The sequence below is a fragment of the Kitasatospora sp. NPDC058218 genome, assembly GCF_042882445.1.
Taxonomy (GTDB): Bacteria; Actinomycetota; Actinomycetes; order Streptomycetales; family Streptomycetaceae; genus Kitasatospora.
Genome location: NZ_JBHVWC010000031.1, coordinates 55,547 through 104,061, shown reverse-complemented (window position 1 = coordinate 104,061; position 48,515 = coordinate 55,547). Strand labels below are relative to the sequence as shown.

Genomic DNA, 48,515 nt, shown 5'->3' with positions numbered 1-48,515 from the left:
CCGTTCGCGCAGTCCCATGAGTGCCGCCCTTCCCCGTGTCCCGTGCGTGCCCGCGGCCTGGTGACCGGCCGGCCCCGGGCGGTTAGCGTGGCCGGGACCGACCCCACCGCCGCCCGGGAGGCCCGCCATGACGACCCCGTCGGACGAACCCGGCCCCGGCCGGCCCCTCGGCCCTGCGCTCGGCACTCCCCTCGACCCTTCCCCCGCGCCTCCCCTCGACCCTTCCCTCGGCCGGCTCTTCGAGCAGCCCTTCGACCGGGCCGGCACCGGGAGCAGCAAGTGGGCCCGGACGGGCGGCGGCGCGGCCGGCGTGATCGCGATGGGACTGGCGGACATGGACCTGCCCGGCCCGCCGGCCGTCGCGGCGGCGCTGCGCCGGCGGGCGGGACACCCGGCCTACGGGTACACCGTGTGCGATCCCGCCGGACGGTCGCTGGTGGCCCGCTGGTACCGGGAGCGGCACCGGGAGGAGATCGACCCGGCGTGGGTGCTGCTGCTGCCGTTCGGGCCGCGCACCGCCGTCCGCCTGCTGCTGGAGGCGGTGCGCCCGGCCGGGCCGGTGCTGTTCCCGACGCCGGAGTGGGGCGGCTTCGCCCAGCTCTGCCGGGCCGCCGGGCTGCCGTACCGGGAGCTGCCACTGGCCCGGGACGCCGCCGGCTACCGGCTGCCGCTCGACGCCTTCGCCGGGCAGCGGGCCGGGGCGGTGCTGCTGAGCAGCCCGCACAACCCGTCCGGCCGGGTCTGGACCGCGGCGGAGGTGCGCGCGCTGGCCGGGGCGGCGGCGCGAGCCGGCGCGGTGCTGATCTCGGACGAGGTGCACGGCGACCTCACCCACCCGGGTCACCGCCACCCGGTGGCCGTCGCGGTGGCCGGCCCGTACCGGGAGCGGACGGTCACGCTCAACTCGGTCGGCAAGACCTTCAACACCTCCGGCGTCCCCAGCTGCTTCGCGCTCGTCCCGAACGCGGCGCTGCGCGAGCGGATCACCGGGGTGATGGCCGGGTACGGCCTGTGGGAGGGCGGGCTGCTGGAACAGGTGGTGCAGGGCGCGGCGCTGCGCCGCGGCGGCCCGTGGCTGGACGCCCTGCTGAACCACCTGGCCGCCGCCCGGGACCGGTTGACCGGCCTGCTCGGCACCGCCGTCCGCTCCGCGCCCGAGGCCTCCTACCTGCTCTGGCTGGACGCCGCCGCGCTCGGCCTGCCGGCCGTCGGCGCCCGGGCGGCGCTGTTGGAGCGGTGCGGCCTGGAGGCCTCCGACGGCGCCGATTTCGGCCCCGGCGGCGAGGGCTCGCTGCGGCTGAACTACGCGCTGCCGGAGCCGGTGCTGGCGCAGGCCCTGGAGCGGCTGAAACGGCTCTGAACGGCCCGTAATCACCCGATTGCACCACCTCTGACCTGCGAGGACTTCTCTTCACAAGATGTTTGCGGAGCGCCCCGGCATGGTCCGTAGCAGACTGGGCAGGGTAGACCGGGCCGCAATCGTGATCCCGAGGATGGTGAGTCCGGTGATACCCGTTCGCCCGACCAGCACGACCAGCCCGACCGCCCGGCAGGGCGCCGATCCGCCCCCCGGTACGGTCACTCCACTGACCGAATCGACGGCGCGTCGCCACATGGCCGGTGTCTGTTTCAAGATCGGACCGCCCCGGCTGGTCGGTGTCGAGGTCGAGTGGTTCGTCCACGACGACCGATGTCCGACCCGCCCCGTCCTAACGGAGCGGCTGCACGCCGCACTGGAATCGCTGCCGCTGGGCGGCGCCGACGGGACGTCCCTCCCCTCCGGTGCCCGCCTCACCCTCGAACCCGGTGGACAGGTCGAGCTCAGCTCCCCGCCCGCCGACGGCCTCACCGCCTGCGTCGACGACACCCGACGCGATCTCGCCACCCTGCGGGCCGCCTTCGCGGCCCAGGGTCTGCGGCTCACCGGAACCGGCACCGACCCCCTGGCCCGCCCTCGTGAGATGGTGCTGGACCACCCGCGCTACCTGGCGATGGAACGATTCTTCGACTCGGCCGGGCCCTGGGGCCGGATCATGATGACCGGGACCGCCTCCGTGCAGGTCTGCCTGGACGCGGGGGCCGCCGACGGCCCGCACGCGCTGGACCGCCGCTGGCGCCTGGCCCACCGGCTGGGTCCCGTCCTGGTCGCCGCCTTCGCCAACTCCCCCCTGCTGGACGGCAAGCCGACCGGTCACCGGTCCACCCGGCAGATCGTCTGGTCCCGGATGGACCCCACCCGCACCCTCGCACCCGCCCCGGACCACGGCGATCCGCGCGAGGCCTGGACCAGGTACGTGCTGGACGCCGAGGTGCTCTGCATCCGCCGCCCCGACGGCCTGCCGTGGACGGCGCCGGCCGGGCTGACCTTCACCGACTGGCTGCGCGGCGCCGGCGAGCGCCCGCCGACCCTGGCCGACCTGGACTACCACCGCACCACGCTCTTCCCGCCGGTCCGCCCGCACGGCCACCTGGAGCTGCGGATGATCGACGCCCAGCCCGGCGACGGCTGGATCGTCCCCACGGCCCTGGTGACCGCGCTGCTGGACGACCCGACGGCCGCCGACACCGCGCTGGCCGCGCTGGAGCCGCTGGAGTGCGCCGACGGCCCGCGCCCTCCGCGCAGCGACGCCTGGCGCCGGGCGGCCACCCTGGCGGTGGCCGACCCCGCGCTGCGCCGCGCCACCCTCGCCTGCTTCGCCGCCGCCGACGCCGCGCTGGGCCGCCTGCCCGGCGCCGAGCGGCTGCGCACCGCCGTCGCCGAGTTCGCCGAGCGCTACCCGGCGCGCGGCCGCTGCCCGGCCGACGACCAGCTGGACGCCCTGCGCTCCGGCACCCGACGCACTCCCCCGGAGGAGGCCGCACCATGATCGACGACGCCCGCCCGACCGGCTCCCGCGCTCCCGGGGCGACCGGCCCCGCAGCCGCGCCCCCGGCCACCGCCGTACCCGGCTCCGCCCCGGCCGCCCCCACCTCACCGGCCGACCTGCCGCCCGCGGCCCTGCGCGAGGCGATCGCCACCGAGCTGCTGGCCGCCCGCACCCGCACCGCCGCGCTGACCGACTGCGTCGAGGACCACGACCTCACCGCCCAGCACTCCCCGCTGATGTCCCCGCTGGTCTGGGACCTCGCCCACATCGGCAACCAGGAGGAACTCTGGCTGCTGCGCAACATCGGCGGCCGGGAGCCGATGCGCCCGGAGATCGACCCGCTCTACGACGCCTTCGAGCACCCGCGCGCCGAACGCCCGAGCCTGCCGCTGCTGCCGCCCGCCGAGGCCCGCGCCTACGCGCACGACGTCCGCGGCCGGGTCCTCGACCTGCTGGAGGCCAGCCCGCTGGAGGGCACCCCGCTGCTGGACGCCGGCTTCGCCTTCGGCATGATCGCCCAGCACGAGCAACAGCACGACGAGACCATGCTGATCACCCACCAGCTGCGCCGCGGCGAGCCCGCGCTGGCCGCTCCCCCGCCACCGCCCGCACCGGCGGACGCGGCCGCACTGCCCGCCGACGTGCTCGTCCCCGCCGGCCCGTTCACCATGGGGACGGACACCGAGCCCTGGGCGCTGGACAACGAGCGCCCGGCGCACCGGGTCGACCTGCCGGCCTTCCGGCTCGACACCACCCCCGTCACCAACGGCGCGTACCTGCGGTTCATCGCCGACGGCGGCTACGACGACCCGCGCTGGTGGACCGCGGCGGGCTGGGAGCACCGGCAGCGGGCCGAGCTGAGCGCCCCGCTGTTCTGGCACCGCGAGGGCGGCCAGTGGCTGCGCCGCCGGTTCGCCTCGGTGGAGCCGGTGCCCGAGAACGAGCCGGTGCTGCACGTCAGTTGGTACGAGGCGGACGCCTACGCCCGATGGGCGGGGCGGCGGCTGCCGACCGAGGCGGAGTGGGAGAAGGCCGCCCGGTACGACCCGGCCACCGACCGCTCCCGCCGCTACCCCTGGGGCGACGGGCCGCCCGGGCCGGAGCACGCCAACCTCGGCCAGCGCCATCTGCGCCCGGCCCCGGCGGGCAGCTACCCGGCCGGCCGGTCGCCGTACGGTGTGCGGCAGTTGATGGGCGACGTCTGGGAGTGGACGGCCAGCGACCTCGACCCCTACCCCGGCTTCCGGGCCTGGCCGTACAAGGAGTACTCGGAGGTCTTCTTCGGCCCCGAGTACAAGGTGCTGCGCGGCGGCTGCTTCGCCGTGGCGCCGGTGGCCTGCCGGGGCACGTTCCGCAACTGGGACTACCCGATCCGGCGGCAGATCTTCGCCGGGTTCCGCACCGCGGCCGACGTGGCGGTCGACTGATGTGCCGCCACCTCGCCTACCTCGGCGAGCCGGTGACGCCCAGGGAGCTGCTGGTGGAGCCGCCGTTCGGGCTGCACCGGCAGTCCTGGGCCCCCCGGGCGCAGCAGTACGGCACGGTCAACGTCGACGGCTTCGGCCTCGGCTGGTACGCGGACGGCGACGAGACGCCGGCCCGCTACCGGCGGGCCGGGCCGATCTGGGCGGACGCCTCGTTCGCCGACCTCGCCCGGGTGATCCGCACCCGGGCGCTGCTGGCGGCCGTCCGCTCGGCGACCGAGGGCTGTGCGGCGGGCGAGGACGCGGCCGCGCCGTTCGCCGCCGGCCGCTGGCTGTTCAGCCACAACGGCGCGGTGGCCGGCTGGCCGGACAAGCTGGACGCGCTGGCCGGGCGGCTGACCCCGGCCGAGCTGCTGGAGCTGCCGGCCCGGACCGACTCGGCGCTGCTCTGGGGCCTGGCCCTGCGCCGGCTGCGCGATGGCGCCGACCTCGGCGAGGCGCTGGCCGGCACCGTCGCGGACGTGGCCGCGCACACCACCGGCCGGCTCAATCTGCTGCTCACCGACGGCCGCGCGATCGCCGCCACCGCCTGGGGCGACACCCTGCACCACCGGAGCCTGCCGGGTGCGGGCGTGCTGGTGGCCTCCGAGCCCTACGACGACCACCCGGACTGGACCGTCGTCCCGGACCGCTCGCTGCTGCTGGCCGGCCCGGACGGCCTCGCCGTCCGCCCGCTCTGAATCTCCGCCGCTCCTCTCCCCTTCACTTTTTGAACAGAGGATCCATCTGTCATGAGCACCTTTGATCTCACCCGACTGCTGCCCGCCGACCACTTCAGCACCGCCCTGCACCACGACGTGCAGCAGGGGCTGACCGCCGATCCCAAGTGGCTGCCGCCGAAGTGGTTCTACGACGCCCGGGGCAGCGAGCTGTTCGAGGAGATCACCAGGCTGCCGGAGTACTACCCGACCCGCGCCGAGCGGGCCATCCTCACCGCCCGGGCCGGCGAGATCGCCGCCGCCACCCGGGCCCGCACCCTGGTGGAGCTGGGCTCCGGCTCCTCGGAGAAGACCAGGCTGCTGCTGGACGCGCTGCGCGACCTCGGCACGCTGGACAGTTACGTCCCGGTGGACGTCAGCGAGAGCGCGCTCACCGGCGCGGGCGAGGCGCTCGCCCGGGAGTACCCGGGGCTGTCCGTGCACGCGGTGCTCGCCGACTTCACCGCCCGGCTGGGCCTGCCGCCGGAGGGCGGACCGCGCCTGGTCGCCTTCCTCGGCGGCACCCTCGGCAACCTGCTCCCCGCCGAGCGGGCGGCCTTCCTGCGCGGGCTGCGCGCGGCGCTCGACCCGGGCGACTTCCTGCTGCTCGGCACCGACCTGGTCAAGGACCCGCGGGTGCTGGTGGCCGCCTACGACGACGCGGCCGGGGTGACGGCGGAGTTCAACCGCAACGTGCTCAACGTGCTGAACCGGGAGCTGTCCGCCGACTTCGACCCGACCGCGTTCGAGCACGTGGCGCTCTGGGACCCGGAGCGGGAGTGGATCGAGATGCGGCTGCGCTCGCTGCAGGAGCAGACCGTGAAGATCCCTGCGCTGGACCTGCCGGTCCACTTCGAGAAGGGCGAGGAGCTGCGCACCGAGGTGTCGGCCAAGTTCCGCCGGGAGCGGGTGGCCGAGGAGCTGGCCGCGGCCGGCCTGCGGCTGAGCCACTGGTGGACGGACGAGGAGGGCCGGTTCGGACTCTCGCTGGCCTCTCCGGTGGAGACTCAAGTTTGACAGTTCACTTTACTAATAAGCAAGGGGACTTGTCGGGCATCCCACGTACAACACTTGAACATTGACGGGTTACGATCTCGGCTACCAAGCTCAGCGTTGAGTACCAGGAGTCAAGATCGTGAGCGTCACCCAGCAGCCCTCGGAGCCCGTGGCGGCGGAGGCCCGATCCTCCGACCGCCTCGGCTTCGTCGTCTTCATCACCGCCGCCGCAGCCCTCGGCGGGTTCCTGTTCGGCTACGACAGCTCCGTGATCAACGGCGCCGTCTCCGGCATCCAGGAGAGGTTCGGCGTCGGCGACGGCGTCACCGGCCTGATCGTGTCGTCCGCGCTGCTGGGCTCGGCGGTCGGTGCCGCGCTGGCCGGCCGGTTCGCCGACCGGTACGGCCGGATCAAGGTGATGAAGGCGGGCGCGCTGCTCTTCGCGGTGAGCGCGGTCGGCTCGATGCTGCCGTTCTCCGCCTGGGACCTCGCCTGCTGGCGGGTGCTCGGCGGAGCGGCGATCGGCATCGCCTCGGTGATCGCCCCGACCTACATCGCCGAGGTCGCACCGACCCGCTACCGGGGCCGGCTGGCCTCCTTCCAGCAGGCCGCGATCGTCCTCGGCATCGCGATCTCGCAGCTGGTCAACTGGGTCCTGGCGGACGCCGCCGGCGGCGACACCCGCGGCCGGCTGCTCGGCCTGGAGGCCTGGCAGTGGATGCTCGGCATCTGCGTCGTGCCGGCCGCCGTCTACTTCGTGCTCTCCTCGATGATCCCCGAGTCCCCGCGCTACCTGATCTCGGCCGGCCGCCTGGACGAGGCCCGGGCCGTGCTCGGCGAGGTCGAGGGCAAGGACTCCGACACCGACGCCCGGATCGCCGAGATCCAGGGCCTGATCGACTCCGACCACCGGCCGCGCTTCGGCGACCTGCTCGGCGGCCGGTTCGGCCTGCTGCCGATCGTCTGGGTCGGCATCGGCCTCTCGGTCTTCCAGCAGCTGGTCGGCATCAACGTGATCTTCTACTACTCGTCGATCCTGTGGCAGTCCGTCGGCATCGACCAGAGCAACTCGCTGCTGATCAGCTTCATCGGCTCGGTCATCAACATCCTCGGCACCGTGGTCGCGATCCTGCTGGTGGACCGGATCGGCCGCAAGCCGCTCGCCCTGATCGGCTCGGCCGGCATGGCCGTCGCGCTGGCCGCCTGCGGCTGGGCGTTCTCCTCGGCCACCGGCAGCGGCGGCGACGTCTCGCTGCCGGACCTCCAGGGCACCGTCGCGCTGATCTCCGCCAACGCCTTCGTGCTCTTCTTCGCGATGTCCTGGGGCGTGGTGGTCTGGGTGATGCTCGGCGAGATGTTCCCCAACCGGATCCGCGCCGCCGCCCTCTCGGTCGCCGCCTCGGCCCAGTGGATCGCCAACTGGGCGATCACGGTGTCGTTCCCCTCGCTCTCGCGCTGGAACCTCTCGGCGACCTACCTGGTCTACGCGGCCTTCGCGGCGCTGTCGATGGTCTTCGTCGCGAAGTACATGAAGGAGACCAAGGGCGTCCGACTGGAGGACATGGGCTGATCCGACAGTCGGACCTTCGGCCTCCGCACCCTAGCGTTGTTGACGCCGGTGCGGGGGCCGAATCGTTCACTCTCTGCGGCCGGGTGCACACCTCCGGTACTCCTGTTCGGCAGGAGGGATGTGTCCTTGATCTTCGACCGGCTTCGCACCCGCAGCATCCGCAGCACCCGTCGCCCCGCGCCGGCACCGGTGGCAGCACCGGTACCGGCGCCGGTCGGCGGCTGCCCGTTCGCCCACGCGCACCCGGCGGCCGGGCCGCCGCGCGGGCCCGAGCCCCTGCCCGCCACCGTGCACGGCACCGGTGTCCAGCACCGCGTCGACGTCGGGCCCGCCGGTCCGGCGCGTCTCGTCGACCCGGGCCGCCGGCTCGGCGCGGGGCCCCGCACCGACCCGTTCGCCGACCCCGACGCGGCCGCCGATCCCGACGCGATCCCCGACGTCGAGCACTTCACCGACCCCGACGCGGCCGCGGACTTCGTCCGCCAGTTCCACCGCGAGCAGCCCGGCGCCGGCGACCCGACCCGGCGGGTGCTGGCCGTCCTGGACGAGATCGACCTCACCGGCACCTACCAGCACACGCCCGCCGAACTCGCCTACGGCGCCAGGCTCGCCTGGCGCAACGCGGCGCGCTGCATCGGCCGGCTGTACTGGCGCAGCCTGGTGGTGCGGGACCTGCGACACCTGGCCTCGGCCGACGACATCGCCACCGAGTGCTTCGAGCACCTGCGGGTGGCCACCAACGGCGGGCGGATCCGCCCGGTGGTCTCGGTGTTCGCCCCCGACCGCCCCGGCCGCCCGGCCGCCCGCATCCTCAACCAGCAGCTGGTCCGCTACGCCGGCCACCCCGCCGGGCACGGCTTCGTCGGCGACCCGGCCGGCGCGCAACTGGCCGCCCGGGCCCGGGACCTCGGCTGGAAGGGCGGCGAGGAGCGGTTCGAGGTGCTGCCGCTGCTGGTGCAGGAGCGGGCCGGCGCCCGGCCCGAGTGGTACGAACTGCCGGACGACACCACCCTGGAGGTCGAGCTCACCCACCCCGACCACGCCTGGTTCGCGGAGCTGGGCCTGCGCTGGTACGCGGTGCCCGCGATCAGCGACATGACGCTGGAGATCGGCGGCGTCCGCTACCCCACCGCCCCGTTCAACGGCTGGTACATGGGCACCGAGATCGGCGCCCGCAACCTCGCCGACGCCGACCGGTACGACATGCTGGCGACCGTCGCCGACCGGCTCGGCCTGGACACCTCCAGCGACCGCACGCTCTGGCGCGACCGGGCGCTGGTGGAGCTCAACGTGGCGGTGCTGCACTCGTTCCAGGAGGCCGGGGTGACGATCGCCGACCACCACACCGAGTCGGAGCGGTTCCTGAAGCACGTCGCCCAGGAGAAGCGGCTCGGGCGGCCCACCCCCGCCGACTGGAGCTGGATCGTGCCCCCGGTCTCCGGCGGGCTGACCCCCGTCTACCACCGCTACTACGACCCGGTGGACCCGTCGCTGCGCCCCGCCTTCGTGGTGCGCGAGCCCTGGTGAGGCCGCTGCCCCGGCCCGTCCACCGTCCGCTCGTACCGCAGCCGCAAGCCGTCGAGGAGCGCTTCGAGCCCGGTCTCGAAGGCGCCCTCGTCGATCGCGCCGCGGTGCTCGGCCAGCCGGTGGGCCTCGCCGAGGTGCGGGTAGTCGGCGGCGTCGTACAGCCCGGCGTCCTCGGGGAAGCCCGCCGCGAACGAGGCCAGCGCCGAGCCGGTGACGAAGTACCGCATCAGCGCGCCGATCCGGGTGGCCTGCCCGCGCGGCCAGCCGGCCGCGACCAGGCAGCCGAAGACGGCGTCGGCCAGCCGCAACGCGTTCGGGCGGCGGCCGGGGCCCTGGGCGAGCACCGGGACGATGTTGGGGTGCGCGGCCAGGGCGGCCCGGTAGGAGCGGGCCCAGTCGCGCAGCGCCTGCGGCCAGGGCGCCCCGGCGGTGAACATCGACAGGTCGACCTCGCCCATCACGCTGTCCACCACCGCGTCCAGCAGCTCGTCCTTGGTCGCGACGTGGTTGTAGAGCGACGGCCCGCTGACCGACAGTTCGGTGGCCAGGCGGCGGGTGGAGAGCGCGTCCAGCCCCTCGGCGTCGATGAGCCGCAGCGCGGTGGCGACGATGAGCTCGCGGTTGAGCAGGGGGGTGCGCGGGCGGGCCATCGTCGCGGTTCCTCCGGTCGAGTGGGGTGAGGACCGATTCTGGCAGGCGCCTCTTCCCAGTGCGGCCCGGTCGGGGTTACAGTCCCGGTAAAACTTGCAGCGCTAGTTTACCGAAGAGTCCGCCGAAGCCCGACGAGGTGTCGTCATGAATCTGGAGCTGTCCGAGGAGCAGGCCGCCCTCCGGGACCTCGCGGCCGCCTTCACCGACCGCGAGATCGTCCCGCACGCGGCCGCCTGGGACCGCGCCGAGTCCGTCGACCGGGCGGTCATCGGCAAGCTCGGCGCGATCGGCCTCCTCGGCCTCACCGTCCCCGAGGAGTACGGCGGCAGCGGCGGCGACCACCTCGCGTACTGCCTGGCCCTGGAGGAACTGGGCCGGGGCGACTCCGCCGTGCGCGGCATCGTCTCGGTCACGCTCGGCCTGGTCGCCAAGTCGATCAACAGCTACGGCAGCGAGCGGCAGAAGCGGCAGTGGCTGCCCCGGCTCACCTCCGGCGAGGCGCTCGCCTGCTTCGCCCTCACCGAGCCCGGCACCGGCTCGGACGCCGCCAACCTCACCACCCGGGCCGTCCGGGACGGTACGGACTGGCTGATCAGCGGCGCCAAGATGTTCATCACCAACGGGACGTGGGCCGACCTCGCCCTCGTCTTCGCCCGCACGGGCGGGCCGGGCCGCCAGGGCATCACCGCCTTCCTCGTCCCCACCGACCTGCCCGGCTTCACCCGCACCGAGATCCACGGCAAGCTCGGCCTGCGCGGCCAGGCCACCGCCGAGTTCGCCCTCGACGCCGTCCGCGTCCCCGACGAAGCCCGGCTCGGCGAGGTCGGCAAGGGCTTCACGGTGGCGATGGCCGCACTGGCCAAGGGCCGGATGTCGGTCGCGGCCGGCTGCGTCGGCATCGCCCGGGCCTGCCTGGAGGCCGCCGTCCACTACGCCGGCGAGCGCGAGCAGTTCGGCCGGCCGATCGCCTCCCACCAGCTGGTGCAGGAACTGCTCGCCGACATCGCGGTGGACGTCGAGGCCGCCCGGCTGCTCACCTGGAAGGTCGCCGACCACATCGAGCGCGGCCTGCCGTTCGCCACCGAGTCCTCCGTCGCCAAGCTCTACGCGAGCGAGGCCGCCGTCCGGGCCGCCAACAACGCGCTCCAGGTCTTCGGCGGCTACGGCTTCATCGACGAGTACCCGGTCGGCAAGTACCTGCGCGACGCGCGGGTGATGACCCTCTACGAGGGCACCAGCCAGATCCACAAGCTGCTCATCGGGCGTTCGCTCACCGGCGTCAACGCCTTCTGACATCCCTCAGAGCATCCGTTCCCCACTGGATAAGGAGCCCGACGACGTGCGTCCTGTCTACTTCGCCGCAGCCCGCCGCACACCCATCGGCCGGCTGCGCGGAGCGCTCGCCACGGTCCGCCCGGACGACCTCTCGGCCACCGTGCTGCGCGCCCTGCTCGCCGACGTCCCCGCCCTCGACCCGGCCCGGATCGACGACGTCTACTGGGGCGCCGCCAACCAGGCCGGCGAGGACAACCGCAACGCCGCCCGGATGGCCGTGCTGCTCGCCGGCCTGCCCGACAGCGTCCCCGGCGCCACCGTCAACCGGCTCTGCGCCTCCGGCCTGGAGGCCGTCACCCTGGCCGCCCGGGCCATCGGCTCGGGCGAGGCCGACGTGGTGCTGGCCGGCGGCTGCGAGTCGATGACCCGCGCCCCCTTCGTCCTCCCCCGGCCCGACGAGGCGCTGCCGCACCGGATCGAGACCTTCGACACCCGGCTCGGCTGGCGGCTCACCAACCCGCGGATGGCCGAGCTGCACGGCGTGCTCTCGATGGGCGAGACCGCCGAGGAGGTCGCCGCCCGGTACGGCATCACCCGTGAGCGCCAGGACGCCTTCGCGCTCCGCAGCCACCGGCTGGCCGCCGCCGCCCGCAAGGACGGCCACTTCGACGCCGAGCTGATCCCGGTCGAGCGGCCGGACGGTGTGACCGTCCACCAGGACGAGAGCATCCGGGAGGACACCGACCCGGAGAAGCTCGCCCGGCTGAAGCCGGCCTTCCGCCCGGGCGGCACGGTGACGGCCGGCAATGCCTCGCCGATGAACGACGGCGCGGCCGGCCTGGTGCTGGTCAGCGAGGAGGTCCTGGGCGAACTGGGCCTGCAGCCGCTCGGCCGGTACGTGGCCGGCGCCTCGGCCGGGGTGCACCCGGACGTGATGGGCGTCGGCCCGGTGCCCGCCACCCGCAAGGCGCTCGGCCGGGTCGGCTGGTCGGTCTCCGAGCTGGAGGAGGCCGAACTCAACGAGGCCTTCGCCGCACAGGTGCTGGCCAGCATCGACCAGCTGGGCCTCGACCCCGAACTGGTCAACCCGACCGGCGGGGCGATCGCGCTCGGCCACCCGCTGGGCGGCTCCGGCGCGCGCATCCTCACCACCCTGCTGCACCGGATGCGCCGCAACGGCACGCGGCGCGGTCTGGCCACCATGTGCGTGGGCGTCGGCCAGGGCACCGCCGTCCTGATCGAATCCGCCTGAACGCCGACGGCCGGCACCCGGCCCCGGCGGCCGACAGCCCGTGGCCGCCGTCCCGTTCTCCCAACGAAGTCGAGATCGAAGGAGTTGCCGTGACCCGATTCACGGGAAAGGTCGCCGTCGTCACCGGTGCGGCGCAGGGCATCGGCGCGGCCACCGCCCGACTGCTGGCCCAGGAGGGGGCGGCCGTCGCGGTCGTCGACCTGACCGCCGAGCGGGCCGCCGGGACGGTCGAGGAGATCACCGCCAAGGGCGGCACCGCGCGGGCCTACGGCTGCGACGTGGCCGACTACGACGCGGTGGAGGCGGTCTTCGCCGAGGTCGCGCGGGACCTCGGCGGGGTGCACATCCTGGTGAACAACGCCGGGATCACCCGGGACAACCTCTTCTTCAAGATGACCAGGCCCGACTGGGACACGGTGCTGACGGTCAATCTGACCAGCGCCTACAACTGCAGCCACGTGGCGCAGAAGTACATGGTGGCGCAGAAGTACGGCAAGATCGTCTCGCTCAGCTCGCGCTCGGCGCTGGGCAACCGGGGCCAGGCCAACTACGCCGCCGCCAAGGCGGGCATCCAGGGCCTGACCGCCACGCTGGCGATCGAGCTGGGCCCGTTCAACATCAACGTCAACGCCGTCGCCCCCGGCTACATCGCCACCCCGATGACCGCCGCCACCGCCGAGCGGGTCGGCGCGACGGCCGAGGACCACCAGGCGGAGGTCTCCGCGCGGACGCCGCTGCGGCGGGTCGGCCGGCCGGAGGAGATCGCCTCGGTGGTCGCCTTCCTGGCCAGCGAGGAGGCCTCCTACGTCAGCGGGCAGACGCTGTACGTCAACGGTGGGGCGCGCTGATCGTCACTGACGTTTCGTCAGAAGGCCGTCCCCGGCGGTGGGTTACCTTCGCCTGGGACGGCCTTTACCCTTTCCGGTGGCCATGCGCGACCATGCCCACGGGTACGAAATGACTATGGCATGATCATGCGGCTCTCGATGGGATGGCCGGACCGCCCCGACCGGACCGGTCGGGCCCTGCGTCCCAAGGAGCCCCATGGGCAGCCCCGCCACCCTCCGCCGCGCCCTGGCCCTGCTCGCCGTCGGGGCCACCGCCCTCACGGCCGGCACGCTCGCCGTACCGGCCGCCCACCCGGCCTCCACCACCGGCCTCGCGGGCGTCCACGTCCGCCCCGCCTCGGCCGGGCACATCAGCGCCGTCGGCCGCAACGCACCCCTGCCCACCTCGCAGTGCGTCAGCGAGATCGGCATCCACTGCTACTCCCCTCTGCAGTACCGGACCGCCTACAACCTCGACCCGCTGTACCGGGAGGGCATCACCGGCAAGGGCCGCACGATCGTCATCGTCGACTCCTTCGGCTCACCGACCATCCAGCACGACCTGGAGGTCTTCGACAAGCAGTGGGGCATCCCGGACACCCAGGTCGAGGTGGTCAGGTGGGGTGACGTCCCGGTCTTCGACCCGACCAACCCCGACCACACCGGCTGGGCCGGCGAGAGCACCCTGGACGTCGAGTACGCCCACGCCGTCGCCCCCGACGCCCACATCATCCTGGTCGAGACCGGCGTCTCCGAGACCGAGGGGACGACCGGGCTGCCCGAGATGATGGACGCCGAGAAGGCCCTCGTCAAGGCCGGCCGCGCCGACGTCGTCTCGCAGAGCTTCGGCGCCACCGAGAACACCTTCCCCGGCTTCGACAAGGGCGACTTCAGCTCCATCACCGGCCTGCGGTACGCCTTCCAGGAGGCCGCCGCGCACGACGTCACCGTCCTCGCCGCCTCCGGCGACACCGGCGACACCGACTACCAGACCAACGGCGAGGACCTCTACCCGCACAAGGTCAACTCCTGGCCCTCCGCCGACCCGCTGGTCACCTCCGTCGGCGGCACCCAGCTCAGCCTGGACGACGCCGGCCGGCGCACCGGGCCCGACCAGGTGTGGCACGACCACTACGGCGCGGGCGGCGGCGGGACCTCCGCCGTCTTCGAACGCCCCTGGTACCAGGCCGGCGTCGCCGGCGTCACCGGGAACCACCGCGGCACGCCCGACCTCAGCATGAGCGCGGCGGTCGACGGCGCCGCCTGGACCTACGAGTCCTACGACCCGACCTCGGCCGGCTGGCACCTCACCGGCGGCACCAGCGAGGCCACCCCGGTCTTCTCCGGCGTCGTCGCCCTCGCCGACCAGCTCGCCGGCCACCGCCTCGGCCAGATCAACTGGCGCCTCTACGGCCTCTCCCTGCTCCCGCAGCAGTGGAGCGGCCTGGTCGACGTGACGGCGGGCGACAACTCCTGGGACACCGTGACGGGTTACCGTGCCGCCAAGGGCTACGACCTCGCCAGCGGCCTCGGCACCATCGACGGCGCCCGGTTCGTCCACGCCCTCGCGGGCCGGTAGCGGGGCCCCATTGGGCCAAGGCCCACGTGATCCTGGAGCCCCGACCGGGCCCCACCGGCCCGGGATCGTCTGCACAGGATCGTGGTCGTGCACTCGTCCGCAGGCCGAGCACGCGTGAGGGTGCCGCCGGGAGCGATCCCGGCGGCACCCCAGGCATACAGACAAGGGTGACCGAGCTCCCGGGCGTGGCTCGCCGAACTAGGGACGAGCCATGCCCGGGAAGCGTGTGTTCCTGTTCGCTTCATCGATCCGCTCGGGCGTCCAGAAGCGTTCCGCCTCCTCGGAGGTCATCGGACTCTCCGGCTGCCACACGGTGACCCGACCGGCATCGGAGTCCGACCTCGCCCCCAGCACACCCATGCTCCCCGCCACCGCGCCTGCAACCCCGATGGACAGCAGAACGATCCTGACACTTCGCCTCACCACGCCGCTCCCCCATCGGGTCGACCTCGGCCAACTGCCGTCGCCTCCCACGGAACGCCGTGGGAGGCGATCAAGGACGCGCCGGAAGCGCCCGGCGGGAACAGGCATTCAACTCGCTGACCGGGGTCAGGGGGTTTCGGGGCGCGGGGCCGCGAGTTGGGCCAGGTAGCGTTCGGCGGCGCGCAGCTTGCGGCCGTCACGGCCCGGCAGGTGGGCGCGCAGCTCGATGATCTCGGGGGCGATCCGGATCGCCTCCGCCCGGTCCGCGATCGCCCGCCAGCACGCCTCGGCGTTGGTGGCCGCCTGCTGGGTGTCCGGGTGCTCGGGGCCCTGCGAACGCAGCAGCGTCAGGGCCACCTCGCGGTAGATGTCCGCCGCCTCGACCGACTTCCCGGCCAGCCGGCACACGTGTGCGCGGACCTGCCGGACCTGGAGCACGGGCGCGGAGACGGCGCCGTGCTCGGCGATCGCCTCCAGTTCGAGGGCGAAGGCGAGATCGGTGGCGGCGGCGTGGTCCCCGGCGTCGGCGCTGCGGACGATGCGGCCGATCACCTCGCGGTAGTCGTCGCGAGGGGGTTGGGGGGCCTCGGAGGCGGGCTCCTCCGGGGCGATCTGCTCGGGGGCGACCTCGGGCTCCTCGGGGGCGACGGTGGCGGGCTCGGGCTCCTCGGGGGCGACGGTGGCGGGCTCGGGCTCGACGGCGGGCTCGGGCTCGACGGCGGGCTCGGGCTCGACGGCGGGCTCGGGCTCGACGGCGGCGGGCTCCGCGGCGGGCACACCGGCCGTCGACTCCGCGGCCACTGGGACGTCGGCCGAAACCTCGGCCGACGGCGCATCGGCCGGCGCGACGTCCAGGGGCGCCGCGTCCACGGGTACCTCGTCCACGGGCGCCACAGCCGCCGGGCGGCCCTTGCCCAGGGTCACGCCCGCCGTCGCCGACGGGCGCCAGGCGTAGGCCTTCAGCAGGTCCACCGGCCGGGCCGGGGGCGGGGGTGTGGGCGGCACGCCGGGCTTCAGCAGGTTCACCGGGCCGTCGGAGGGTACGGCCGGGGCGGGCTGCGGCGCGACCGCCACGGCCGCCGGTACCGAGCCGGGCGCCGGCAAGGCGTCCGCGGCGGCCTTGTTCAGCGTCACGGCGGGCCGGGCCGGTGCCGCGGTGTCACGCTGGGCCGGCGGCCGGGGCAGCAGCGCCGCGGGGCGCGGACCCTCGTACGGGACGGCGTCCGGCAGCACGCCGTCCGTTCGGCGGGCGGTGTTGCGGAAGAACGGCCGGTTCGGCGCGTGGGTGGCGAGGATGACGACGTCCGGACGCAGCACCGAGTACACCTGCTGGCGCAGCTGTTCGGGCGCGAGGACGGCGTCGGCGCCCGGGCGGCCGCCGTGCAGGGCCTCGATCAACGCGCGGGTGAAGGTGCCGATCTGCTCCGGGTCCGGGCTGACCACCGCCCAGAGCGGGAGGCCGTCGGCGAGCGGGGAGACGGTGCCCTGGAGGTAGGGCCAGGCGTTCTGATCGGCACTCAGGTCGGCGATCACGAGCGTCTGCCAGTCGGCGGGCCGGTGCCGCAGCTCGGCGGCGACGGACTGCCAGGCGATGCCGTCCTGTCGGATGCTCCCCGGCTTCGAGTCCCGCAGGGTGAGGTGGAGTTGGCCGCCGCGCTTGTCGGCGAGCAGATGGCCGCCGAGGTGGACGAGCAGCGGGCCGGGGTGTCGGGCGGCGGCGCGCAGGTGGGCGAGCACGGTGTGCGGGTCGCTGGCGCCGGGGAGGTGGACGGCGTCCACCGCGTCGGCCGCGAGGAGGACCTGGGGCGAGACGGCGGCGAGCATCGCGGACAGGACGGGCGCCTGGGTGGGTCCGCCGCGCCCCCAGGTACGGCGGCCGGAGTTGCCGTAGCCGCCCTCGACCACCAGGATCCGCCCGCGCGGCGCGGCCCCGAGGCCGCCCGGGCCGGCGGTGAAGCCGTGGGCGGGGGTGGTACCGGGCGCCGGGGCGGTGCCGTGGGCGGGGGTGCTGCCGGACGCCGGGGCGGTGCCGTGCGCCGGGGTGCCGCCCGGGACGGTGAACGGCAGTGGTGTGGCGGAGGGCGGTGGGGCGACGAAGGACATCCCGGTGACGGTCCATCCGGTGGGCGGCGCCATCGGCGCGGCCGGAGCCGGGACGGGAGCCGGGACCGGAGCCGGCGGCGGGGCGGGGGAAGGAGCCGGAACAGGTGCCGGAGCCGGTACCTGGAAGGGTGCCGGCGGCTCGTACAGGGCTGCGGGGCCGGGTGGGTGCTCCTCGTAGGGATTGCGTGGCAGCCTCGGCGGTGCGGCGTCCCGGGGGCCCGGCTCCGCGACGGAATCGGGGCCTCCTGGGAGAGCTGTCGACTCCGCCATCTCTGGTCACCGCCCCGCCCCGCCGCTGAGCGGCGTCTGCTGCCCTTGCCCCGTGGCGCCTGCGACCACGTCCGTCTGCGCCACCCTACGAGATCCCGGCACACCCGAGCCAGGCCGGGTGGGCGATCACCACCCCACCGCGTCGTAACGCCGCTGCTCACCCGGCCCGCCCGGCCGTCACCTCCCGCGCGTCCGCCGGCGCCCGAACAGCCGTGGGCGCGCCACTCGGCCGGTCCCCGGCTGCCGGAGCAGCGGGCTGCCGCTCTCCGTGGGCTTCTGACGGCCCGGTGGAGCACGTGCCGCTCCCCGAGCGACGACCCCGGCCGTCGGGGCTGCCCTTCCGGTACGAGGATCCCGACCCGATCGCGCAGCCCCCGTGCCCCTGTGACGAGGCGTCCGGTCGGCTGCTCGCCGGTCGCGGGAGCGACGCCCCTCCCGCCCCGAGACCCTGCGGACTCGGTTGCGGCGCCCCTATGATCGGGGCGACCGCTGCGGGCAGGAGGGGGAACGCCATGCGGGTGCTCGGGGGCCGCTACCGGATCGATGCCGCGGCCGGGGCCGGCGGGATGGGGGAAGTCTGGCGGGCCACGGACCTGGAGTTGGAGCGCACCGTCGCCGTCAAGGTGCTGCCCGCGGCGCTGGCGGCGGATCCGGAGTTCCGCAGCCGGTTCCGCCGGGAGGCCAGGCTCCTGGGCGGCCTGCGCCACGAGGGCATCGCGGTGCTCCACGACGTGGGCGAGGACGGCGGCGAGCCGTTCCTGGTGATGGAGTTCGTCGAGGGCCGGACCCTGGCCCGGGTGACCGGCGGCCGACCGGTCGACTGCGAGTGGGCGCTGGCCGTGGTCCGACAGCTGGCGGCCGCACTCGGGTACAGCCACGCGCAGGGGCTGATCCACCGGGACGTCAAGCCGTCCAACGTCATGATCACCGCGTCGGGAGGCGTACGGATGCTCGACTTCGGGATCTCGAAGGCCCTCTCCGGCTCGTCGACCAGGCTCACCGGCACCGGTACGAGCCTGGGCACGCCCGCCTACATGTCGCCGGAGCAGATCGACGGCGAGTCGGTGGACATCCGCACCGACCAGTACGCGCTGGGCTGCCTGCTCCACGAACTGCTCACCGGGCGGCCGCCGTTCGTCGGCGACTCGCCGTTCGCGGTGCTGAACCAGCATCTGACGAAGCAGCCGGTCGGGCCCTCACGGTTCAACGGCCTGGTGCCCGCGTCCGTGGACGCGCTGGTGCTGCGCCTGCTGGCGAAGGCACCGGACGGCCGGTTCCGCGACATGGCGGAGTTCGTCCGCGCCCTCGACCACGTCCAGGTACCGGCGCAGGCAGCGGTACCGGTCTCGGTGCCGGGCACACCGTCGGACTCCGCCCCGGACTCCACGGCCGCGGTCCCGTCCCCGACCGCGCCCCTCGCCGCGCCCCTCGCCTCGTCCGCCGCCGCGCCCGTCGCCGCCTCCCCCGCCGCGTCGCCGCCCTCGGCACGGAGAACGGCGGTCGTGGCGCAGTCCGCCTTCATGCTCGCGATCCCGGCGGTCTTCACCGTGGGCCTCCAAACCCGCCTCGGCGGCGTCTGGATGGTCCTGTTACTGGTGGTCAATCTGCTCGTGGTGGCGGTGGGCACACCCGCCACCTGGCTCGCCGTGCGGCGGCGTCCGCGGCGGCAGTCGGCCGGCCCGCCGGGCAACGGGCTCCGGGCCGTGGGCACCGCCCTGACCGTGTCGCTGGCCTGGACGGTGCCCTGCCTCCTGTTCTACGCCGCGCTGTCCTCCCGTCCGCACGCCTCCTGGACCTTCGGTGACGTCGGACTCCTCCAGGTGCTCACCTGGGCCATCGGTCTCGGCTGGTTCGCCCTGGCCTACGCCCTCGCGCACCTGCGCGCGGAGCCACGGCGGAGCGTGGAGCCACGGCGGATCGCGGAGCCCGCACCGGCTCCGGGTCTGCCGGGCGCCTGAGCACCCGCCGGACCCGGCCCGGTCACCGTCCGAAGCCCGGGCCCTCAGGCCGGGCCCGCGGCGACGCAGAACTCGTTGCCCTCCGGGTCGGCCATCACGACGTGGTGCCCGTCGAACTCCGCCAGGACGGTTCCGCCCGCCTCCACCAGCCGCTCGGACTCCGCCCTGATCCGCGCCCACCGCTCGTCGGGGCTGCCGTGCCCCGGCACCCGGACGTCGATGTGCAGCCGGTTCTTCGCCGTCTTCGGCTCGGGGACCTTGAGGATGGAGAGGCGGGGGCCGACGCCGTCGGGGTCGCAGAGCCATGCCCCGTCGTCCTCGGAGTCGTCCTCCGGCAGGTCGAACTGCGCGAGCCACTCCTCGCGGGTTTCGAAGGGGGGCGGCGGCGGCTCGTCGACGTAGCCCAGTGCCGTCTTCCAGAAACCGGCGAGGAGTTGTGCGTCCGCGCAGTCCAGGGTCAGATCGATGGTGGCTGCCATGAGCAGGATCGTACGGCGCACCTCCCGCGCCCACCGGCCGTCACCCGCGCTCGTGATCACCCGAATTCGCCCGGACAGCGCTCACGCACCTACGGATCCAGGAGCCTTGCGGGGACGGCAGCACCACGGCTGACGTGACGGGACGACGACGGGGGGTCCGTTCCGGCGGGCGGTCAGCCGGCGAGCCAGTCCCGGTAGCGGGTGGGCGCCACGCGGGCGTCGGGCCCCGCGGTGAGGACGTCTCCGCGGACGGCGGCGAACAGGCCCGCCTGGTCGTCGACGACGACGGGGCGCCGGTCGCCGTGCGCGGCCAGCGTCATCCGGCCGATCTCGTCGAGCGTGAACACGTCGGGGCCCGCGACCTCCAGGATCCCGCCGAGTGGCACCGCGGTGGCCACGTCGGCGAGCGCGGCGACGACGTCGGCGCTGGCGATCGGCTGGAGCGGGGTCGCGGGCAGCCGCACCGCGGTCTCGTCCGAGGTCCACGACATGGTCGGCTCCATGAACTCGAAGAACTGCGTGGCGCGCACGATCGAATACGGCGTCGGGCCACCGCGCAGCAGGTCCTCCTGGAGGACCTTGGCGCGGTAGTAGTCGAGCTCGGCGACCTCGTCCGCGCCGACGATGGAGAGCACGACCTGGTGGCGCACGCCGGCCCGCTCACCCGCGGCAAGCAGGTTGCCCACCGTGGTGCGGAAGAAGTCGAGGGACCGCTCGTCGAACGTGGGGGAATTGGTCACGTTGACGACGGTGTCGGCGCCGGCGAGCGCGTGGTCGACACCCGCTCCGGTGAGCAGGTCGACGCCGGACGACAGCGACGCGGTGGTCACCTCGTGACCTCGCGCGGTCAGCTCGGTCGCGAGCTGGGAGCCGATCAGGCCGGTGCCGATGACGGTGATGTTCATGGTGTGCCTTCCTTCTCTTCCTGGGCCGAGCACCCCCGACGGAAACTCGGACACCTCATGTCCGAGATGATGATACTCGGATAGTCTGGATCCGAGTCGCATGGAGGTGACATGAAGCTGTCCGGTGGCGTGGAGTGGGCGCTGCACTGCTGCGTGGTGCTGACCACGGCCGGCGAACCGGTGCCGGCGGCCCGGCTGGCCGCACTGCACGACGTGTCCCCGAGCTATCTGGCCAAACAGATGCAGGCGCTGTCCCGGGCGGGCCTGGTGCACTCGACCCAGGGCAAGACCGGCGGTTACGTCCTCACCGGACGGGCCGAGGACATCACCCTGCTGGACGTGGTGCAGGCCGTCGACGGGGCGGACCCGGCGTTCGTCTGCACCGAGATCCGCCGGCGCGGACCCCTGGGGACGCCGCCCGAACAGTGCACGAGGCCGTGCCCCATCGCCCGGGCGATGGGAGCGGCGGAGGAGGCGTGGCGGGCGTCCCTGGCCGCCGTCACGATCGCGGACCTCGTCGCGTCGGTGGAGAGTGACAGCGGCCCCGAGGCACTGCCGAGGATCGGCGCCTGGCTGAACGAGGGCCCGGGTGGTCGGCCCTAGGGTCCGTACGGCGGATCCGCCCGCGGGCCGACCGGCCCCGGCGCCGAGGCGTCGCCTCGTGGCCGGCTGTCACCCGACAGCCGGCCACGAGGACCCGGTGGTCGCGAAACCGCGGACCCTGCGAGCCCGCTGCCCCGCTCACGCCCCCGAGAGCAGGTCCCGCAGCAGGGCCACCGTGTCGGCGTCGAGGTCCCGGCCGGTGCGGCGGCTCAGCGCGTCCAGCCGGTTGACGGCGCGCAGGAGCTGGTCCCGGGCGCCGGCGGAGGCGTAGGCGTAGAAGAGGTCGCGGTGCAGGAGTTCGACGTCCGGGGCGACCGCGAGGCCGCGGAAGACGGCGGCCTCGGCGCTGCGGTGGTCGCCGTACTGGAGGCGGCGGGCGGCGAGTTCGTGGGCGGTGTCGACGATCGCCGCGATCATGTCCTGCCGCTCCGCCTCGGCCCAGCCGTACGCGGCGGGCGGGGCCTCCGCGAACGGGGCTCCCCGGACCAGGGCGAGGGCGTGGGCGAGGGCGGCGTCCGCCGTGGCGCTGGTGCTGCGCATGCCGCGCCGGTAGAGGCCGCGGAACTCGTCCCAGTCACAGGTGACGGTCGGGGCGAAGGCGTAGCCGTCGGTGGTGTCGGTGGGCAGGAAGGCCCGCCCCTCGGCCGAGGTGCCGAACCAGGCGGCCAGATCGGCGAGTTTGTCGGGCAGCGGGCTCTTGGCGTCGGCGACGGTGGGGTGGGTGTCCAGGTGGGCCGCGCCGGGGTGGAGGTCGTGGTCGAGCGCGGCGTGGTCGGCGCCGGAACGCAGCGCCAGGTAGGCGGCGAGTTCGGTGAGCCGGGGCAGGGCGGCGGGTTCGAGCGTGCCGTTGGCACCGGCCACGTCCACCGGGCCGAGCAGCCGGATCCGGGGGGCGGTGCGGACGGCGTGCGCCTCCGGGGAGCGGAGGATCGCCAGCAGGTCGTCGCTGTCGCTGCGCACCGGGGTGGTGCGCGCCACCGGGGCGGCGGCCGGGCCGGGAGCGGGCTCCGGGGCCGGCTCGGGACGGCCCGGGACCCTCGGATCGGCGCCGGTGGATGCCGGGGCCGGGTCGTGCGTCGGCACCGGCTCCGGCACCGGCACCGGCGCGGGCTCCGCGTCCGGCTCCGGCTCCGGCTCCGGGGCCGCCGGGGGCAGCGGCTGGACGGGGAGGACCACCTGGGCCTCGACCGCGGCCGGCAGCCGGAGGTTCTGGGTGGTCTCGTCGGCGTCCCCCTCGGCGGAGTCCCCTTCGGAGCCTGCCTCGGCGGCGGCCGGGGCGGGCGTCGCCGAGGGCGGTCCCGCCGGGGGCACCGCCGGGGTGCTCGCCTGTCGGCCGAGGCCGTTGACGAGGTAGCGGGATCCCGGTCCACCGACGGCGCCGGGCGCGGCGGGCGCGGCCGGATCGGTGCCGGCGAACGGGCTGACACCGGTGCCGATCACCCGGGCGAGCAGGCGCGGACCGGCCGCCTCGGCGCCGTCGTCCGTGCCGCCGGCGCTGCCGCCGTCGAACCCGCCACCGTCGAAGCCGGTGCCGAGGGCGTTGTCGAAACCGCCCCCGAACGACGCCGCCGAGGCGCCCACCGCTGCCAGTACCGGTACGGGCGCCGGGAGTTCGGCCGGTTCGAGATCGATGCCGGGGCCGTCGAGGGTCCAGGCGGGGGCGGGGTGCTGGGTGCTGTCGTCGGCGGCCCGGAGCAGCTCGGACACCTGCTCGTACTGCCCGTCGGTCAGGCGCTGGAGCTCGACGGTGACGTGCAGGCCGGGAATGGTCGCCTGGCCGGTGGCGGGCAGCGTCCAGCGGGCGACCGGGCCGGTGCCGCGCTCGGGCGCACGGGTGACCACGGCGACGCAGGTCCGGGGGCGGGCGTCGAGCAGGCGGCCGAGTTCGGCCGGGATCTCGCCGCCGGGCTGCTGGGCGCAGAGCACGATCTCCGGGACCCATGACTCGTCGGCCAGGCCCCGGCTGCGGGCGTCCCGCGGGCTGGCGGCCTCGGCGGCGACCAGCGTGGCGCGGGCCTTGGCGGTGCGCGGACCGAGGGCGGTGAGCGCCGCCTCCAGGGTGGGGTGCCGGTGGACCCGCTCGGCGGCCGGCCCGCTGATCGGCAACTCCTCGGCGAGGTCGACCAGATGCAGGTGGAGGCGGTCGGCCAGCGGGCTGTGGGCCAGCTCGATGGCCAGGGTCCGCAGCACGTCCCGGGCGTCGTCCGGGTGGCCGGAGAGGTGGAGCAGCCGGACGGTCTCCAGGTCGGCGAGGACGACCGAGCCGTCCGGTGCGCTGCCGAGGGTGACCAGCGCCGGGTAGGGCGCAGCGGTCTTGCGGGACTGGGAGGGCGAGAGGAGCTCCCCGGCCTCGGCCGCGCACCACCAGACGTTGGCGGCGTGGGCGGCACGGAACGGGGCGATCGGGGTGGCCGGGCCGGAGAGGTGCAGTTCGACCGTGTGGCCGGGGGTGATCCGGGCCGCGACGATCGCGGGCAGGCGCTTGCCGTTGCGCACGGTGTTGCGGGCCATGGTGCGCAGGGCGCGGTCGAGCAGGTCGAGGCCGCGATCGTCCTGACGGACCTTCAGTTCGGCCTCGAACGCGGCGGCGGGGGCGGCCGGCAGCGCGATGCGGTGGCGCGGACGGCGGGCGCGCAGCTGGGTGCCGCGCTTGTGGGCGACGGTGCCGACCATCATGGCGGCGAGCAGCACCCCGACAGTGGAGGCGGTGAGGGCGACGGTGTAGTCGTCACTCCGGGCCTCTTCGGCGTGGGCGGCCGGGGCCGGGGCGTCGGTGGGCGCCGGGGTCGGCGCGGGCGCCGGAGCCTGCGTGGGAGGGGCCTGCGGGGCGGGTGCGGGCGCCTGATCGGCCGGAGCGGGAGCCGGGGCCGGGGCCGGCGCCGGAGCCGGCGCGGGCTCGGGCGCAGGAGCAGGCGCAGGCGCGGGAGCCGCGGCCCCCGGCAGCGTCAGCACCATCCCCGGCACCAGCTCGTCCGGATCGGTCAGCCGCTCCCCGTCCGGCGCCTGGGCGCCCTGGTTCGCCTCGAAGAGCTTCGGCCAGGCCTCGGCGTCCCCCAACTCCCTTTCGGCGATGGCCGACAGGCTGTCCCCGGCGGCCACCGTGACGGTGCCGTGCCCGGTCCCGGCGCTCCCGTCGGTGCCCGTCCGCGGCGCACCCGGTGCGCTCGGCACGGGCGCGGGTGCCGGACTGGGCGCGGTCTTGGCCTCGTCGACCTTGGCGTCACCCGGCATCAGCAGCTCCCAGCCGGGCTGGATGGGACGTTCGGCGTCGAAGCTCAGTCCCGAATCACCCATCGCCCGGCCGTCGTTGAGCTTGGCGATCTCCACCCACCGCTCCCCCGAGCCCAGTTGGCGCTCGGCGATGGACCAGAGGCTGTCGGCCGGCCGGCTGTCCCGGACGGTGTAGGTGGGCTGCTGGTCGGCGGCGGGCGCGAGCGCCGGCGCGGCCTGGGCCGCGGGCAGCGCGGCCCGCTGCACGCCGACGCCCGGCTGGGCCTGGGCGACGGCCGGGGCCCGGTCGGGTGCGGCGGCGAAGGCCGAACCGGCCACCGGCAGCAGGGCGATCACCGAGCCGACCAGGCCGGCCGCGACCCGCTGGCTCCAGCCGAAGGCCGGGATCCGCCGGGCGATCCGCCCGCGCAGCTGGGCCGGGATCTCCAGCAGTACCGAGAACGCGAAGCAGAGCCAGCCCAGCCAGCCGACCACGACCAGCAGCCAGAGGAAGAGCTGCCCGTCGTCGGGGCTGGTCAGCAGTTGCCCGACGCCGTCCGGCGCCACCTCGCCCATCGCGGCGACCGCCCCGGTGCCGTACAGCAGCAGCGCGGGTACACCGACCAGCAGCACGAGCAGGGTGATCAGCGCGGCGACGGCGGTGAGCAGGGCGCCGCCCCGGCCGCCGCGGCGCGGTGGCAGCGGGGCCGGCCGGCGGCGGGCTCCCGCCGAGGCGGGCACGCCCCGGGCCGGGCGTCCGGCGCGGGCTTGGTCCTTGGCACGTGGCGCGACCATCAGTCGGTCTCCGCTTTCTCGACTCCGTGGACGAGGGTGGCACTGCCCTTGCCCGTGACCTTCTGTTTGCCGAGCTCGCCCAACAGCGCCGGCTTGTACTCGGCCTGCACCGTGACGGTGACGGACGAACCGTCGTCCGAGAACGCCACGTCGTGGACGGCTAGGTGGTACAGGGCGAGGTAGCTGTTGGCAGCGTCCTTGACGTAGTCCTGCTTGATCTTGTAGCCCTCGCCCCGGAGCACGGCGGCCTCGTCGAGCTGCTGACCGCCCACCCGGGCCGCCTCCTGGGCGTAGCCGTCGGTGCGCTCGGCGACGCGCAACCGGCCGCCGGCGTCCACCACCAGGGCGATGATCAGCACCAGGAACGCCGCACAGATCGCCACGAAGATGGCGATCGCGCCGCGGTCCGACCGGTCCCGGCCGCGCCGGCCGGACCGCCGGCCCCCGGCCCACCGCCGGACGGCGTGGCCGCCCCACCGTTCCCCCCCGGGTCTGCGCACCGTCACGCCCCCTCCCGCACCTTCGTCTCCCTGGCGTCCCCACCGGGGACCGCTCCGCCTCGCCCTGCCGTCCCCCGGGAGCTCTCCGCTTGCGTCTCCCCCGCCCGGGCCGTCCCCAACCCCCGCCCGGAGCCCTCGTCGGCACCGGTCGTCCACCTCACCGGCATCTCCCGGCTCACCCGGCCCGGTACCGGTCGACCACCGAGACGAACCGGCCTTCGAGCCGCTTCGTCCCGGGCATGCCCGGTCCGGGCAGGAGGTCGCTCAGACCCACCTCGCACCAGACCGTCACCTCGACGGTCGCCAGCGTCGCCCCGTGGCTGGTCAGCTCGCCGTGCTTCACCGCGGTGTCGCTGTCGCGGCAGGTGACGCCCTGCTGCTTCAGGGTCTCGGCGGCGGTCTTCTTGACCAGCTCGTCCATCCCGTCCACGCTGCGCGCCAGCGAGGCCGTCCGGGCGGCCGAGCGGGCCGCCGCCTCCACCGTGCCGGCCGCGGTCTGCACCCGCCCGGCGGCGACGGCGACCAGGATCAGCGCGACGACGCCCGGGGCGACGATCGCCGCCTCGATCGCCACGCCGCCGGCGTCCCGACCGCGTGCCGACCGCCGACGCGCCAACCGGCCGCCCCACCCGGTGGGCCGGGCCGGACGTTCGGCCCGCCTCACGGCGCCGCCCGGGGCGGGACGAAGCGCTCGCGCGGCGCCTCGGCGTGCTGCGTGATGGTCGGCGGGGTGACCCCGGGGATCAGGACCGGCGGCGTGAGCTCCACCGTGACCCGGATCAGCACCGGAGAACTCCCGTCCGTCCGCACCCGGTAGCCGGGACCGCCCTGGCGTTGCAGGAAGTCCTCGGCCTGCCGCTTGGCCGCGGCGTCCTTCACCTCGTCGCTCTGGTTCCCCTGCACGCGACCGGCGTCCACGCCCTCACGGGCGGCGGTGAGCGCGAGCTGGCGGTTGTACCACCACATCGAGCCCTGGACGACGATCAGGACGAGCAGCAGGACGACCGGGAAGACGATGGCCAGGCTCAGGCTTATCGCTCCTCGGTCGCGGCGGCGACGGGGTCGGCGCATCACGGGGTCGCCGCACCGCCGGCCCCGCCGCCGGGCAGGTTCGGGTCCTGCTCGACCTTCTTCACGACCTTGTCCTTCAGCGCGTACAGCGCCACCGCGACGGCGCCGGCGACGAAGACCAGCGCGATGATGGCCAGGGCGAGTTCGATGCTGATCGCGCCCCGGTCGCCGCGCGCCCTGGCGGCCTTCAGCCGGCCGACCCGGAACTGGAAGAGCAGCAGGGCGAACTGGACGGGCAGCAGGGTGGGCCGGATCAGCCGGCCTGCCAGGGATTTGAGCTGGTCGGACATCGGAGGACTCCCGGGGGTTGGGTGTGGTGACAGGTGCTCACCGGCACGAGGGACGGTGTCAGGCGAGCATCTGGTGGAGCGCGGGGAAGACGATCAGGGCGGTCATCAGCAGGGTCAGGGCGGCCCCGGGCGCGACCATCCGCTCGCTGTCGGCGTTGGCCCGGGCGAGGTCCTCGGCGAGCAGCTCGCCCCGCAGGCCCTTGGCACGGGCGCGCAGGGTGTCGTAGACGGCGGCCCCGTCGGTGCCGGAGAGCCGCATGATGTCGGCGACGTCCTGCAGCGGGGTCAGGCCGAGCTCCGCGGCGAGCGCGTCCAGCCCCGCCCAGGGCGGCAGCCGGTCGGTCGCGGCGCGGTCCAGGGCGTCCCGGATCCGGCGGAAGACCGGGCCGCGGCCGACCGAGGCGGCGCGGCGCAGCGCCTCGGCGGGCCCGAGGTCGGCGGCCCGCTCCAGCGCGACCAGCTCCAGGTAGGCGGCGATGCCGTGCAGGTACTCCGTCCGCGCCTCCTTGGCCTCGCCGCGCACGATGGCGTCCGGGACGAACCAGAGCAGCCCTGCGAGCAGCGGCCCGACCACCAGCGGCAGCGCGAACGGCAGGCCCATGTCGAGCAGCACCGCCATCGCCCCCAGATAGGCCGGCAGCACCAGGCCGATCACGGCGAACAGCAGCTTGTGCGCCATGAACCGGGCCGGGGCCCGGCCGATCAGCGACAGCTCGCGCTGCGGGATGCGCACCCCGCGCAGCCCGATCGAGCTCTCGCCGATCCGGTCGTACCAGCGCGGCCGCTCGTCCGGGTCGGGCGCCCGGTCGGCGGGCGTGCGGTGCAGCCGGTCCAGGGCCTGGCCCAGGTCGGGCGGCGCGGGCCGGAGTTCGGAGATCAGCAGGGCGACGCCGCCGGCCGCGACCGCGCCGGCCAGCACGGACCAGGGGGAGATCATCGGACCTCCCCGGGGAGCCGCTGCTCGTCACCGGTGTCCTGCGGCTCGCCGTCGGCCGGGCCGGCGGTGCCGCCCCGGCGGCCGCCGCTGCGGCTGCGCCGGTCGGCCACCAGCAGGCGCGGCACCGGCGGGTGCGCGGCGAGCGCGCGCATCCAGGCGATGATCGCCACGAAGAGCGCGGCGACCACGGCGAGCACGATCTGGCCCAGCGCGGTGCTGTAGGGCCTGGTGTAGTCGGTGTTGAACGAGCCGATCACGACGACCAGCACGATGATGCCGACCAGCCAGCGGATGGTGGTGCGGTGCTTGGCCCGGTCGGCCTCGATCGTCCGGCGCTGGCGGACCTCCTCGCGGACCGAGTCCGCCATGTCCGCGAGCGCCCGGGCCAGGCCGGGACCGCTGTCCCCGGCGCGCAGCAGCAGTGCGGCGAGCACCTTGTCGGCGGTGGCGTCGGCGAGGCTGTCGGCGAAGGCGCGCAGTGCCTCCTCCGGCCGCCAGCGGGCCTGCAGCCGGGCGGCCAGCTCGCCGACCTCGTCCTCCAGGGCGGCCGGCGCCGTCCGGCGGCTGGTGACGATCGCCTGGTTGAGGCCGACGCCCAGCAGCAGCACGTCGGCGATGCGCTGGGTCCACTCGGAGAGCGCCTCCAGCCGTTCGATCCGGTGGGTGTCCGATCGGGTGGTGTCGAAGAGCCAGGGCAGTCCGAAGACGGCCAGCGGGACCAGCAGCGCGGTGAGCGGGATGCCGGTGAACAGCCAGCCCAGCGGCGCGGCGATCAGCGCGACCGGCAGCTGGATCCGGCGCAGCCGCACCATCCGGGCGGAGGCGGCGCCGGGCGCGCCGTACCAGAACTCCTGGCCGCGGGCGGCCAGCGGGCCGAGCCCGGACCGGCCGTCCTCCGCCGGGTCGCCGGTCTCCTCGCTGCCGCGGGCCCAGGCCAGCAAGGTCACCAGGCCGGCCGTGACCAGCAGGCCGCAGAGGACGAAGAGCAGCGTCATCGCGCCCCACCGCCGATCCGCAGCTGCAGCGGCTGGCCCCAGCTCCCGTACCGCGAGCCGAGCAGCGCGGCGTCGAAACCGGCCCGGCGCAGGTCGTCCAGGCAGTTCGGCGGGGTGTGCGGGACGGCGCGCGGCTCGCCGAGCTCGGGGCGCGGACCGAACACGGTGTTCAGCGCGGGCCGGCCGGTCTCCCCGAGGCCGGCGACCTCCAGGACGTGCGAGACGAAGCGGTGGCGCCGGCCGCCGACGGCCGTCTCGTCGACCATCGAGACGTGCACGATGAGGTCCACGGCGTTGGCGGTGAGCCGGTAGGCGAGCGTGTCGGTCATGTGCGAGCCGTACTCCAGGCAGAGTTCGGCGATCCGGTCGACCACCATGTGCGGGCCGCGGGCGTGCAGGGTGCACATCGAGCCGCCCTCGCCGTTGGTCATCACGCGCAGCATCGGGACGACCTCGCCGGAGCGGACCTCGCCGACGATGATCCGGGAGAGCGTCATCCGCAGTGCGGCGGGGATGAGGTCGCCGATGCTCAACTCGCCCGCCGGCCGGCCCTCGACGCGCTCGCCGTTGCCCTCCCGGGCCTCCATCGGGACGACCTGGCGCAGGTGGCCGAGGGTGTGCAGCCAGAGCTCGAACTCCGACTCCAGGGTGCCGATCCGCTCGTCCGGCGGGATCTCGGCGGCCATCGCGCGCAGCAGGCTGGTCTTGCCGACGCCCTGCGTACCGGTGATCATCACGTTCTTCCGGGCCCGGATCGCCGCGGCCAGGAAGGCGGCCAGGGTGGTGTCCAGGGTGCCGAGTTGGACCATCTCGGGCAGCGTCGCCGAGGCCACCCGGTGGCGGCGGATCGCCACGTACGGGCGCGGGGTCACCTCGGTGAGCGCCTGGAGGCGCATCCCGCCCTCCAGCCGGAGCGCGAGGGTGGGGCTGGAGGTGGAGAGGCTGCGCTCGCCGCCGCCGTGCTGGCGGGCGAGGTCCTGGAGCAGCTCGATCAGCTCGGCGTCGCTGTCGGCCACCGGCGGGACCTGGCGCAGGGGTTGGTGGACCCGGGAGATCCAGACGTCGTCGCAGCCGTTGATCAGGATGTTCTCGATGTCGGGGTCGTCCAGGTAGGGCTGGAGCCGCCCGGCCCGGAAGAGCAGGTCGAAGACGGCCTCGGCGAGCGCGCGGTCCTGCTCGCGGGTCGGCGGGATGCCGTGGGTCTGCGCGTACGCGTCGGACCAGCGGGCGACCGCCTCCTCGATCAGGGCCCGCCCGCGCTGGCGGCGGGTGGCGCGGTCCGGCTCGACGCCGGAGGTCGCGGTCAACCGGGCGATCTGCTGGTGCAGTTCGGCCGCCACCTGGCGCTTCAGCTCGCGCGCCACCTGCGGGTCGACGGCCGGGCGGGTGCCGGCGCCGCGCAGGTCGAGCGCGGGCAGCTGGGAGGGGACGGCGGTGGGGGTCGCGGCACCACCCTGGTACGCGCCCGGCGCGGCCGGCCCGACGGGGCTCACCGGCCCCGGCTGGGGCGCCTGGTGGGACGCCGGCTGCGGCGCCGTCCAGGGCAGTGCGGCCGGGTCGGCCGCCGGATGCTGGTGCAGGGGGCTACCGCGCACGGAGCACCTCCCCGTAGGCGACGTGGGAATCCTGACCGGCGGGCGGCTGCTGCGGCCCCTGGGCGTAGGGCGGCTGCGGCTGTCCGTAGGGCCCGGCCGGCCCCGGCTGGACCTGGCCGTACCGCGCCGGATCGCCGTACTGCGCCTGGCCGTACGGCGCTTGGCCGTACGGCTGCTCCGAGGCCCCGTACGGCGCTTGGCCGTACTGCTGCTCCGAGGCCCCGTACTGCGCCTGCCCGTACTGCTCGGACCCGCCGTACTGCGCCGATGCGTCGGACTGCGGCGACGGCGCCTGCTGCTGCGGCTGGACGTGCGCCGGGAACGGCGCGGGCGCGGCCGGCTGCGGTGCCAGGCCCGCCAGCGGGGCCACCGGACCGGTGGTGATCACCGGAGCCTGCGGCACCGCCCCGTACGGCTGGGGCGCCGGCGCGTACCCGAGTGCCTGCCCCTCCCCCTCCGGAGCGGGCCCCGGCCCGACCTGGGCGGGCGCCGCCGAGGGCGCCAGCCGCTGCCGGCGGCGGCGCACCAGCGCCTGCACCTCGTCCGCCGCCGACCGGGCGGTCCGCATCAACTCCGAACGGATGAACCGCCGGTCGGTGACGTCGCCGCCGTCCGAGAGCACCCGCGCGGTGCGGGCCGCGTACGGCAGCAGGCCGAGCACCGGCAGCCCGTACTCGCGCGCGACCTCCGCGCCCGAGTACGGGCCCTCGGTGACCAGCAGCAGCCCGAGCGCGTCGGCCCCGGTGCCGGCGGCGGTGAGGTCCTCGGCGAGCGCGGACAGCCGCGGCCGGGCCGCGCTCAGCCCGCGCAGGGTGGTCCGCACGGTCATCGCCACCACGTCCGCCCGGCGGGCCAGGACGGCGCTGGTCCCGCCGGCGCCGGAGCGCCCGAGGTCCAGGATGACGTCGTAGCCCTGCGGTTCGAGCCCGTGCAGCACCTCCATCAGCGGCTCCCAGGTGTAGGCGAGCCCGGGCGCCTGGGTCGGGTCGGTCAGGCCCGGCAGCAGCAGCCGCTCGGCGTTCCCTTCGGGCGAGAGGTCGATCAGCTGCTCCCAGAGCGTCTGGGCGAGCAGCCCGCGCCGGTCCGCGACCGCCAGGTTGCGCAGCCCGTAGACCGCTTCGACCCGGCCCTCCAGGGCGCCGGCCAGGACGGCGCCGCCGTCCGGGTCGCACTCCACCAGGACGATCCGGCGCCCGGGCGGAAGCGGCCAGGCCAGCAGCAGCGCCAGGGCCGTCGTGGTCGCGCCCGGCGCCCCGGGGCCGCCGACCACCGCGATCACCGCCATCTCAGCCCCCACCCGCCCCGGACGGCGCGGCGGAGCCCGTCGGCGTGGCGGGGGCGGTCGGCACCGCGGTGCCCGAGGGCGCCCCCGACGGGGCGGCCGTCCCGGTCGGCGCGGGTGCGCCGCCGGCCGCGGCGCGCGGCGCCAGCACCACCTGGATCCGCCCGCTCGCGACCCACGAGGCCAGCCGGGGGGCGTCGGCCGCGGCCACCGCCACGTCCACCACCTGGCTGCCGTCGGTGTCCACCCGGCCGACCGTGACGACGACCGCGGACAGCGAATCGGGCCGCCCGTTGTCGGGCGTGTAGACCACGACGATCGACACGCCGGGCTGCAGCCGGGCCGCCGGAAGCTGGGTGCGCTTGGCCGACACGCCCACCACCAGCTGACCCGGCTGGACGGCCAGGCTCAGGGCGAGGTCCGCGGACAGCAGCAGCGCGCCGCGCCTGAGGTCGGTGGTGGCCCGCTTCCCGACCGCGTCCCTGCGCTCCCCGGCCGCCAGCGGCTTCAGCGCCGGGTCGGTGGCGATCCGGGCCACCACCAGGTCGGCGTCGGTCACCACCTGTCCGAACGGCACGTCACGGGCCAGCGCCAGCACGGCGACCCGCTGGCCGGTGCTGTTGTAGAGCACCGCGCCGCCCAGCCCGCCGGCGGCTATCAGGGCCACCGCCATCGCCAACACGGCCGGCCGCCGGCGTCGTGCCCGCAGGTTCCGCCCGGGGGCGTGCGGCGCCCCGCGCCCCTGCTCCGGCACCGCCACGGACACCGCCGCGGCCCCGGCCGTGCCGGACCCAGGCGTCGCAAATGTACGGTTCTCCACCGGGTTCCGGCCTTTCCCACGTCGTTCGGACACGTTCTGCGTTCACGTCACTGCGTTCGCGTTGCCGCGTTCACGGGTGCGCGGCGGGAGGGTGTTCCCGCCGCCCGCCCGTCAGTTGAGGACCTGCACCTCGCCCACCTTGAGCTCCAGCGGAGCGAAGGTGAGCGGGACCTTGATCGGATCGACCTTCTGGGTGCTGCCGGTGACGGTCACCACGCCCACCCAGTTGGCCTTGACGCTCCCCACGAAGGTCCCGTCGGGCTTGCCGGCCGAGCCGGTCGTGAACTCGTGGCCGCAGGTGGGCGACTTGGCGGCGCCGTACTTCGCCTCGTAGGGCGTGCCGGCCGCGGCACCCTCCTTGTCGCAGGTCACCGGCCGACCGTCCCCGAGGTCCCACACCACCGACCGCAGGTGCGGGGTGACGGTGATCGTGATGCCGCCGCCGCTCACCGACTTCGGCGCCGGCGCCTTGGCGTTCTCCAGCCAGAGCCAGACCGGCACCCCGACCACGGCCGTGCCCTTGGGCGCGACACCCGGCTCGGGGAACGGCAGGACGATGCTGTCCATGATCTTGCGGGCCTCCGCCACCGGGTTGAGCGGCGGCGGCCCGGCGGGAGCCTGGGCGAAGAACTTCGGCGCGGCCGTGCCGATGGAGCCGTCGGTGAAGCGGCAGGTCTCGTTGTAGACCGTGCCCTCCGAGGGCTGGTGGCCGCCCCAGGCCGGGGAGCCCGCCTCGGGCTGCGGGCTCAGCTCGCGGTAGTAGCAGCCGGTCGAGCTGCTGAACCAGCCCAGCTCCGGGTCGTGGCAGGGCCACTCCTGCCCGTTCCAACTGCACAGCTGCGGACCGCCGGAGCTTCCGCCGCCCGTCCCGCCGCCGCCCGGGGACGGCGTGCCGCCGGGCGTGGTGTGCTCCTCGCAGATGACGTTCACCTGGCAGTGGGTGACGTCCCCGCCGATCGGTGGTTCGTCCGCCATCGCAGGCGCGGCCGGGGATAACAGCAATCCCGCGACCACCAGCACGCGGATCGCGAATCGCCGTACCGGATTCAGCATGTTCGGTCCACCTCCCGCTTGAACTCGTGGATCAGCCAACGCGCTTGGAACTGTCGCAGGGAAACGGTCGCGATGTACCGGGTGAACCGCCGCGGTGGATCCTTTACGGCGCGGGTGGTGGCATCGGCCTGGTGCCAGTCGGTGACGTCGAGGCAGTCCTCGATGACGGCGGTCTGCGGGTCCGCCTTCAGATCGACGGTCTTCACCACGGGTGAATTCCGCGGGCTGCCGATCATCACCAGTTTGGCGTCATGGAGCTGACGGAGATTGACGAGGGCGTCGCCCAGCGCCTTCCCCGAGGAGTAGGTCTCGAACGGGGAGCCGTCCGAGTCGGTCCGGCCGAACTCCGCCACCTGGGTCTGCCACCAGTCCTGATAGGTGCTCAGCACCAGGCGGCCGACGGCGCCCTCGGGCCCGTCGGTCGGCGCGATCCCGACGTTTGCGGAACCACCCGAAGGAGTTACCGGGTTCACTCCCGCAACAGTGGGCGCATCCGTCCCGAGATGATCGACGGAACCGGCGCCACCACCGCTCGCACAAGCGCTCAGAAGCATCGCCAAAACCAGCCCAGCGACCCCAACCGCCCCAGGGCGCAATACATTTCCGCGCCGCCGCATCGCCCCACCTCGTCGCGACCGACCCCATCCGTGGTCTGTGGTCGCCAGAAGAATTCCGCTGCCCCGCCCGTGTTGCCGCGAGAGCATCGATTCTTCGCCAACCCGCCCCTTCACGGCAACACCCCGGGCCACCTGACCTTACGCGGAAGGAGGATCCGTCGGGGCACTTTCGCGCCACAGGACGGCCAACAGTTCTTCGGAAAGCGACAATCCGGCCAATGCGCCCCGAACCGCGGCCCGATTGCGCATCAACAGGCGCCCGCCCTGCGGCGGTACGAGCAGGCGCGCGCCCGGCGCACCGGCCGGATCACCGCCGTCGAGCAGACCGGCGACGGCCGGCTGGAGGTCGAGCGGGGCGACGGCGGCCGGCGCCCCGGGCAGCCCCTGACCGAGCACGGTGGTCAGGGCCCGGCTGAACGACCCCTCGCCGCCCGGCAGTACGGCGTCCCGCCCGCGTCTGCCGGGGGTGTAGCGGCCGATCCGGCCCCAGAGCGGGACGCGCGGGTAGCTGAGCAGCTCGCCGGCGCCGTCCTCGCCGCCACCGCGTTCGAGCGCCGCCCAGGTGTCGCGGTCCACCACGGCGTCGACCAGCAGCAGCGCCTCCTCCTGGTCACCGTGGACCATCGCGCTGACCACCCAGTCCCAGGCGAGCCCGCGCCGGTAGGCGTTGTCGGCGGTACTGCCGCCGGTGACCAGGGCCAGCCGCCGGCCGCGCGGGTCCGCCACGAGCTGGCCGACCAGGCAGACCAGCAGCCACCGGCCCGGCCGCCCGGCCGCCTCCCGCACCGCCGTGAGCATGGTGTTGGCGTCCGCGCCCGGCTCCACCACGGCGACCCGGCAGCCGCCCGCGCCGGCGTCGAAGCACATGCCGGGCAGCACGTCGGCGAGCAGCCGGGCGCCGTCCGCCGCGTGCGCCGAACCGCCGAAGCCGCGGTCCGGCCCGCCGTCCGCCCCGATCACCACAAGGTCGACCCCACTGACCACCCGCACCGCCCCCTCCTCGCCGGCCCCGGCATCCCCGGAACCGCCCGCCGCGCCTGCGTACCGCCGCGCCCCTGCCCTGCCATGCACTGCCATGCCCTGCCGTGACCAGCCCGGCACCCCCCGGCCGTCCCGGAGCCGGCCGCGCGGGCCGCCCGTGCCGGCGGCACGTTCCACCGCGCCGCCCGACAAGCTACCGCCCCGGGCCCCGCCGACGGGGCTCCCGGCCCGGCCGCTCCGGGACCATGGGCCCTATCGGCCGCACACCGGCGGGGGGACGATCGGAGCCATGGAGCGTGACGAACGGGTGGAGACCCTGTGCGAGGCCGAGTGCCTGCGGCTGCTCAGCACCGTGCCCGTCGGACGCGTGGTGTACACCGAGCACGCACTGCCCGCCGTCCTGCCGGTCTCCTTCGACGTCGCGGCGGACGGGCGCCTGCTGCTGGCGGTGCGCCGGAGCAGCACCACCGCGCGCGGGCTGGACGGCACCGTCGTCGCCTTCCAGGCCGACCAGCTGGACCCGGTCACCCGGACCGGCTGGAGCGTCCTGGTGCACGGCCGGGCGGACGTGGTGCGCGAGCCCGAGCTGGTCCGCCGGGCGCTGCGCACCGGACTGCGCCCCTGGGTCGGCGATCCGGACCCGATGTTCGTCGCGCTGGTGCCCGAGCTGGTCGGCGGCCGCCGGCTGCTGCCCGGTGGCCGAGCCGTGCAGCGCTCCTGACCGCCGCGGGCGGCGGACCACCCCCTGGCAGGTGACCGGCCGGTAGGCATACTCTCCCCGAGTTCCCACCCCCGCCTGCCACCAGGAGCGCACCGTGACGACCTTCGCCTCCCTCGCCGACCTGACCGCCGCCGTCGGCACCGAGCTGGGCACCAGCCGGTGGCACACCGTCGAGCAGGAGCGGATCGACCTGTTCGCCGAGGCCACCGGCGACCACCAGTGGATCCATGTGGACCCGGAGCGGGCGAAGGAGAGCCGGTTCGGCTCGACCATCGCGCACGGCTACCTCACGCTGTCGATGATCCCGGTGCTGGCCAAGGAGTGTTACAGCGTCGAGGGCGTCCGGATGGCGCTGAACTACGGCTCGGAGAAGGTGCGCTTCCCGGCCCCGGTGCCGGTCGGCACGGCGCTGCGGGCCACCGCCGAGCTGGTCTCCGCGACCGAGGTGCCCGGCGGGGTCCAGGCGGTGGTCCGGTTCACCATCACCAGCGCGGCGGGCGAGAAGCCGCACTGCGTCGCGGAGACGATCACCCGCTTCTACGCCTGAGCCCGGCGGGGCCCGGCACCCCGGACCGCCTCCGGGCGCGCCGCGCGTGCCGTTCACCGGGCCCGGTCGGCCCGACGTACGCCGAACGGCACGCGTGGGGCCGTCCACCGGGTCCGGACAGCCCACTACGAGTAACCTCCGACGAGATGGTTGTCGTACCGCCTCGGTCTCGCCGCCGTGGGTACGCGCCCCGGCATGCCCGGTAGCCGTAGCCGTCCTTGGAGGTGCCGTGCCCCGCCCCGTCCCGTGGTTCTCCCGCATCGCCGGTCTGGCCTCGCAGTTCTCCACTCCCCCCGCGACCGGAACGACCCCGGGCCTGGCCGGACTGCCCCGCGCGGCCTGGCACCGGGTCCGGACGGACGCCTTCGGCGCCGACCCCCGGGGCGAGCGGCTGGCCCGGGTCCACCGCTCGCCGCAGTTCGCCGACGGCGCCTTCCGCAACCCGCTGCCGACCCGCCGGCTGGTCTACGAGCGCACCCCGCTGGAGATCACCCGCGCCCAGCTCGCCGCCGACAAGACCCGCCGGACGCCCACCGCCGCCGTGCCGCTGCACCGGCTGCTCCCGGTCGACCTGGCCCGGCCCGCCGCCTCCGGGCTGCGGCTGACCTGGCTCGGCCACGCCACCGTGCTGGCCGAGATCGGCGGCCGCCGGGTGCTCTTCGACCCGGTCTGGGGCGAGCGCTGCTCACCGTTCGGCTGGACCGGCCCCAAGCGGCTGCACCCGGTGCCGCTGCCGCTCGCCGAACTCGGCCCGGTGGACGTCGTGGTGGTCTCGCACGACCACTACGACCACCTGGAGATGGCCGCGGTCCGCGCGCTGACCGCCACCGGCGCGGTCTTCGCCGTCCCGCTCGGGGTCGGCGCGCACCTGGAGCACTGGGGCGTGCCCGCCGACCGGATCGTGGAGCTGGACTGGTGGGAGTCGGCCGAGGTCGCCGGCCTGACCCTGACCGCCACCCCGGCCCGGCACTACTGCAGCCGCGGTCCGCGCACCAGTTCGCTGTTCCTCTGGGCGTCCTGGGTGGTGTCCGGCGGCGGACACCGGCTCTTCCACAGCGGGGACACCGGCTACTTCCCCGGGTTCGCCGAGATCGGCCGTCGGCTCGGCCCCTTCGACGCGACGATGATGCAGGTCGGCGCGTACAGCGACTTCTGGCCCGAGGTGCACATGACGCCCGAGGAGGGCGTCCGGGCCCATCTCGACCTCGGTGGCGAGCTCCTGCTGCCGATCCACTGGTGCACCTTCAACCTGGCGCCGCACCCGTGGGAGGAGCCCGCCGAGCGGGTGGTGGCCGCGGCCCAGGCGCTCGGCGCCCGGCTGGCGGTGCCCCGCCCCGGCAAACCCTTCGAGCCGGTGGAGCCGCCCGCCCTGCGGCTCTGGTGGCGTGCCGTCGCGGCGCTGCCCCAGGGCGGCCGGGAGCTGCTCGTCCCGGACGGCCTGGCCCCGGCGGCCGGCGGCCCGGCCCCGGCGGGGAACGGCGCGGTCCGGCCCAAGGACGCCGCCGAGGACGACGGCGTCACCGTCTGAGCGGGCGGCGGGCGAAGCAGGAGGCGGCGTCAGCCCCCGGCCTCCTGCTTCGCCCGGCGGCGGATCATCCGCCAGGCGCCCTGCTGCACCAGCAGCGTCAGCACCCCCGCCAGCACGATCCCCAGCAGGTTCAGCAGCAACTGCACGCTGGAACCCCGGAACTGGTCCAGGTCGCCGTAGCCGAGCGCGACCGCCGCGTTGGCGGCCGCCGGCACGGTGGTCACCGAGATCGCCACGCCGACCAGCATCCCGGCCTTGGACGAGGTCAGCGAGAGCAGGCCGGCGACACCCGCGAGGAACGCCACCACGAAGGACGTCGCGTCCGGCTGCCAGATGAACGAGGTGTTCGGCCGCACACCGTCGAACCTCACCCGGCTGAACAGCCCGAACTCGTCCATCAGCAGGGAGAAGAGGACGGTCAGCGCCATCGCGACCGCGAATCCGGCCACCAGGGCGGTCAGTGACCGCAGCGCGGGTCGGGCCCGTCGCTGGACCAGCGCGACGCAGAGTCCGGCCAGCGGCCCGAACTCCGGCCCGACGGCCATCGCGCCGACCACCAGCACCGCGCTGTCGAGCACCGCGCCGCAGGCCGCCAGCATCGTGGCGACGGTGAGGAAGGCGAGGTAGACGGCGGTGAGGGTGGACTCCTCGTGGGTGATCTCGGAGACCGCCTCCCAGACCAGCGCGTCGGCCCCCTCCCCCGGCGCGAGCCGCTCGGCCTCGTCGGCGGCGGCCGAGAGGGTCAGCGCGACCTCCTCGGCGCTGATCGCCCCGCGTTCGGACAGCCCGGTCGCCCGCAGTGTCGCCAGCACCTCGTCGGCCGACTCCCGGGCCACGTCGCAGAGCACCACGTCCCCGGCGGGCCGGACGGCGGCATCCGGCAGCACCACCACATGGGTCACGCCGACGGAGTCGTCCAGGCCGCCGAGGACGGCGTCACGCAGGTCGGTGGGGACGATCAGGCGCAGATGCAGCACGGGCGCTCCGGGCGGGGGTTCGGTGGCGACGGGGACGGGCTCACCCTAGGCCCTGCCGCCCCGGTCACTCCGGCCCGTGCCCACCCCCGCGCCGCAGCCCGTCCCGACCCCGCCCCCGGGCCTCACCCGGCCAGGACGTCGCGCAGGGCTCGCGCCTCCTTCACCAGCCGGCTCGTGCCCGGCCTGGCCGCCGCCTCCCCCACCTCGGCGATCGGACCCCGGGCCGCGCAGCGGCGGGCGCAGTCCGCCGCCACCGCGACCAGATCGGCGGTGCCGCGGACCGGCGCGCCCGCCAGCACGGCCGGCAGCGCGGGCGCCAGGACCGACCAGACCGTGCCGTACGCGCCGGTGTCGGCGGCGACGGCCAGTGCCTGGGCGAGCCGGCTCGGCTTCACCGTGCCCTCGGCGACCAGCACGCCCAGCTCGCGGCCGAGCAGCGCGCCGTCGAGGTCCCCGCGGGCGGCGAGGACGAGCAGGGCGTCCACCGCGGCCGTGCGGTCCTCGGGGAAGCGGGCGCCCAGCCCGTAGGCCAGTGCCAGGTGCAGCGCCAACCCGGCCGGACCGCCGGCCTCGGCGAGGACGGGCAGCAGCCCGGCCGCGCCGCGCCGCTCGCGGTCGGCGGAGTCGGCGAACCAGTCCAGCCAGCGGGCGGCCAGCTCCTCCCGGTGGTGCGGCAGGACGGCGGCCCAGTGCGCGGTCGGCTGCCAGAGCCACTCGTTCTGCTGCCGGGCCCGCGCCACGCTCGGCTCGGTGCCCTCCAGCAGGGCCCGGAAGTCGGCGCCCAGTCGCTCGCCCGCCGGGCCCCGCGGACCGGCGCCGAGGCCCGGCTGGGCGACGCAGATCCGCTTCAGGTCCTCCCACCAGCGCTCCTGGTAGAGGGCACGGCTCCCGACGCCCCGGCCGGGCGCGAAGCGCACCCGCTCGGAGGGCCGGCCGGGCAGGCCGCCCTCGCGCAGCCAGCGGGCCGTCCAGCGCCCGGCCGGCGAGGTCAGCCGGTCGGCGGCGGCCAGGACGGCCTGGTCGGCGGTCACCGTGAGCCGCAGCAGGGCCGCGTGCAGATCGGCCTCCCCCGGCTCGACGCCCGCGGCCTGATAGCCGGCCAGCCGGTCGACCAGGGTGGCCGCCGCGAGCGCGCCGGTGGCGTCGGTGGGGGTGGCGAGCAGCAGCGGCGGCCGGTCGGCCGTGACCCGCTCGGCCGCCTCGGTCAGCCGGGCGGCGAACACGTTGCCGTACCGCGTGTTGTGCTCGCCGCGCAGCGGGGACCGGCCCTTGGTCCGGAAGACGGTGCCCCGCTGGTGCGGGTCGACCTGGCCGGCGATCGCGGCCGCGACGTACAGGACGTCCCCCGGACCGCAGTCGCGCCACCGGCCGACGCCGTTCCACGGGTGCACCCGCAGCACCGGCGCCAGTGCCTCGGCGAGCGCCGCGCGGTCGAGACGGGCGTGCCGGACGAGGCCGTCCAGGGTGCGTTCGAAGACCGCGACCCCGGGCCGCTCGGCGGCCAGCAGCGCGGACAGCTCCTCGGCGACCTCGGCCGGCGTGGCGATCGGCTCCGCCAGCGGCCTCGGCGCCGGGGCCGGCGGGAGCAGCTCGCTCCACCCGGTGTCCGGGTCGTCGCCACCGACCGGCGCCCCCAACAGCTCGCCCGCGCGGGCGTGGTGGGCCGGGTTCAGCTCCTCGGCGGCGGACCGCAGCTCGGGCAGGACGGCCTCGCCGGCCGCCTTGAGGTGACGGGCCACCACGGTGAGGGCCCGCTCCTGGAGCGCGGTGTCGGGGTGACCGAAGGCCTCGGCGGCCGCCAGCACCACCGGTCCGGCGCGCTCGGGCGAGCGCCGGGCGGCCTTGTCCAGCCAGCCCAGTTGGGCCCTGACGAGCTTCTTCTCGGTCCGGAACAGCACCACCGCCGAGGCCTCCGCCAGGACCTCGGGGTCGATCGCCCCGGCGCCGTCCAGCTCGGCGAGCACCTGCTGGGCGTGGCCCGCGACGACCGAGAGCCCGTCCAGCAGCGCGACCAGGCCGCGGACCTGCTTCGCGTACTCGTCCGGGGTGGGCGCGAGCGCCACCATGACGGCGAGGAAGGCCCGCTGGTCGGCCGGCTTGCCGCCGCGCACCAGCCGGGCCAGGCACCGCTCGACCACCTCGGCGCGGTCCAGCACACCGTCCTCGGCCAGCCCGGCGATGGCGGCGGGCCAGGAGTCCCCGGGCCGGTCGGTGCGCCGCTGCTCGAACCGCCAGCCGATGTCGGCGAGCTCGAACACCCGGGGCAGCAGCACCGGGGTGAAGGCGTCCCCGCGCAGGCACTCCAGCAGCGTCCTGGCCCAGCCCCGGCGGCCGTCGCCGGCCGCGAGCTGGTCCAACCACTCGGTGGTGAAGGCGTCGGTGGCCGGCACCGGGCAGCCCGTCCGCCGGACCACCCGCTCGATCAGCGGGTAGAGCTCCCAGCTCCAGCCCGAGCCGCGGCGCTCCGCCAGCCGGGTGACCACCTCGATCTGCCAGTCGACCGGCTGGGCCCCGACGACCTCGCCGAGCGCGGGGTGGCGGGCCCAGGAGCGGCCGGTGAAGTCCCGCCCGCCGATCCAGGTGGCGGCGCCGGCCGGGCCGGCGTGACAGCCCGCCCCGGCCACCAGCAGCGCCCCGGCCCGGGCGTTGGCCGCCTTCGACCACTCGCCCCGGACCTGCTTGCGCAGCTCCTTGAGCTCCGGCAGGCAGGCCCGCCGCTCGGCCGGACCGAGCGCCGCGACCAGCGCCGGCACCTGCGGCGTCCGCCCCTCGCGCACCGCCTGCAGCAGCTCCTCGACGCCGCTCACGCGCTCGCCCCCGGTCCGCCCAGGGCCCGCTCCCGGACGACGGCGACGGCCAGCGCGTGCTTGCACGGCCCCCGCCCGCCCCGGTACTTGGCCCACCAGAGACAGGTGCAGCTGACCCGGCCCGCCTCGTCGGTGCGCACCCGCTGGAGGTGGTCGTCCACCGTGACCTCGGCGAGCGCACCGCCCGCCGCCAGCCGTACCGCACCGGCCGCGACCAGCGCGTGCGCGGCCCGCAGCCGCGGGTTCCGCGCCTCGGCGCGGTCGGCGTCGTAGGGCAGCTGACGGTGGAAGTACGCGGCCTCGGCGGTGTCGTAGCCGATCTGCCCGGCGGTGCCGAGCCTGGTGAGCGCGGCCCGGACGCGGGCCGGGGTGAGCCCGGACTGCTCGGCCAGCTCCGCGACGTCGATCCGCGGCTCCCAGGCCAGCAGCACCGCGACCAGCTCGGCGTCCTGCTCGGCGGCGCCGGTGGCCAGCGCGCCGAGGACCCCGCCCTCACCGGAGAAGCCCCGGGAGGCGTCGGGCGACAGGGTGAGCGTCAGGCGCATGCCGGGCAGCACCACCTCCCAGGCCGAGGCCGCCGGGCCGTCGCCCGCGACCGGGCCGTACACGCGCAGGGCCAGCGCGTGCCGCAGCACCCGCTGGAGTGCCGCCAGTCGCTCCGGGCCGGGCAGGCAGACCGCGCCGGGGACGGGGCGGGTGGTCGGGCGCAGCGTCCGGCCGGCCGGGACGACCCAGCCGGCGGCGGCCCGGGCCCGGCCGCCGCCGCGCGGCAGCGAGCGCAGGAAGCGGACCGCCTCGGCGGCGGGCAGTTCGGCGCGCAGGTCGAAGGCGGCGGCCGTCACCTGGGTCTCGGCGAAGCCGCGCACCCAGCGCTCGGGCAGCGGGACCTTCTTCTCGACGACCGGCCCGTCGAGGACGGTGACCTCCAGCGCGTCGGGCCCGACGGCGAGGTGCAGCGGCTCGGCCGGCCCGATCCGGGTGAGCGCCTCCCGCAGCGGGTTGTTGACGTCGACGTTGGTGGTGCCGTGGCCGATGTCGTCGCCGTCGAGTCCGTCCCGGAGCACGTCGAGCCGGGCGTAGACGCCGCAGCAGCCGGAGAAGGACTCGAAGCGCAGCCGGTCCCCGTTGGCGGTGACCACCGGGTCGAGCGAGGCGCGCAGCTGCGGCTGGTAGTAGCGGGCGGCGGCGACGTCGGCGACCGCGAGCAGCGCGGCGGCGGCCGGGGCCGGGTCGGTCAGGAAACCCGCGAAGAAGCGCGGGTTGGCGACCGCCCCGAGCGGCGTGGTGCCGCCGGAGGTCTCCAGGGCGAGGCGCGGGCCGTCGGCCCCGTCGAGAACGGCGGACGGGCGCAGATAGGCGTACGCGTGTGCGGCTTGCGTCATGCGGAGCACGCTAGGAGGGGCTACTGACAATCCGTCGGCCGCGCGGCCCGCCGGAGCCGGTACTGGAACAGGTTCTACCAAACACCTCCCCTGGCGGGGGTTACCCAGGTCACACCGCCGGACGGCGGCTTCTGCCACTATGTCCCCGTGACAGACCTGACCGAGAAGGAGAGACCGGCCGTCGACACCGCCGGCTCGTTCGCCGAGCTGCTGCGGATCGAGCGGCTGGACGAGAACACGTTCCGGGGCCGCTGCCACGCCGGGGCCCCGATGCGCGCCTTCGGCGGCCAGGTGGCCGCGCAGGCGCTGACGGCCGCCGGGCACACCGTCGACGACGGCCGTGACGTGCACTCCCTGCACAGCTACTTCCTGCTCCCCGGCGACCCGGCCCGCCCGATCCGCTACGAGGTCGACCGGGTCCGCCAGGGCATGTCCTACGCCACCCGCCGGGTGACCGCCGTCCAGGGCGGCGAGGCGATCTTCACGCTCTCCGCCTCCTTCAAGCGGCCCGAGCCCGCCGCCGACCGCCACCGGGAGATGCCGCCGCTGCCCGGCCCCGAGGAGCTGCCGGACGCGCTGGCCGGATGGGACGCGGCGGCCCGCGCCGAGCTGACCCGCACGGGCGGCTTCGGCTCGCTGGACCTGCGGTTCGTCCCGGCGGACGCGCCCGGGGTGCCGCCGGCCGTCCCGGGCATGCCGCAGCAGTTCGTCTGGCTGCGCACCGCCTCCCCGCTGCCCGCCGGGGACCGGCTGCTGCACGTCTGCGCGCTCACCTACCTCTCGGACCTCACGCTGGCCTCGACGGCCGGGCTGCACGTCCAGCCGAACTTCTTCCAGCGCACCGAGCCGCCCCGGCTGATCATGGCCTCGCTGGACCACGCGATGTGGTTCCACCGCCCGTTCCGGGCCGACGAGTGGCTGCTGTTCGCCCAGCGCAGCCCCTCCTCCTCGGACGGCCGGGGGCTGTCGCTCGGCGAGTTCTACGACCGCGACGGCCGGCTGGTCGCGTCCGCCGTCCAGGAGGCCCTGATCCGCGACCGGGCGCCCCGGCCGCACTGACCGGCTCCGGCCCCGTACGCGTTCGCCCGGGGGCGCCGGCCGGTGGACGCCCGGCGAACGCGGGGCGACCGGTCGGCGTCATACTCCTGAGCGGTCCCGAGCCGTATCATGGTGCGGGTGACCAAGGTTGACCTGTCACCACGACCGGTGGAGGCGATGTCTCCACGTCAGCTCGAACGCCGCGAGTCCCTGATCGCGGCCGCGCTCGCCCTGGTGAACGAGATCGGTGTCGAGCGGCTGCAGATGAAGCAGGTCTGCGAGCGGTCCGGAGTCGCCCTCGGGACGGCGTACCGCTACTTCTCCTCCAAGGACCACCTGTTGGCCGCGGCCATCGCCGAGTGGCACCGGCTGCTGCTGGCCGACCTGGTGGCGGAGCTACGCGGACCGCGGGCCGGGCTGGGGGCCACCGACCGGGTGGTGCGCTTCGTGCGCGGAGGCATGCGCGCCTACCAGCGCCAGCCCGAACTGGCCCGGCTCCGGGTGGCCGTCGCCGCCTCCACCGACCCGTTCGCCAGCGAGGCGCTGCAAGGCATGGCCCGGGCCGACAGCACCGCGCTCCAGGCGGTGATGGCCGAGGTGCCGGCCGCCGCCAGCGATCTGGTGCGGCACATCGTCGGCCACGCCTGGCAGGGCGAGCTGACCGCGTGGGTGACCGGGCGCACCACGCTCGGCGACGCCCGGCGGCGGCTGGAGGACGTGGTGCGGCTGGTGCTGACCCCGTACGAGACGCCGTACCCGGCTCCGTACGAGGTCCGGCCCACCGTCTGAGGAACGTCAGGCCGCCGTCACCGGGTGGACCACGACCGCGTCGAACAGGTAGCCCTCGCGGTTGAACACGGCCGTCTCGGGCTGGGTGTTGCCGCGGCGGTCGGTCGCGCGGGCCCGCAGCTCGTACGGACCGGGCCGGTCCGGCCGCCAGTCGATGCTCCAGCGCGTCCAGTTGTCGGCGCGCGGCTCGTCCCGGAGGTCGGCGCGGTGCCACCGCAGGCCGCCGTCGGTGCTCACCTCGACCCGGCGGACGGGGGCCGCGCCCGACCAGGAGCGCCCGTGCAGGCGGTGCTCGCGGCCCGCCTCCAGCACGGCGCCCCGGGCGAGTTCGAAGGCGCTCTTCACCACCTGGGTGGTGACCGGCGCGCTGCCCCCGGCCGGGTAGTCGGGGCCGAACAGCCGGTAGAAGTCGGTGTTCCACGGCGAGTAGAGCGGCTGGTCGGCGACCTCGATCGAGCCGACCCACTTGATCGAGGCGATCCCGATCCAGCCCGGCACCACCAGCCGGACGGGCGCGCCGTGGTCGGGCGTCAGCGGTTCGCCGTTCATCTCGTAGGCGAGCAGGACGTCGTCCAGCGCCTTCGCGACCGGCAGCGGGCGGCGCACCCGGCCGAGGTCGACGCCGCCGCTCACGTACTCCGGGTCGAGGCCGCTGGGCAGCACGTCCACCGCGTCGCGGGTCAGTCCGGCCCGGCGCAGCACCTCGGCCAGCCGAACGCCGCGCCACTGGGCGGAGCCGACCCCGCCGAGCGTCCAGGGGGTGCCGGGCACGGTCTGGTTCTGCTGGGTGGCGTAGAAGCTGCGGCCGTTGCCCGCGCACTCGATCAGGGCGCTGATCCTGGTGGCGGGCAGCGCGCGCAGGTCCGCCAGGCCGAACTCGACCGGCCGCTCGGCGCTCGGGCCGCCGCGCAGGCCGCTGCCGAAGAGCCGCAGGCGCCAACCGTCGGCGTCGATCACCGGGGTACTGGTGTGGTTGCGGACGAAGAACCGCTCCACCGGGACGTGCCGGCCGATCCCGCCCTGCGCGTCGCGCAGCGCGTCCCAGCGCATCTCGGCGTTGGTCCCGCGCGGGACGAACCACTCGGCGGGCAGCGGCTTGACGATCCCCGGCACGGGGGACGCCGCGCCCGCCACGGGCACCGCCGGCTCCGGGTTCGCGGCGGGTACGGGGGACGCCGGGCTCTGCGCGTACGCGCGGCCCGGGGTGAGCAGCCCGCCGGCGGCGGGTGCGGCGAGCACGCCGGCTGCGGCGAGCATCCGCAGCAGGGTCCGGCGCTCGACGCCGTCGGCGCGCGCCTCGCCGGCCAGCCACTGGTGGCGGCGCAGACGGTCGTACGCCGCCTCGGTGGGGATCGGGCTCGCGAGGGTGGTCCGGGTGGTGTTCTCGGTGGGCACGGGCACACTTCCGTTCGGTCTCGGTGGACGGTCGGGCGGGCTGCGCGGCCGCGCGGGCGGGGACGGGGGCGCCGATGGCGCGGGCCCGCTCCGGCCCGGCGGGCGGCGGGCGGGCGGGCGGGATCAGCGACAGCGCGTGGCGCGTCCGACGCGGTGGGCGGCGGAGCGCCGGACCGGGGCGGCTGTCCGCCCGGTCGGTCTCGCTGTGCGCAGTCCCCCGGTCACGCCCCGGATCATAAGGTCGCGCCCCGCGCCGCGTCAGCCGATCCCGCGCATCCTCGGCGGCCGGGCCCGAACCCGCACACCGGCCCCGGCCACCCCCGGCCACCCCGGCCCCGGCCTCGGGACCCGGGCTTGACCTTCACACCGGTGTGAACTCCTACCGTGCCAGGCACCGAGACGTCCACGGCCGAACAGGAGCCCCGCCATGACGGCGAAGACCACCACCCCGCCCCCGCTGGCCAGGATCGTCCGCGGCACCGGGCCCGGCCTGCTGCTCGCCCACGGCGCCGGCGGCAGCGCGCGGGACAACTGGGGACCGCTGCTGGACGACCTCGCGGCCCACCGCACCGTCGTCGCCCCCGACTTCCCCGGCTCCGGCGACACCCCGTACGAGCCGACCGCGCCCTCGCTCGACGAGCTGGCGGACCGTCTGGTCGCGACCGCCGTCGAGGAGGGGCTGGAGAGCTTCGACCTGGCCGGCTACTCGCTCGGCGCCGCCGTCGCCGTCCGCGCCGCCACCCGGCACCCGGCCCGGGTCCGCTCGCTGCTGCTGCTCGCGGGTGTGGCCGGCGGCGACCACCGGCTCCGCCTCACCGCCGAGCTGGTCGTCGGCCTGGCCGACCACCCGGAGCTGCTGGCGCGCTTCACGCTCTCGGCCGTCTTCGGCGAGACCTGGGTCAACGCGCTCGGCGCCGAGCAGCTCGCGGGGCTGCGCGGCGGCCTGCTCGCCCCCGTCCCGGCGGCCTTCCGGCAGCAGTTCGGCCTGACCGGCCGGGTGGACGTGCGGGGCGAACTGGCCGGGATCGCCGTGCCGACCCTGGTGATCAGCACCACCGAGGACATGCTGGTCCCGCCCGGCCAGCACCGCGCGCTGGCCGAGGGGATCCCGGGCGCCCGACTGGTCGAACTCGACTGCGGCCACCTCCCGATGGTCGAGCGGCTGCCCGAACTGCGCGAGCTGCTGCTGGACTTCGCGGCCGGGCAGCGGCAGTAGCGGGCGGCAGGAGCCGCAGGCCCGGTGGACGCCCCGGAACAGCCCGGGCCGGGCGGGCGTTCATCCGATCATGCGCATCGGAGAACTCGCCCGCCTGACCGGGGTGTCCACCCGCCTGCTGCGGTACTACGAGGAGCAGGGGCTGCTCGCACCGGAGCGGTCGGCGGCCGGCTACCGCGAGTACGGCGAGGACGCCCTGGTCCGGGTGCGGCAGATCCGCAGCCTGCTGGCGGCGGGCCTGCCCACCCGGGTGATCGCCGAGATCCTGCCGTGCGCGAGCGGCCCGGTGCCGGCCCTGGAGGCCTGCCCCGACCTGCTCGCCACCCTGCGCGGCGAGCTCGCCGAACTCGACTCCCGCATCGACGACCTGACCCGCAGCCGGCAGGCCCTGGCCGGATACCTGGACACGACCCGCCCGGTCACCCGCACGTACGCCGCCGCCTGACGGCCCGTCCGCTCGGCCCTCCTCGGCGTGCCCTCCCCCCGCTCCACGCGAGGACTG

The 48,515-nt window shown here is 75.4% G+C and carries 41 protein-coding genes; 20 read left to right on the top strand and 21 right to left on the bottom strand.

The genetic code is table 11. The annotated features are described in order from the left end of the window. The first annotated feature begins 127 nt into the window (after window positions 1-127). From ACFVYI_RS21035 to ACFVYI_RS21005, 7 genes are all read left to right on the top strand, one after another. On the top strand, window positions 128-1,360 hold the full coding sequence (locus ACFVYI_RS21035; protein ID WP_387887682.1) for an aminotransferase class I/II-fold pyridoxal phosphate-dependent enzyme: 1,233 nt from the start codon (window positions 128-130) through the stop codon (window positions 1,358-1,360). Window positions 1,361-1,613: 253 nt separating this feature from the next. Then, window positions 1,614-2,867: an ergothioneine biosynthesis glutamate--cysteine ligase EgtA gene (egtA, locus tag ACFVYI_RS21030; RefSeq protein WP_387887681.1), complete on the top strand. Its 1,254-nt coding sequence runs from the start codon at window positions 1,614-1,616 to the stop codon at window positions 2,865-2,867. Continuing rightward, window positions 2,864-4,294: an ergothioneine biosynthesis protein EgtB gene (gene egtB / locus ACFVYI_RS21025; protein ID WP_387887679.1), complete on the top strand. Its 1,431-nt coding sequence runs from the start codon at window positions 2,864-2,866 to the stop codon at window positions 4,292-4,294. Before egtA ends, egtB begins: the two co-directional genes overlap by 4 nt. Beyond that, on the top strand, window positions 4,294-5,031 hold the full coding sequence (egtC, locus tag ACFVYI_RS21020; RefSeq protein ID WP_387887677.1) for an ergothioneine biosynthesis protein EgtC: 738 nt from the start codon (window positions 4,294-4,296) through the stop codon (window positions 5,029-5,031). Before egtB ends, egtC begins: the two co-directional genes overlap by 1 nt. A 51-nt stretch (window positions 5,032-5,082) precedes the next feature. Beyond that, window positions 5,083-6,066 carry an L-histidine N(alpha)-methyltransferase gene (gene egtD / locus ACFVYI_RS21015; protein WP_387887674.1) on the top strand — a complete coding sequence of 328 codons (984 nt, stop codon included), beginning with the start codon at window positions 5,083-5,085 and terminating at the stop codon, window positions 6,064-6,066. Between the two features lie 115 nt (window positions 6,067-6,181). Beyond that, on the top strand, window positions 6,182-7,615 hold the full coding sequence (locus ACFVYI_RS21010; RefSeq protein ID WP_387887690.1) for a sugar porter family MFS transporter: 1,434 nt from the start codon (window positions 6,182-6,184) through the stop codon (window positions 7,613-7,615). A gap of 429 nt (window positions 7,616-8,044) precedes the next feature. Then, entirely contained in the window at window positions 8,045-9,142 is a 1,098-nt protein-coding gene (locus ACFVYI_RS21005) for a nitric oxide synthase oxygenase (protein ID WP_387887687.1), read from the top strand. Here the strand turns inward: ACFVYI_RS21005 and ACFVYI_RS21000 are convergent. Further along, a complete protein-coding gene (locus tag ACFVYI_RS21000) occupies window positions 9,085-9,792 on the bottom strand; it encodes a TetR/AcrR family transcriptional regulator C-terminal domain-containing protein (protein WP_387887672.1) in 708 nt (235 codons plus the stop codon). The two genes, ACFVYI_RS21005 and ACFVYI_RS21000, sit on opposite strands and share 58 nt — an antisense overlap. A gap of 145 nt (window positions 9,793-9,937) precedes the next feature. Here ACFVYI_RS21000 and ACFVYI_RS20995 point away from each other — a divergent pair, with 145 nt between their 5' ends. From ACFVYI_RS20995 to ACFVYI_RS20980, 4 genes are all read left to right on the top strand, one after another. Next, window positions 9,938-11,086 carry an acyl-CoA dehydrogenase family protein gene (locus tag ACFVYI_RS20995; RefSeq protein ID WP_387887669.1) on the top strand — a complete coding sequence of 383 codons (1,149 nt, stop codon included), beginning with the start codon at window positions 9,938-9,940 and terminating at the stop codon, window positions 11,084-11,086. Window positions 11,087-11,132: 46 nt separating this feature from the next. Then, window positions 11,133-12,320 carry a thiolase family protein gene (locus ACFVYI_RS20990; RefSeq protein WP_387887667.1) on the top strand — a complete coding sequence of 396 codons (1,188 nt, stop codon included), beginning with the start codon at window positions 11,133-11,135 and terminating at the stop codon, window positions 12,318-12,320. Window positions 12,321-12,409: 89 nt separating this feature from the next. Then, a complete protein-coding gene (locus tag ACFVYI_RS20985; protein ID WP_387887665.1) occupies window positions 12,410-13,168 on the top strand; it encodes a beta-ketoacyl-ACP reductase in 759 nt (252 codons plus the stop codon). A 196-nt stretch (window positions 13,169-13,364) separates the two neighbouring features. Beyond that, a complete protein-coding gene (locus ACFVYI_RS20980; protein ID WP_387887663.1) occupies window positions 13,365-14,726 on the top strand; it encodes a S8 family serine peptidase in 1,362 nt (453 codons plus the stop codon). A gap of 549 nt (window positions 14,727-15,275) precedes the next feature. On the opposite strand, the gene ACFVYI_RS20975 is transcribed toward ACFVYI_RS20980, so the two are convergent. Beyond that, window positions 15,276-17,252 (bottom strand): hypothetical protein, encoded by a 1,977-nt coding sequence (locus ACFVYI_RS20975; protein WP_387887662.1) that lies wholly within the window; start codon window positions 17,250-17,252, stop codon window positions 15,276-15,278. 782 nt (window positions 17,253-18,034) lie between these two features. On the opposite strand from ACFVYI_RS20975, the gene ACFVYI_RS20970 reads away from it, so the two are divergent. Further along, window positions 18,035-19,480: a protein kinase gene (locus ACFVYI_RS20970; RefSeq protein WP_387887661.1), complete on the top strand. Its 1,446-nt coding sequence runs from the start codon at window positions 18,035-18,037 to the stop codon at window positions 19,478-19,480. Window positions 19,481-19,524: 44 nt separating this feature from the next. Here the strand turns inward: ACFVYI_RS20970 and ACFVYI_RS20965 are convergent, their stop codons facing one another. Together ACFVYI_RS20965 and ACFVYI_RS20960 are read right to left on the bottom strand one after the other, a co-directional pair. After that, complete coding sequence (locus ACFVYI_RS20965) at window positions 19,525-19,959, bottom strand: VOC family protein (protein ID WP_387887659.1); 435 nt, start codon at window positions 19,957-19,959, stop codon at window positions 19,525-19,527. Window positions 19,960-20,132: 173 nt separating this feature from the next. Further along, entirely contained in the window at window positions 20,133-20,864 is a 732-nt protein-coding gene (locus tag ACFVYI_RS20960) for an SDR family oxidoreductase (protein ID WP_387887657.1), read from the bottom strand. A gap of 111 nt (window positions 20,865-20,975) precedes the next feature. Between ACFVYI_RS20960 and ACFVYI_RS20955 the strand changes: the two genes are divergently transcribed. Beyond that, window positions 20,976-21,467, top strand: a complete 492-nt coding sequence (locus tag ACFVYI_RS20955; RefSeq protein ID WP_387887656.1) for an RrF2 family transcriptional regulator — start codon at window positions 20,976-20,978, stop codon at window positions 21,465-21,467. Between the two features lie 138 nt (window positions 21,468-21,605). Here ACFVYI_RS20955 and ACFVYI_RS20950 read toward each other — a convergent pair whose 3' ends face one another. From ACFVYI_RS20950 to ACFVYI_RS20890, 13 genes are all read right to left on the bottom strand, one after another. Beyond that, window positions 21,606-25,472 (bottom strand): LysM peptidoglycan-binding domain-containing protein, encoded by a 3,867-nt coding sequence (locus ACFVYI_RS20950; protein WP_387887655.1) that lies wholly within the window; start codon window positions 25,470-25,472, stop codon window positions 21,606-21,608. Beyond that, a complete protein-coding gene (locus tag ACFVYI_RS20945; RefSeq protein WP_387887652.1) occupies window positions 25,472-25,978 on the bottom strand; it encodes a hypothetical protein in 507 nt (168 codons plus the stop codon). Before ACFVYI_RS20945 ends, ACFVYI_RS20950 begins: the two co-directional genes overlap by 1 nt. A gap of 169 nt (window positions 25,979-26,147) precedes the next feature. Beyond that, a complete protein-coding gene (locus tag ACFVYI_RS20940; protein ID WP_387887649.1) occupies window positions 26,148-26,546 on the bottom strand; it encodes a TadE/TadG family type IV pilus assembly protein in 399 nt (132 codons plus the stop codon). Between the two features lie 86 nt (window positions 26,547-26,632). Beyond that, window positions 26,633-27,043, bottom strand: coding sequence for a TadE/TadG family type IV pilus assembly protein (locus ACFVYI_RS20935; protein ID WP_387887647.1), 411 nt, complete (start codon window positions 27,041-27,043; stop codon window positions 26,633-26,635). After that, the gene (locus ACFVYI_RS20930; protein WP_387887645.1) at window positions 27,043-27,333 is read right to left on the bottom strand and encodes a hypothetical protein; all 291 of its coding nucleotides are present in this window, start codon (window positions 27,331-27,333) and stop codon (window positions 27,043-27,045) included. The genes ACFVYI_RS20935 and ACFVYI_RS20930 overlap by 1 nt, the downstream gene beginning before the upstream one ends. 58 nt (window positions 27,334-27,391) lie before the next feature. After that, a complete protein-coding gene (locus ACFVYI_RS20925) occupies window positions 27,392-28,270 on the bottom strand; it encodes a hypothetical protein (protein ID WP_387887644.1) in 879 nt (292 codons plus the stop codon). Next, window positions 28,267-29,265, bottom strand: coding sequence for a type II secretion system F family protein (locus ACFVYI_RS20920; RefSeq protein WP_387887643.1), 999 nt, complete (start codon window positions 29,263-29,265; stop codon window positions 28,267-28,269). The genes ACFVYI_RS20925 and ACFVYI_RS20920 overlap by 4 nt, the downstream gene beginning before the upstream one ends. Then, window positions 29,262-30,860 carry an ATPase, T2SS/T4P/T4SS family gene (locus tag ACFVYI_RS20915; protein WP_387887642.1) on the bottom strand — a complete coding sequence of 533 codons (1,599 nt, stop codon included), beginning with the start codon at window positions 30,858-30,860 and terminating at the stop codon, window positions 29,262-29,264. Before ACFVYI_RS20915 ends, ACFVYI_RS20920 begins: the two co-directional genes overlap by 4 nt. Continuing rightward, a complete protein-coding gene (locus ACFVYI_RS20910) occupies window positions 30,850-32,145 on the bottom strand; it encodes a hypothetical protein (protein ID WP_387887639.1) in 1,296 nt (431 codons plus the stop codon). Before ACFVYI_RS20910 ends, ACFVYI_RS20915 begins: the two co-directional genes overlap by 11 nt. A 1-nt stretch (window position 32,146) precedes the next feature. Next, complete coding sequence (locus tag ACFVYI_RS20905; protein WP_387887637.1) at window positions 32,147-32,815, bottom strand: SAF domain-containing protein; 669 nt, start codon at window positions 32,813-32,815, stop codon at window positions 32,147-32,149. Between the two features lie 258 nt (window positions 32,816-33,073). Next, a complete protein-coding gene (locus ACFVYI_RS20900; protein ID WP_387887635.1) occupies window positions 33,074-33,937 on the bottom strand; it encodes a hypothetical protein in 864 nt (287 codons plus the stop codon). A gap of 71 nt (window positions 33,938-34,008) precedes the next feature. Further along, complete coding sequence (locus tag ACFVYI_RS20895) at window positions 34,009-34,569, bottom strand: hypothetical protein (RefSeq protein WP_387887633.1); 561 nt, start codon at window positions 34,567-34,569, stop codon at window positions 34,009-34,011. 201 nt (window positions 34,570-34,770) lie between these two features. Then, window positions 34,771-35,622 carry a hypothetical protein gene (locus tag ACFVYI_RS20890; protein WP_387887630.1) on the bottom strand — a complete coding sequence of 284 codons (852 nt, stop codon included), beginning with the start codon at window positions 35,620-35,622 and terminating at the stop codon, window positions 34,771-34,773. A 280-nt stretch (window positions 35,623-35,902) separates the two neighbouring features. On the opposite strand from ACFVYI_RS20890, the gene ACFVYI_RS20885 reads away from it, so the two are divergent. The 3 genes from ACFVYI_RS20885 to ACFVYI_RS20875 all read left to right on the top strand — a co-directional run bounded on the left by ACFVYI_RS20885 (window position 35,903) and on the right by ACFVYI_RS20875 (window position 38,409). Continuing rightward, entirely contained in the window at window positions 35,903-36,334 is a 432-nt protein-coding gene (locus ACFVYI_RS20885) for a pyridoxamine 5'-phosphate oxidase family protein (RefSeq protein ID WP_387887629.1), read from the top strand. Window positions 36,335-36,428: 94 nt separating this feature from the next. Continuing rightward, a complete protein-coding gene (locus tag ACFVYI_RS20880) occupies window positions 36,429-36,881 on the top strand; it encodes a MaoC family dehydratase (protein WP_387887627.1) in 453 nt (150 codons plus the stop codon). 316 nt (window positions 36,882-37,197) lie between these two features. Then, the gene (locus tag ACFVYI_RS20875) at window positions 37,198-38,409 is read left to right on the top strand and encodes an MBL fold metallo-hydrolase (protein WP_387887685.1); all 1,212 of its coding nucleotides are present in this window, start codon (window positions 37,198-37,200) and stop codon (window positions 38,407-38,409) included. A gap of 29 nt (window positions 38,410-38,438) precedes the next feature. Here the strand turns inward: ACFVYI_RS20875 and ACFVYI_RS20870 are convergent, their stop codons facing one another. The 3 genes from ACFVYI_RS20870 to ACFVYI_RS20860 form a co-directional block, all read right to left on the bottom strand. Beyond that, entirely contained in the window at window positions 38,439-39,386 is a 948-nt protein-coding gene (locus ACFVYI_RS20870; protein WP_387887625.1) for a DUF389 domain-containing protein, read from the bottom strand. A gap of 122 nt (window positions 39,387-39,508) precedes the next feature. After that, window positions 39,509-42,193, bottom strand: coding sequence for a DUF6493 family protein (locus ACFVYI_RS20865; protein WP_387887623.1), 2,685 nt, complete (start codon window positions 42,191-42,193; stop codon window positions 39,509-39,511). Further along, window positions 42,190-43,575: an SWIM zinc finger family protein gene (locus ACFVYI_RS20860; RefSeq protein ID WP_387887620.1), complete on the bottom strand. Its 1,386-nt coding sequence runs from the start codon at window positions 43,573-43,575 to the stop codon at window positions 42,190-42,192. Before ACFVYI_RS20860 ends, ACFVYI_RS20865 begins: the two co-directional genes overlap by 4 nt. 147 nt (window positions 43,576-43,722) lie before the next feature. Between ACFVYI_RS20860 and ACFVYI_RS20855 the strand changes: the two genes are divergently transcribed. Beyond that, window positions 43,723-44,634 (top strand): acyl-CoA thioesterase, encoded by a 912-nt coding sequence (locus tag ACFVYI_RS20855; RefSeq protein ID WP_387887617.1) that lies wholly within the window; start codon window positions 43,723-43,725, stop codon window positions 44,632-44,634. A gap of 117 nt (window positions 44,635-44,751) precedes the next feature. Further along, a complete protein-coding gene (locus tag ACFVYI_RS20850; protein WP_360630705.1) occupies window positions 44,752-45,402 on the top strand; it encodes a TetR/AcrR family transcriptional regulator in 651 nt (216 codons plus the stop codon). Between the two features lie 6 nt (window positions 45,403-45,408). On the opposite strand, the gene ACFVYI_RS20845 is transcribed toward ACFVYI_RS20850, so the two are convergent. Next, window positions 45,409-46,797: a sulfite oxidase gene (locus ACFVYI_RS20845; RefSeq protein WP_387887614.1), complete on the bottom strand. Its 1,389-nt coding sequence runs from the start codon at window positions 46,795-46,797 to the stop codon at window positions 45,409-45,411. A gap of 427 nt (window positions 46,798-47,224) precedes the next feature. Between ACFVYI_RS20845 and ACFVYI_RS20840 the strand changes: the two genes are divergently transcribed. Beyond that, on the top strand, window positions 47,225-48,013 hold the full coding sequence (locus ACFVYI_RS20840) for an alpha/beta fold hydrolase (RefSeq protein ID WP_387887611.1): 789 nt from the start codon (window positions 47,225-47,227) through the stop codon (window positions 48,011-48,013). A gap of 70 nt (window positions 48,014-48,083) precedes the next feature. Continuing rightward, a complete protein-coding gene (locus tag ACFVYI_RS20835) occupies window positions 48,084-48,458 on the top strand; it encodes a MerR family transcriptional regulator (RefSeq protein ID WP_387887609.1) in 375 nt (124 codons plus the stop codon). Window positions 48,459-48,515: the final 57 nt, after the last annotated feature.

Excerpts from the sequence above, each read along its gene's own strand:
- ACFVYI_RS21035 (WP_387887682.1), top strand. The coding sequence starts at position 128 with ATGACGACCCCGTCGGACGAACCCGGCCCCGGCCGGCCCCTCGGCCCT.
- egtA (WP_387887681.1), top strand. The coding sequence starts at position 1,614 with ATGGCCGGTGTCTGTTTCAAGATCGGACCGCCCCGGCTGGTCGGTGTC.
- egtB (WP_387887679.1), top strand. The coding sequence starts at position 2,864 with ATGATCGACGACGCCCGCCCGACCGGCTCCCGCGCTCCCGGGGCGACC.
- egtC (WP_387887677.1), top strand. The coding sequence starts at position 4,294 with ATGTGCCGCCACCTCGCCTACCTCGGCGAGCCGGTGACGCCCAGGGAG.
- egtD (WP_387887674.1), top strand. The coding sequence starts at position 5,083 with ATGAGCACCTTTGATCTCACCCGACTGCTGCCCGCCGACCACTTCAGC.
- ACFVYI_RS21000 (WP_387887672.1), bottom strand. The coding sequence starts at position 9,792 with ATGGCCCGCCCGCGCACCCCCCTGCTCAACCGCGAGCTCATCGTCGCC.
- ACFVYI_RS20995 (WP_387887669.1), top strand. The coding sequence starts at position 9,938 with ATGAATCTGGAGCTGTCCGAGGAGCAGGCCGCCCTCCGGGACCTCGCG.
- ACFVYI_RS20980 (WP_387887663.1), top strand. The coding sequence starts at position 13,365 with ATGGGCAGCCCCGCCACCCTCCGCCGCGCCCTGGCCCTGCTCGCCGTC.
- ACFVYI_RS20975 (WP_387887662.1), bottom strand. The coding sequence starts at position 17,252 with ATGTCCTTCGTCGCCCCACCGCCCTCCGCCACACCACTGCCGTTCACC.
- ACFVYI_RS20970 (WP_387887661.1), top strand. The coding sequence starts at position 18,035 with ATGCGGGTGCTCGGGGGCCGCTACCGGATCGATGCCGCGGCCGGGGCC.
- ACFVYI_RS20965 (WP_387887659.1), bottom strand. The coding sequence starts at position 19,959 with ATGGCAGCCACCATCGATCTGACCCTGGACTGCGCGGACGCACAACTC.
- ACFVYI_RS20960 (WP_387887657.1), bottom strand. The coding sequence starts at position 20,864 with ATGAACATCACCGTCATCGGCACCGGCCTGATCGGCTCCCAGCTCGCG.
- ACFVYI_RS20955 (WP_387887656.1), top strand. The coding sequence starts at position 20,976 with ATGAAGCTGTCCGGTGGCGTGGAGTGGGCGCTGCACTGCTGCGTGGTG.
- ACFVYI_RS20950 (WP_387887655.1), bottom strand. The coding sequence starts at position 25,472 with ATGGTCGCGCCACGTGCCAAGGACCAAGCCCGCGCCGGACGCCCGGCC.
- ACFVYI_RS20935 (WP_387887647.1), bottom strand. The coding sequence starts at position 27,043 with ATGCGCCGACCCCGTCGCCGCCGCGACCGAGGAGCGATAAGCCTGAGC.
- ACFVYI_RS20930 (WP_387887645.1), bottom strand. The coding sequence starts at position 27,333 with ATGTCCGACCAGCTCAAATCCCTGGCAGGCCGGCTGATCCGGCCCACC.
- ACFVYI_RS20925 (WP_387887644.1), bottom strand. The coding sequence starts at position 28,270 with ATGATCTCCCCCTGGTCCGTGCTGGCCGGCGCGGTCGCGGCCGGCGGC.
- ACFVYI_RS20920 (WP_387887643.1), bottom strand. The coding sequence starts at position 29,265 with ATGACGCTGCTCTTCGTCCTCTGCGGCCTGCTGGTCACGGCCGGCCTG.
- ACFVYI_RS20910 (WP_387887639.1), bottom strand. The coding sequence starts at position 32,145 with ATGGCGGTGATCGCGGTGGTCGGCGGCCCCGGGGCGCCGGGCGCGACC.
- ACFVYI_RS20905 (WP_387887637.1), bottom strand. The coding sequence starts at position 32,815 with ATGGCGGTGGCCCTGATAGCCGCCGGCGGGCTGGGCGGCGCGGTGCTC.
- ACFVYI_RS20900 (WP_387887635.1), bottom strand. The coding sequence starts at position 33,937 with ATGGCGGACGAACCACCGATCGGCGGGGACGTCACCCACTGCCAGGTG.
- ACFVYI_RS20895 (WP_387887633.1), bottom strand. The coding sequence starts at position 34,569 with ATGCTTCTGAGCGCTTGTGCGAGCGGTGGTGGCGCCGGTTCCGTCGAT.
- ACFVYI_RS20885 (WP_387887629.1), top strand. The coding sequence starts at position 35,903 with ATGGAGCGTGACGAACGGGTGGAGACCCTGTGCGAGGCCGAGTGCCTG.
- ACFVYI_RS20860 (WP_387887620.1), bottom strand. The coding sequence starts at position 43,575 with ATGACGCAAGCCGCACACGCGTACGCCTATCTGCGCCCGTCCGCCGTT.
- ACFVYI_RS20840 (WP_387887611.1), top strand. The coding sequence starts at position 47,225 with ATGACGGCGAAGACCACCACCCCGCCCCCGCTGGCCAGGATCGTCCGC.
- ACFVYI_RS20835 (WP_387887609.1), top strand. The coding sequence starts at position 48,084 with ATGCGCATCGGAGAACTCGCCCGCCTGACCGGGGTGTCCACCCGCCTG.